A 55,672-nucleotide genomic window follows, 5' to 3' on the forward strand; every position below is an offset into this window, starting at 1 on the left:
CGCCCACCAGGTGTCGGACTCGGCGCGCGCGCTGTCCGGCATGGCGCAGCAGGTGGCCAACGGCGCCCAGACCCAGGCCGAGGCCACCACCTCGGCCGCCGCGTCGATCGAACAGCTGACCGTCAGCATCAACCAGGTGGCCGACAACTCCAGCGAGGCGTCCGAACAGGCCCAAACCGCCGGCCAGCTGGCCAACCGCGGCGGCAGCGAGGTGCTGGAGTCGGTCGGCAAGATACGTTTCGTCACCACCTCGGTGGACGACACCGCCAAGCAGATGAACAGCCTGACCAAGGAAGTGCAGCAGATAGGCAATATCGTCACCGTGATCCGCGATGTGGCCGACCAGACCAATCTGCTGGCGCTGAACGCCGCGATCGAAGCGGCCCGCGCCGGCGAGACCGGGCGCGGCTTCGCCGTGGTGGCGGACGAGGTCAGGAAGCTGGCCGAGCGCACCACCACCTCGGCGCAGGAAATCACCACCATGATCGCGTCCATCCAGCAGGGCGTCGGCAAGGTGGTCAGCAGCATGGGCCAGAGCCTGGACTGCGTCGAGGGCGTGTCCGGCACCGCCGAGCAGGCGTCCAACTCGATGCGCGAGATCGAAAGCAGCGCCGGCACCATCATGCGCACGATACAGAGCATCACCGGCGCGCTGAGCGAGCAGCGCAGCACCAGCCAGAGCCTGGCACAGGACATGGAAAAGGTGTCGAAGATGGCCGAGGAGAACAACGCCACCGTGCAGGAGCTGGCCACCACCTCCACCCAACTGAGCTCGCTGTCCACCCAGCTGCAGAACGTCACCACCCGCTTCCGGCTCTGAGAGCCTGTTCAAAGTCTTTTGCGACAGCGCCCTAAGACTTTGAACAGGCTCTGCCCCAACGCGCGCGCCACAAACTGCCAATCCATCCGGCATTTCACCGTATAATCGCCGCCATCATCCCGATACGAGGCGTGCGATGGATCCCGTTCTGCTGTTTCACTCGCTGTTGATGGGCCTGGTCGAAGGCATCACCGAATTCCTGCCGATCTCGTCCACCGGCCACCTGATACTGGCCGGCGACCTGCTGGGCTTTCTGGACAAGGAAAAGCGCGACGTCTACGAAATCTTCATCCAGCTGGGCGCGATGCTGGCGGTGGTGTGGGAGTACCGCGGCAAGATAGGCCGCACCGTCGCCGGCGCAGTCCGTCCCGGCGGCGAACGCAATCTGTTGCTGGCCATCGTCATCGCCTTCATTCCGGCCGCCGTCGCCGGCCTGCTGTTCTCCAAGCAGATCAAGGCTGCGCTGTTCAATCCGGTCTGCGTCGCCGTCGCCTTCATCGTCGGCGGCCTGGTCATCCTGTGGGCGGAGAAGCGCGAGCACAAAGTCGCTGTGGCAACGGTCGATGAGCTGAGCCTGAAGGACGCGCTGAAAGTGGGCCTGTGCCAGTGCCTGGCGCTGATTCCCGGCACCAGCCGCTCCGGCGCCACCATCATAGGCGGCCTCTTCCTCGGCCTGTCGCGCCAGGCGGCGACCGAGTTCTCCTTCTTCCTCGGCATCCCGACGCTGGGCGCTGCTTCGCTGTACAGCCTGTACAAGCACCGCGCCGCGCTGAGCGCCGACGACGTCGGCGTGTTCGCCGTCGGCTTCCTCGCCTCCTTCGTCTTCGCCTTCCTGGCGATACGCGCGCTGCTGCGCTTCATCGCCACGCACAGCTTCGAGGCCTTCGCCTGGTACCGGATCGCCTTCGGCCTGATCGTGCTCGGCACCTGGTGGAGCGGCCTGGTCGACTGGAGCGCCTGAGCGGCGCTCAGAAACGGCCGCTGACCGCCGCGCCAGCGTAGCCCAGGCAATCCTCGACGCGTCGGCGCTGCACTGCGCCCAATTCGTCGAGGGCGAAATAGCGCCAGGCGGAATGCTCGGCGCTCAGCCCGGGCTCCGCGTCCGGCGGCGGCTCGCAGCGGAACACGAAGGCCTGCGAGTTGTAGGCGCTGTGGTAATAGACGCCGCTCAGATACAGCGGCGCCACCTCCCATCCCAATTCCTCCCGGCATTCGCGCACCACGCACTCGTGTATGGTCTCGCCCGGCTCCAGCGCGCCGCCCGGCAGGCCCCAGGCAAGATCGCCATACGTCGCCTTCAACAGCAGCACCCGCCCGGCCGCGTCGACGATCACCGCGTGGGCGCTGAGACGGAAAGTATCGTCGAAAGCCACCGCCTATTGCCTGGCCTCGCGGCTGACGCGCTCGAAGAATTCGTAGATGCCGGTCTCGCTCATGCGGCGGGCGTCGGCCAGTTCGCCGGCCCGCGTCGCGTAGATCACCTTGTTGTCCGGCGACAGCACCACCGCCGCCGGAATACCTTTGGCGATCGGATGGCCGTAAGCGGCGTCGATGTCGAGATTGTGGTCGAAATTGCCGACATCCACCTTCACCACCTTGAACTCGCGCGCCAACAGCTCGGCGCTCTTGCCGCCGCTCAGCGCCGCGTCCAGCGCGCGGCAGTCCGGGCACCAGTTGGCGCCCAGGATCAGCAACACCGGCTGGCGGCTCTGCTTCGCGCTCTCCAGCGTCCGGCTCAGCTCGGCCCGGGCGTCGGCCTTCTCGTCGTACGGCAGGCCGCCGGCCAGCGCGGCGGCGCTCGCCAGCAGCAACGTCAACAGAATCAGCAGTTTTTTCATGGCAATCTCCGGGATCAGGCCAGCCGCGGCAGGCACAGTATTTCGGTTTTCACCGAATGGGCGATGAAACATTCGGCGTGGGCGGCATGGTGCAGACGCTCCAGCTCCTGCTGCGTCGGCAGCTTGTCGCCGGAAAAGGACGTGGCGGGCTGCAGCGTCACCCGCGCCACCCAGGCCTTGCCGGCCTCGTTCCTGGCCATCTCGCCGACGGCGACATCGTGATATTCGTCGACGCGGAAACCGGCGCGCGCGGCGATATCCAGAAACCACAGCATGTGGCAACTGGACAAGGACGCGATGAAGGCCTCCTCCGGGTCCACCGCCGCCGGATCGGAATACGGCGGCGGCACCGTCTGCGGCGCGGAAGAAGCCGGCACCTCGGCTCCGCCGTCGAATTTCAGCACATGCCTGCGGCTGTAGCGGCGATCGAGAAAATCCTGATCGCCGCGCCGCCATATCACTTCCGCCTGATGCTGCGCCATCGCGCCCGCTCCTTGTCCACTTGGTCAACGCCGATGATAGCATGACGATGACAAGGACATGTCCGCGCTCAGCGGCAGCAGGATGGCCGCAGCGCGGCGAGGCCCCACACCTCGTCCTGTTCGGCGCGCCAGCGCCGCAGCGCGGCCAGATCCAGCTCCGCCGGCAGCAAGCTGGCTTGCGCGTCGGCGGCGGCCAGCAGACGACCGCGGGCGTCGATCAAACAGCTGGCGCCGTCGTATTGCGGCGCCGGGTAATTGCACAAGGCGACGGCGAAGCGGTTTTCCAGCGCCCGTCCGCGCAGCTGCTGCAGGCGGACATCGCCCAATTCGGCGTCGTCGCGCATCGGACAGGCATTCGGGACCAGCACCAGCTCGGCGCCCTGCCGCATCAGCGCGCGGCCCGCCTCGGGAAACTCGCGGTCGAAGCAGATCATCGCGCCGACGCGCACCGTCTCGCCGCCGAGCGCGACGTCGGCGCAGACGAAGCCGTCGCCGCCTTGCAGCGCGGTCTCGGTGCCGTCGGTGAAATCGCAGATGTGGACCTTGTCGTACTGCAGCGCGATCGCGCCATCTGCGCCGTACAGCCGCAGCCGGTTGCGCAGCGCGCCGTCGACGCGGGCGAGATAGGTGAAGCCTATGGCCAGGCCCAGCCCGGCGGCCAGCCGGGGGATCTCGGCCAGAACCAGCTCGTCGTCGTCCCAGGCGTGGTCGGTGTTCATCCGTTGCGGCGCGTAGCCGGTGGACCACATTTCGGGCAGCAACAGCAGATGGGCGCCATCGGCAGCCGCGTCCTCGCACCACCGCCGCAACAGCGGCAGGCGGCGCGACGGATCGTCAGGCGCGGCCTGCTGCGCCAGCGCCAGTCGTATCGTGCTCACACCAGCGCGATCCGCACGTAGATGGGCTGGTACGGCGCGTCCTGGCTGACCCTGACCATGCCCTCCTTCACCAGCTCCAGCACGGCGATGAAATTGACCACCAGATGGGCGACGCCCTTGTCGACGTCGAACAGCTCCTCGAACGGCACGTACTCCTTGCCGTCCAGATAGCGCAGAATCCAGCTCATCTGCTCGCGTACCGACAGCTCGTCCTTTTCCACCTTGTGGTGGCGGCGATGCTTGGCGCGCGACAGGATGGCCAGCCAGGCCTGGCGCAGATCGGCGGCGCCGACGTCCGGCAACCGCTGTTCGGCCGACTGCTCGATCAACACCGCCAGCCAGGCGAAATCGCGGTCGGCCTGAGGAATCTTGTCCAGCTCCAGCGCCGCCAGCTTCATCTGCTCGTATTCCAGCAGCCGGCGCACCAGCTCGGCGCGCGGATCGTCCGGCTCGCCGTCCTCGTCCAGCTGCGGCCGCGGCAGCAACAACCGCGACTTGATCTCGATCAGCAGCGCCGCCATCAACAGATACTCGGCCGCCAGCTCCAGCCGCCCGTCCTTCATCGCGTCGATATAGGACATGTACTGGGCGGTGATCTCGGCCATCGGGATGTTCAGCACATCCAGGTTCTGCCGGCGGATCAGGTAGAGCAGCAGGTCGAGCGGGCCCTCGAAGCTCTCCAGGATCACTTGCAGCGCGTCGGGCGGGATGAACAGATCCTGCGGCACCTCCAGCACCGGCTGGCCGAACACATGGGCGATCGGCACGCTGGGCGGCAGTTCGGGCGCGGTCAGCTGGAAATCGGCGGCATCGCCGCTGGCGGGAGTCTCGGGCACGGCATTCATGGCGGCAAGGATACCACGCGGGCGCTTGAACTTTTACCCGCAAAAGCGCACCAACAGGCTTTGATTCCGGACGATACCGCATTGCCCCCTCTCCGCCTGCTGCTGACTCTCTGCCTGCTTTCCGTCACCGCCCTGCCGGCCGCCTGCCAGGCCGCCGACGTCCCCGCCACCGGCAAGGCGCCGCGCCTGACCGATGCCCGCTCGCCGCATTTCTGGCGCAAGCGCGAGATCGAGGAAATCAGCCGCCGCATCATCGAGCGGGAGCTGGGCTACGCCGACGCGCCGCGCTATATCGTCGCGGCCGACGGCGGCGACGCCGGCAGCACCTATCGCTTCCGTCTGGCCCCGCCGCCGCGCCACGGTCTGGCCCTGCCGACGCCGGCGGTGTCCTTTGTGGTCAGCGGCGATCTGGCCAGCGGCCGGGTCGTCAGCATCTGCCACCAGCGCGACGGCCGCTGGCAGGGCTGCCGCTCGCCGCGCGCCCAAATCCGCTCCTGAGCCGCGGGCCGCCGGCTACTCGACCCGCTCGTCCAAACTGACTTCCATCAGCTGGCAGGCGCCGGTCTGCTGCAACAGCCGCTGCGCCCGCACCAGCCATTCGCCGTCCGCCGCGCGCAGCCGGAACGGCCGCAACGGCTGGTAGGCCCGTCCGGGCAGCAACAACACCCCCCGCCGCAAAAAGCGCCGTTCTGCCTGCAACAGCAAGCCCGGCGCCATCGTCCCGTCGTCCAGGCTGGTCACCGCCGCGGCCTCGACCGCCAGCGGCCGCTTGCCGACGAACTCCACGCCGCACTCCCCCGGCAGCGGATCGTCCGGCAGGCTGATCCAGCGCACCAGGCCCAGCTGCCAGCCGAAGCCGCGCCGCTTCAGCATCACCGGCTCGCCCGCCTGCAAGGCCAGGCCGGCCAGCTCTCCGCCCAGCCGGATGCCGGCGGCGCTCAGATTGAGCACCAACAGCTCGGCCGGCGGCGTTTGCGGCGACGGCGCGCCGTCATGCGCCATCTGCCAGCAGCGCTCGAAACCGGCCAGCAGCTGCACGCGCTGGCCATTGCGCTGATTCAAGCGCAAATGCCGCCGCTGCGGCGGCTGGCTCCACTCCCCCTCCAACCGCGCCAGCAACTGCCACTCGGCGGCGGTCGCCGTCTGCGCGCCGCCTTCCATCGCGGCCCGCAGCGCGCGCAGCACCGGCTCGGCGTCCAGTAGCCAGCCCGCGCCGGCGGCCGTCTCCGGCTCGGCGAACCGCGCCGGCAGATCGGCATTCAACTCGACCCGCCAGCACGCCTCCCGTCGGCCGCTCGGCAAGGCCTGCAGCGCCAGCCTGCCGCCATGCCCCTCCAGCCAGGCCAGCAGCAATTGCAGCCGCGCGGTCTGCAAACGATTGCCGCCGCTGATGCCCAGCAGCAACAGCTTGCGGTAGCTGACGCCGGCGCTGGCCAGCCCTTCGGCCGGCAAGCGCGTGTACCATCGCTGCGCGCGCGCGTCGGCGAACACGCGGTGACAGCCTTGCCAGAAACCGGCCGGCAGCGGCGCGTAGCGCAGCGCGCACAAGCCGGCCAGGCGCCAGCCGCTGGCCAACGCCAGCGCCGATGCCAGCCATCGGCCGTCGCGCCTGGCCGGCAGGCCGCCGTCGGCCGCGGCCAGCCGCGCGCACTCCTCGTGTAGCCACAACCACCAGCGACGCGCCTCCTCGCCGGCCGCCGCGCGCGACGGCAGCGCCGCCGCGGCGTCGAACAATATGCGCAGCGCCGACAAATACGGGAGCGGGTCCGGCTCCAGCTGCCGCAGGCGGAGCGCATGCCGCCGCAGCGCTTGCCAGGCCTCGGCGGCCGGCAAGGCGGCCAGACTCCGCAGTTCCGCCTCCGATATCGGCGGCCCGTCGGCCTGGCCGCGGGCGACAGTCAGTTTCAACATGATGGCCATGACAAATCGATTGGGTGGCGCATCTTAGCGCTTCGCCCCGGCCGCCGCGATCACGCCGGTTCGGCAATATTGCCAAGCGCCGCCAGGACTTCCGCGCTGCCCGTCACCCGACAGTATTCTCCGTCCAGATTGGCCAGGCTCATCGCGTGCACCTCGTCGGCGCGGCGCTGGCGGCCATGCCAGTCGGTCTTGTCGAAAGCGAAGCAGCCGTCTTCCGCCAGCCAGGTCGAAAAGCCCAGATTGCCGGCCATCCGCACCGTGGCTTCAACCGAGTTGCTGGTGCTGACGCCGGCCACCACCAGTTCCAGCCAGCCCCTCTCGCGCAGCAAGGCCTCCAGTCCGGTGCCGATGAAGGCGCTGTTGGTCTGCTTGGCGATCACCGTCTCGCCGGCAAGCGGCAAGGTCTCGGGCTTGAACGCATTGCCCGGACGATCCGGCCGGAACGTGGAATCCGCCTCGGTGGAATCGTGGCGGATATGGATCAGCGGCAGGCCGCGCGCGCGCCAGGCCTGCAGCAGGCTGGCGCACACCCGCTCGGCCTGAGGATTGTTGCGCGGCCCCCAGCTGGGATCGTCGACCGCCTGCTGCATGTCGATCAGCAGCAGCAACGGCATCCGGGAAGAAAATCGCGGCGGCGCGGACATCGTTCAGCCTTTCAGATGAAAATGGCATGATGCCACGGCGCCGGCGCCACCGCATCGCCGGCTCAGGACTCCCAGTACTCTCCCGGCATATAATCGCTGAAATACCATTGCTGGCCTTCCGGATCGCGCGCCAGATAGCCGCTGGCGCCGTAGTCCTCGCGCTTCAGCGGCTGCACGATATCGGCGCCCCCGGCCCTGGCCCGCTCGTAGTGCGCCGCCGGGTCCTCCACGTGGACGCACAAGGCCTGCGCCAGGCCCGGCAGGCCGCGCGCGCCGATCCACCGCTGTTCCGGCTTGGGGCTGGACACCATGATCACCGTATTGCCCAGGCTCAACTCCGCGTGATGGACCCGGCCATCCTCGATCACCGCGAAGCGGCGCTGAAAGCCGAACACCCGCTCCAGCCATGTCATCGCCGCCACCGCGTCGTCGTAGCACAGGCACGGGTACACGCCTGGCAGGGCTCTGGTTTCGCTCATCCCACTCTCCCGGATCGGCCATATGGCTGATTCACTGTAGGACAATGGCAATAAAAAACCGCCCTGCGAAAGGGCGGTTCGTTCACGGCTTCGACGCAGACGGAATCAGGCCGACAACTCCAGCATCAGCTTGTTGATGCGCTTGACGAAGGAGGCCGGGTCTTCCAGCTTGCCGCCCTCTGCCAGCAGCGCTTGGTCGTACAGCACCTGGGCCAGGTCGGCGGCGCGGATCTCATCGGTTTCGTCGGCCAGTTTTTTCACCAGCACATGCTCCGGATTGATTTCCAGCGTCGGCTTGGCGCCCTCGACACTCTGGCCGGCGGCCTTCAGCATCCGCTCCAGGTGGGCGCTCATATCATGCTCGCCGGCCACCAGGCAGGCCGGGCTCTCGGTCAGGCGCGCGGTGGCGCGCACTTCCTTCACCTGCTCGCCCAGCGCTTTCTGCACTTTCTCGACCACCGGCTTGGACGCCTCCTCAACCTGCTTCTGCGCCTCCTTGTCGGCCTCGTCCTCCAGCGCGCCCAGATCCAGCGCGCCCTTGGCGACCGATTGCAGCGCCTTGCCGTCGAACTCCAGCAGCGAGCCGGTGACCCACTCGTCTACGCGGTCGGTCAACAGCAGCACTTCCACGCCCTTCTTCTTGAACACTTCCAGGTGCGGACTGTTCTTGGCGGCGGCCAGCGTGTCGGCGGTGATGTAGTAGATCTTGTCCTGACCTTCTTTCATCCGGCCCACGTAGTCGGCCAGCGTCACCGCCGGCTCGGCGCCTTCCGACGCGGTGGAGGTGAAGCGCAGCAGCTTGGCGATGCGCTCCTTGTTGGCGAAGTCCTCGCCCACGCCTTCCTTCAGCACCTGGCCGAAGGCGGACCAGAACTCGGTGTACTTCTCCGGCTGATTGGACGATAGGTCTTCCAGCAGGCCCAGCACCTTCTTGACGCAACCGGCGCGGATGGCGTCGATGTCCTTGCTCTCCTGCAGGATTTCGCGCGACACGTTCAACGGCAGGTCGTTGCTGTCGATCACGCCGCGGACGAAGCGCAAGTAGTGCGGCATCAGCTTCTCGGTGTCTTCCATGATGAAGACGCGGCGAACGTACAGCTTGACGCCCTGCTTGCGTTCGCGGTCGTACAGATCGAACGGCGCGCGCGACGGGATGTACAGCAGCTCGGTGTATTCCTGGCGGCCCTCGACACGGGCATGGCTCCAGGCCAGCGGGTCGGTGAAATCGTGGGCGACGTGCTTGTAGAACTCCTGATACTGCTCGTCGCTGATGTCGTTCTTGGAACGGGTCCACAGCGCGGACGCGGAGTTGACGCTTTCCATCTCGTCGCTGACGATCACTTCGCCGTTCTCGCCGTAGCTGTTTCCCTTCTTCATCTCGATCGGAATCGAGATGTGGTCGGAATACTTGCGGACGATGCCCTTCAGTTTCCAGTCGTTCAACAGCTCGTCTTCGCCGTCCTTCAAGTGCAGCACGATCTCGGTGCCGCGGCCGGCCTGCTCCACCGCCTCCAGCGTGTACTCGCCCTCGCCGCGGGATTCCCAGCGGGTGGCTTCGGCCTCGCCTGCGCGGCGAGTCGTCAGCGTGACCTTGTCGGCGACGATGAAGGCCGAGTAGAAACCGACGCCGAACTGACCGATCAGGTGGGCGTCCTTCCTCTCGTCGCCGGACAGCTGCTCGAAGAAGGCCTTGGTGCCGGACTTGGCGATGGTGCCGATGTGGGACACCACTTCGTCGCGGCTCATGCCGATGCCGTTGTCGGCGATGGTGATGGTGCGGGCATCGCTGTCGAAACCGATGCGAATCCTCAACTCCGCGTCGTCCTCGAACAGCTCCGGCTTGGCCAGGCCTTCGAAACGCAGCTTGTCGGCGGCGTCGGACGCGTTGGAGATCAATTCGCGCAGGAAGATTTCCTTGTTGGAATACAAGGAATGGATCATCAGCTTGAGCAGCTGTTTCACTTCGGTCTGAAAACCCAGGGTTTCTTTCTGTGCACTCATGGTCGGCAATGAAAAGAGGTTGGCAATAGCGCCAAGATGGAGTCCCTTATCGGCTTTTCAAGTGCCGGAAATGCAAAAAGCCCTGCCAGTTGGCAGGGCTTTTCGACGGCGGGACCGTTCAGGACTCGGCCTGACCCGCTTCCGGCGCAGCAACGGCCTCGACCGGAGCCTCGACGGCGGCCGGCTCTTCAACCGAGGCGTTTTTCGGTTGCATCTGCAGCTCGGCGGCGCGCTTCTCTTCGGCGCTGACCTCGCCTTGCGGCTTGCCGTTCAGGTCGAAGCGCTTGCCGCCGCGCGCCAGCGACTTCAGATAGCGCGGCTTGCGGCAATGATTGGCCACGACGCGGGAGATCAGCGCCGGGTCGAACTGGGACAGCGTGGAGATCAGACTCTCGTGAATGCCAAGGGCCAACGGCCGGAACTGACGAAACACGTCGAACTTGCTGTAAATATGATCCGCGATCATCTCGGTCTGCTTTTTCTTGGACAGGCTTTGAACAGCAGACTTGAGAGCAGCACCGAGTGCCGTTTCAGTATTTGGCTTCATGAACTTCTATCTAATCCGTCAAGGCAAAGACAGCGAATGCTGCCCAATCAAGAGGCGTGGTGCAACCGGCCACTCGTCCAGTCAGACAACTCAATGTTGCTTGAATGTCATTTTAATACAGCAGGTTTGGCGACGCCATCCGCATGAGAGTCAACAGAACCATCACGCGCCAATGCTTGGAAATGGTGCCCCGGGCCGGAATCGAACCGGCACAGCCGAAGCCGAGGGATTTTAAGTCCCTTGTGTCTACCAATTTCACCACCGGGGCCACGCAGAGCGGGCGATTGTAGCCCATGGGAGCCGCCGCTGACAATTCATTTCAAATATCCAGCACGGCGCACCGTCGGCCTGTTCCGGTCATCCTGCCCTGAGTGGGCCGCGCCAGCAAGGCGCTGCCGGAGGTCAGCAGACAAATGTTTGATTTTAAAGCATTGCCTGGGACCGGAAAGTGCTGCACTTTAACCACAAAGGAAATCACTGTCAATCCGGACCAGCCTATGGCGACTACGCGATACCGCTCAGTCGGCGCATCATCACATTATTACGAGGAAATAATATAACCATATCGGATAAATAAATAGGCTGATCGGATTTCTCGTCGGACAATCATGTCTTATCGATAAAAAAACGATAGCTTGATCAGAAAATGATTTGATAGCTTCATCCAAACCGGGACCCGGATAAATCGTCATCCCGAAGCAGTTAAAAACCACTCGCATTTTGTCATGGGTCAATACCGGTTTGCCGATATCGATGCTTCCCCGCTTTAGCCTGCCCCCAGTCCTTCCCGAAAACCATTCCCCTTCATCGGCTTGCCGGCCGACATCGGCCATTTGACGCGATCGGCCATTGGACGCGTCGGCCGCGCTCATCGACGGTGCCGTCCCGTGGGCCAGGCGCTCAGCCATCGGCCCTCTCTTCTCCGGGCATGCCGCCAGCCAGCCATGCGCATGTGGCGACCAATGGAATATTGTCAAACAATAATACAAAAACAAGCCGGATCACCTGTCCACCTGGCCTTCCGCACTTGTCGAATCGGATAGAAACTGGCCGACCGACAAGGTCGGCCGTCTCCGCAAGCGGCTACATCCAAAATACCAGCGCAAACAGCAACACACCGCCACGGAGCCGCATGATGAGCCTCTACGCCGACCTGGTCCGCAAAGCCGCCGACCAATACCGCGCCCAACTGGACGCCATCTACTCACGACAGCAAATCATCCACCACGCCGATCACGCCGTCGGACTATTGCTCAAGGCCGGCCTGCAAGCCAGGGCGCAGGCCGGCGAAGACTACGTGCCGTACATCGTGTTGCGACTGGCCGAGGACTTGCGGCCATTGCAAAGCACCGTGCTGGTCTATGTCTGCAATGTGCTGGGTTGTCAGGTAGAACCGGACACCGATTACGGCGGCCCGGGTCGTTATCAGATCCGGCCCCATGAAGACGAACCGGGACCGGACAGCCTGCGGCTGCTGGTGGAAGATGCCTGAGGCGGCGGCGCGCCGCTCACTCGCGTCGCGGCGGGCCCGCTTTCGGCTCGCGCTCCAGCGCCGACAGGATGCGGTATGCCGCCTCCACTCGCGCGGCGTTCGGATAATTGCGGTTGGCCAGCAATACCAAACCTATCCCGCGCGACGGCACCATCAACACATAAGCGCCGAAACCGTTGGTGGAGCCGGTCTTGTTCAACAGCGCCTCCGCATCGTTCTGCAGAGGCGGCGTCAGCCACTGCGCCGCCTGCGGTCGGAACGCCATCGCGTCGGAATTGCCGGCCAGCAGCCTGGACAGGCTGATCGGATAGCGATAGCCCTCCCAGCCCAGCCCTTGCCGCATGTCGCCGACGCGGTAATAAGCGGCATGACTGGCCGCGATCGCCCGCCGCAAGGCCGGATCCGAGCCGCCGGACATATTGATCGCCAGGTATTTCAGCATGTCCGCCGCGCTGGACTTGATGCCGTAAGCCTCGGCATCCAGCGCGCCCGGCCCCACCCGTACCGGCTTGCCGGCCTTGGAATACCCCCAGGCATAGCGCGACTGCGCCGCGGCCGGCACATGGACATAGGTGTTGTTCAAGCCCAGCCGGGGCAGCAGGGTCCGTTCCATCGCCTCGTCGAACGGCTGACCCAGGCTGCGCGCCGCCAGGTGTCCGAACAGGCCGATGCTGGGATTGGAATACAGGCGGCGACTGCCCGGCGCAAAGACCGGCTGCCAGTCCCGGTAGTAGGCCAGCATCTTATCCTTGTCGTCCGACGCGGCCGGAAACTGCAGCGGCAGCCCGCCGGCGCTGTAGGTGGCCAGTTGCAGCAGCGACACTCGATCGAACGCGCTGCCGTTCAATTCCGACCAGTATCGGCTGGCCGGATCGGACAAGGACAACTTGCCCCGAGCCAGCGCATAGCCTCCCAAAATGCCGGTGAAGGTCTTGCTGATCGAGCCCAGCTCGAACAGCGTGTCCTCGCTCACCGGCTGCCCGCTCTCCCGCGAGGCGACGCCGTAATTGAAGTAACGCGCACGGCCATCGGCCAACACAGCCACCGCCATGCCGGGAATGTCGTTGGCCTTCATCAACGGCGGTATCGTCGCCTCCATCACCTTGTCGATCCCCTCCCGCCCCCCGGCATCGACGGCCGCGGCCGGAACAAGGGAAAGACAAGCGAGCAGGCCGAAGCACATCGATCGTTTTCTGGTTTTCGTCATCGCGGAACTCCTGTGCGGGGACATCCCGGCAGACTCGGCCTGTTGGCGCGACGCGGGGTCCCGATTGGGGAAAGTCCCGCCAAATTACAAACCCTTCCCATTCCGGTAAACCGGGCAAGACGTAACATCCGTAACGGTTAATGGATTGTAAAAGCGACCTCGCCAAGCGATGCAGGCGCCGCCTCAGGCCGGATCCACCTCCTCGCCCCCTCTCGCCGCGCTGGCGTACTTGCGCAACAGCGCGTCGACGATGGCCGACGATTCCGCGTCAGGCTCGCCATCATAGCGGGCAGGTCGAAAATGCATCTGGAAGGCCACAATCGCATCCCGCGTCTTGACATCCCATTCCCCACTTTGCGGCACGTCGTAGCCATAAGCGGCCAAACGGCGCTGCCAGCTGGTCGCATTCGCCGCCTTTGGCTGCAAGGGAAGGAAACGACGCACGTCCTCGTCGTCCGGCCAAGCGCCAACGCCAAACTCCCGGTACAGCCGCTCCCAGGGAAACTTCGGGCCCGGATCCATTTTCCGGCCCGGCGCGATATCGGCATGCCCGACGACATCGCAAGGCCTGATCTGGTGGCGGGCGACGATGTCGGCCGCCAAGTTGCCGACCAGCGCAATCTGCGCGTCGTCGAACGCTTCCCAATCCCGCCGCATCGGCGGCCAATCGTCCTGCAGCGGCGACGGATAGCCGCGATTGACGATCTCCACGCCAATCGAGCCGCCATTCAAATAGCGCTGTCCTCGCCAGCAGCTGTCGCCGGCATGCCAGGCCCGCCTCTCCTCCGCCACCAGCCGCAGCACGGCGGGCCGCCCGGACAGCGTCGCGGCGTCAGGCACCAGATAATGCGCGCTGGTCCGGTATTGCGCCTCCGTCAGCAGCTTCAGCGAACTGGCGAAATCTACCGCCGTATAATGGAACACCAGAGTGCGCACCCGGGAATCCTGGTTGGCCGATATGTGGGATTCGTCTATCCAGAGCCTGCTCGTTTCGTTCCGCGCCCTGGCAAGCGGAACCGCCAGCAACGCGCCGCCCGCGGCGATCATTCCGCTCCGGCACAGAAATTGTCTCCGGTTCGCCATTTCCCTTCCCTTTCCGCCATCCGGCGCGTGATGCGATATGCCCAATCCCGTCAGACCACCCGCTCTGCGTGGAAATTCCGGCCAGGCATGGCGACTCTGCAAGACTGGGAGCAGAACCGCCGCAACCAGGACTTCACAAAGAACCGCAGAGCCATATCCGGATGTGCCGCATGATCTGAATTCTGACAGGGCCAGCTACTCCATTGGAATAAAACTCCCTTCTATCGGAGGGCATTATCTTTTCAATCCCGAGATAGGCTTGTCTTTCAGCAAATGGCATTGGCCAGATTTAAACTTTAGCCATTTTATGCCGTAGAGCCTGCTAGGCTGAAAGCACTTGTGGGAATCAGGGAGTAAGGTTTGTGCGTTGGCGATATGGAGCACTATTGAGTCTGGTGCTTTGCTTTACGGCTCCAGCGGAAACTCTTCACTTTGTCACGAAGATTTCTCCTCCACTCAATTGGGAGGAGAAAGGACAATCCATTGGCCCCATGATTGATATCCTGCAGGCCACATGCAAATCACTTGGCATTACATGCACAATACAGACCATGCCATGGCGTCGCGCCTTGCTGATGGTCGAGGATGGGCAGGCTGAAGGTTTATTCGCCTTGGCAATCAGCCCTGATCGAATCGCGCAGTTTTATTTATCAGAACCACTCATTGTCAGCGCTTACTCATTCTTTGGCCTGAACAACAACAATTTTCATTATCACAAGCCAGAAGACTTAATAGGACACACTATTGTGGTCTACGGCCCATCCAATACCCAAACCGTGCTTGAACATGCGCTGAAAGATATAAAAGGCGTTTCGATCATTATCGAAAAAGACGATCTCACTCTGTTGCGAAAACTGGCAGAGGGCCGTTATGGACAAGAAGCGCTTGCATTCATGAATCGAGACATTGGTGAAAATTTATGTCAATCCCAGCACATTTTAGAAATTAAACCAATAGCCGATTACAGCTCAGTTTACTACAGTATCGGCCTATCCAGAAAAGCCGTATCGGAATCGAATGCAAATCGGTTTTTCAATACCGTGCATATCTTGAACAAATCGGGAAAGATTGCCGAAATTCTTAAAAAATGGAAGTTAACCCCCGCAATCAAGCCCCAATAGTTTTCTTGAGAAAATCCCAAAAAGCATGCCTTTTCAAAAGCATGATAAAAGCACAAGGCCAAGCAAATGGATGATATCCTCTCCGGATTTTCCATAGCATAAGCTCCGACAAGCGCTGACAAAGTTTACCGCCATACTCAAGGCAAGACGCGCCGAGAGTACAGACAGCACGGCAAGCCGGCGCAACGCGGCATCAACGTTTTTGTTGGTCGAGCCAGACGATGGGCTTCCCCGCGCCATCGCCGCGGCCATCAATCAGGGAACGAAGGCCATATACCGGCGGCCCCGGATCGCTGTCGATCCATTCCGAGAGGGCGATGCCACGGCGGCCCCTCCCGCCCCGCCTCCGCGGCGTCTTTATGCGGCGATATGCCAGGCTCGCGCGGACGGAAAATCACAAGATCGACGGACAGCCACACCGCTTACGCGAGTGGTCGAGAACGGAAATGCGCGGGAAGATCGCCCGCGGGACCGGGTCCGCGGAGGTGGACGCGCAAAAGAAAAACACCGTAAATCCAAAGATTTACGGTGTTTTATCTGGAGGCAGGGGCCGGAATCGAACCGGCGTAGACGGATTTGCAATCCGCTGCATAACCACTTTGCTACCCCGCCGTTACCGGCGAACCAATCAGCGCTGCGTCTGACCGGTTGAATATGGAGCGGGAAACGAGGCTCGAACTCGCGACCTCAACCTTGGCAAGGTTGCGCTCTACCAACTGAGCTATTCCCGCATGGGTAAAACCTGGATTGTAGATGGAGCGGGAAACGAGGCTCGAACTCGCGACCTCAACCTTGGCAAGGTTGCGCTCTACCAACTGAGCTATTCCCGCGTCGCAAAACAATCAATCGTAAAGGAAGTCTGGAGCGGGAAACGAGGCTCGAACTCGCGACCTCAACCTTGGCAAGGTTGCGCTCTACCAACTGAGCTATTCCCGCATCAAAAGCGTCGCAGACTGGGTGTGGAGCGGGAAACGAGGCTCGAACTCGCGACCTCAACCTTGGCAAGGTTGCGCTCTACCAACTGAGCTATTCCCGCACTGCCAGACTGCTGAACTTCCTTCACATCTCGCTGCTGCTTCGTCAGTAGCGGCGAGAGACTGCGAATTATAGAGATTTATTCTGCCCTGTCAACACTTCAAACATCTATTTTCTTACCCGCAAACTCCTTGGCGGCCATCTGCAGATAGTAAACCATTGACCATAAAGTCAAAACAACGGCGACGTACATCGAAAAATTTCCGATATGGCGCGCATCCCAGCCCGGAAGCAGCTCGCCATCGTACAGAAGCAGCGTGATCGCCAGCATCTGGGCGGCGGTTTTCAGCTTGCCGATATAGGCCACCGCCACGCTGCTGCGGCTGCCCATGCCGGCCATCCATTCGCGCAACGCCGAAATGGTGATCTCGCGACCGATGATGATCATCGCCATCCAGCCCTCGGTGCGTCCCAGTTGCACCAAGAGGATCAGCGCGGCGGCGACGATCAGCTTGTCGGCCACCGGATCGAGAAAGGCGCCGAATGCCGAGGTCTGCCCCAGCCGACGCGCCAGATAGCCGTCCAGCCAGTCGGTGGCGGCGGCCAATGCGAAAATGCCGGCCCCCACGACATTGCGGCTGTGCAGCAACAGAATGGAGTCCGGCAGGAAGAACACCGCCACGCAGATCGGAATCAGGGCGACCCTGAGCCAGGTCAGGAATATCGGCAAATTGAAGGGCATTGGTATTGGTTCTTGTCGCTTCAGGCTAGTCAACAACGCCGGCCGGCGCCCCGAGCCTGGATCAGGGACGCCCGCCGTTTTCAATCGTCAATGCAGCGCATTGTAAATCTTTTCCGCCAGCGTAAGGCTGATGCCGTCCACCTGCGCCAGATCGTCGACGCTGGCCGCCGCCACGCCGCGCAGGCCGCCGAAACGGGTCAGCAACTGCTGGCGGCGTTTGGCGCCGATGCCGGGTATTTCCTCCAGCGTCGAGGCGGTCCGCGCCTTCGCGCGGCGTGCCCGGTGGCCGGTGATGGCGAAACGGTGGGCCTCGTCGCGCACGGTCTGGATCAGATGCAGCGCCGGATGATCCTGGCGCAATTGTAGCGTCTTTTCCAAGTAAGGCAGGATCAGCGTTTCAAGGCCCGGCTTGCGCTCCTCGCCCTTGGCGATGCCGACGATGGGCAGATTCAGGCCCAGCTCGCCCAGCACCTCCAACGCCACGCCGACCTGCCCCTTGCCGCCGTCGATGAAGACCGCGTCGGGCAGCCTCCCCTCGCCCTCGGCCAGTTTGCCGTAGCGGCGTGACAGAACTTCGCGCATCGCCGCGTAATCATCGCCCGGCGTCGCGGTGGTGATATTGAAACGGCGGTATTCGCTAGGCTGCATCCCGCCCTTGTCGTACACCACACAGGACGCCACCGTGGCCTCGCCCATTGTATGGCTGATATCAAAGCATTCGAAACGACCGGCGTCCTCCAGTTCCAGCACCTCGTTCAGCTGCGCCAGCCGCTGCGTCTGCGTGGCCTTGCTGCCCAGCTTCTGCAGGATGGCGAGCTCGGCGTTCTTCTCCGCCATCTCCAGCCATACCCGGCGCTCTCCGATCGGATTGCCGACGATATAGACCTTGCGGCCGGCGCGCGTCTGCAGGAATTCCTGCAGCGCCTCGTCCAGCGCGCCGTTGACGACCAGCGCCGCCGGCACCGCGGCGTGCTGGTAGTGCTGGGCGACGAAGGCCTGCAGGATTTCGTCGGCGGTGTCGGCCTCGCCGCCGACCGGGAAGTGACTCTTGTCTCCCAGGTGGCGGCCGCCGCGTATCATCACCAGATTGACGCAGGGCATGCCTTCGCGGATCAACGCGGCCACCACGTCGCAGTCCTGCTGGCTCTGGTTGCTGGCGACGAACTGCTTCTCCTGCACCCGCACCAGCGACTGGATCTGGTCGCGCAGCTCGGCGGCCTGCTCGAACGCCATCGCCTCGGCCGCCGCCGTCATGCGCCGGGTCAGCTCGTCGATCAACTCGCTCTGGCGGCCGTTCAGAAAGGAGACGGCACTGGCGACGTCGGCGGCGTACTCGTCGCGGGAGATATGCTCGACGCAGGGACCGGAACAGCGCTTGATCTGGTACAGCAGGCAGGGACGGGAACGATTGGCGAACACCGCGTCCTCGCAGGTGCGCAGCCGGAACACCTTCTGCAGGATCTGTATGCTCTCGCGCACCGCGTAACCGTTCGGATAGGGGCCGAAATACTGGTTGGGCTTCTTCGGCTCCCCGCGGTAATACGCCAGTTGCGGAAAGGCGTGGCCGCTGAACATCAGATAAGGATAGGACTTGTCGTCGCGGAACAGGATGTTGTAGCGCGGCGCCAGCGCCTTGATCAGATTGTTCTCCAGGATCAGCGCCTCGGCCTCGGTGCGGGTGACCGTGGTTTCTATGCTGGCGATCTGCCGCACCATCAGCCGGATGCGCGGGCTCAGATCGTTCTTCTGGAAATAGGAGCTGACGCGCCGCTTCAGGTCTATCGCCTTGCCGACGTACAGCACCTTGCCGCCGTCGCCCAGCATCCGGTAGACGCCGGGCAGCGCCGGCAGGTTCTGCAGCACGCTCTGGTAATCGAATGCGCCCACTATTTGCCGCACCAGGTCTGCACGTCTTTCTGGGCCTGGCGGATCAACTCATTGCGCTGGGCGTCCGAAGCCAGCGCGGTAGAACCGGGCAGGCGGATGCGGCCGTTCTGCTGCAGCGTCGACAGATTGGCCTGCGCCGCCTTGCAGTTCTGCGCCTTCACCTTGGCGTTGGCTGCGGCGACGGCGGCGTTGTCGGACGCGACCTGCTTGTTGTCCGGCTTTCGCTCCGCCTTCTTGTCGGCCTGCGGCGCCGAGGCCTGCGGCGTCGGCTGCGCGCGCACGTTCAGCCGGTGCGCGCCGACATTCGGCGGCGGCTGATCCGAATACACCTTCTTGCCGCTGGCGTCGGTCCAGGTGTACACCTCGGCCGCCGCCATTCCCGCCGGCAGCAAGGCCAGCAAAAAGGTCCATACTATAGATGATTTCATTATCCTGTCCCCGACCACTAGCACGGTACTCCGATTGTAAAGCCTGCCCCCTCCCCGCGCAAAAACACGGGCGTTTTCGGTACTTTTGCAGAGGACTGCGCGAACCGGTATAATGCGGCTTTGCCGCCTAAGGAAACGCGATGCGTATCATCGAGAAAGCCTATACCTTCGACGACGTCCTCCTCGTCCCGGCCCATTCTGAAGTTCTGCCGCGCGATGTAGTTCTCACCACCCAGCTCACCCGCAACATCACGCTGAAACTGCCGCTGGTTTCCGCCGCCATGGACACCGTGACCGAATTCCGCCTCGCCATCGCCATGGCGCAGGAAGGCGGCCTCGGCATCGTGCACAAAAACATGGGCGCCGAAAAACAGGCTGCCGAAGTTTCCAAGGTGAAGCGCCACGAGAGCGGCGTCGTGAAGGATCCGATCACCATCGCGCCGGACATGCTGATCCGCGACCTGGTGCTGCTGACCCGCCAGCACAAGATTTCCGGCCTGCCGGTGATCGAGGGCGGCAAGGTGGTCGGCATCGTCACCAACCGCGACCTGCGCTTCGAGACCCGCCTGGACCAGACCGTCGGCTCCATCATGACCCCGCGCGAGCGCCTGATCACCGTCAAGGAAGGCGCCAGCATCGACGAGGCCCGCGAACTGATGCACAAGCACCGCCTGGAACGCGTGCTGGTGATCAACGACGCCTGGGAGCTGAAGGGCCTGATCACGGTCAAGGACATCGTCAAGACCAGCGAACACCCGAACGCCAACAAGGACAGCCAGGGCCGCCTGCGCGTCGGCGCGGCCGTCGGCACCGGCGCCGACACCGAAGAGCGCGTCAAGGCGCTGGTCGCCGCCGGCGTCGACGTCATCGTCGTCGACACCGCCCACGGCCACAGCCAGGGCGTGCTGGACCGCGTGCGCTGGGTCAAGCAGAACTTCCCGCACGTCGACGTGATCGGCGGCAACATCGCCACCGCCCAGGCGGCGCTGGATCTGGTCAAGGCCGGCGCCGACGGCGTCAAGGTCGGCATCGGCCCCGGCTCCATCTGCACCACCCGCATCGTCGCCGGCGTCGGCGTGCCGCAGCTGACCGCGATCCACAATGTGTCCGAGGCGCTGAAAGGCACCGGCGTGCCGATGATCGCCGACGGCGGCATCCGCTTCTCCGGCGACATCGCCAAGGCGCTGGCCGCCGGCGGCAACGCGGTGATGCTGGGCGGCATGTTCGCCGGCACCGAGGAAGCGCCGGGCGAAGTGGAACTGTTCCAGGGCCGCTCGTACAAGTCCTACCGCGGCATGGGTTCGCTGGGCGCGATGAGCCAGGGTTCGGCCGACCGCTACTTCCAGGACAGCTCCAACGCCGCCGACAAGTTCGTGCCGGAAGGCATCGAGGGCCGCGTGCCGTACAAGGGCCCGATCGCCCAGGTGATCCACCAGCTGGTGGGCGGCCTGCGTTCGTCTATGGGCTACCTCGGCTGCCCGACCATCGCCGAGCTGCACCAGAAGGCGCAGTTCGTCGAAATCACCTCGGCCGGCATCCGCGAATCCCACGTCCACGACGTGCAGATCACCAAGGAAGCGCCGAACTACCACGTGGACCGCTAAGCCTTCCGCGCTGGAAAGATAAAAGCCCGCGTCACACGACGCGGGCTTTTTTTGCGCCGGCCGCTCAGGCCAGCGACAACATCAGCCGGGTGCGCAAGGCGGTGGGCGGATTGTCGTAAGGCGAATTCAAATACTCCTCCACGCACGGCACGCCGCCGGGCCCGCGCCCGCTGCCGGGCAGCCAGTGCCGGTACAGCCAGGACCAGGCCGTGGGCAGCTCCGCGTACGGTCCCAGATGCGTCACGCAGGCGTACTCTCCGGCGGGAATCTCCCCCCACTCGAACCCATCCGGCAGCGGCCGTCCCTGCCAGGAGTCCGGCACAGTCACGCAAGCGATGGAGCGCAGCTTGGCCTCCTCCGTCTGTTCCGGATCATCCAAAAACATCCCGAATACGCGACCTGGCGCGTCGCCGACTGCGCCAGCCGGGCTGATGGCCTGCAAAACGCTGAAAGCCTGGCCGATCTCCATATAACTGCCGACATGGCGGCGCATCAGCACCGTCAGCCCCTTATCTTGCTTGAGCAATGTCACTTCATGCATAACGGTCTCCCAGTCTTGCCTAGAAATGAACGCTCTGCGCTGGCGATAGCGGCCCGGACTCTCGCCGTAAGCCCTGGCGAAGGCCCGGACGAAGGCCGCGGTGCCGCCGTAGCCGGCGCGCGCCGCCACCCTAGCCAAAGGGAGCGAGCCGCCGTCCAACTGCCCGGCCGCGCGATGCAGCAACAGCCGCTGCCGGGTCTCACCCACCGTTTCGGCCATCAGGCCGCGATAGACGCGGTGAAAGTGAAAGGGCGACAAGCAGGCCTCCTCCGCCAACCTTTCCAGCGGCGCCGGCTCATCCAGATGGCGCCACAGATAGTCCAGCGCCCGCAGCATCCGCCACAAATACGGCGAATCCGGGCCGCCGTTGCGATAGAGCGTTCTCATGAAGTGAGCTTATCCCGCATCGATTGATTCGTTTTGCTGAGTTGGCTGTTGCAACAGCAACCATTGCATGCGCTGGCACAGCTCCACCACGTAGTCCCATACCACGCGGTAGCGCAGCGTACGGCGGATATTGCTGCGGGCGCTGATCCAGTAGGAACGGATGATGCGCACCTCCGGCAGGATCTGCGCCAGGCGCGCGTCGTCGCAAGTCATGTAATACGGCAGCACGACGATGCCGCCGTCGGCCAGCGCCGCCTCGCGCTGCGCCACCACGCTGGTGCTGCGCAGCGGCATGCTGGGATTGCGGCACAGGCCGTGATGGAACATCAGCTCGCGCGAGAACAGCAGGTCGTCGACATAGGCCAGGATCGCGTGGCCGTTCAGGTCCTCGCGCTCGCGTATCGCCGGATGCGCGGCCAGATAGGCCGGCGTCGCGTACAGACCCAGGCAGTAGTCGGTCAGCTTGCGCGTCACCACCAAATTGGCCTGGGGCCGTTCCAGCGCGATCGCGATGTCGACCTCGCGGCTGGTGATGCTGACGAAGCGCGGCACCGACACCAGGTCGATCTCCAGGCCCGGGTAACGCGCCATCAGCGCCGGCAGATGGCGGGCCAGGAACAGCGAGCCCAGGCCCTCCGGCGCGCCCAGCCGCACCAGGCCGCTGACCTCGGCATGGCCGTGCCGGCCGCTGTCCAGCATCTGCGAGGCGGTGTTCTCCAGCGACTCCGCCAGCGGCAGCAACTGGCGTCCGGCGGCGGTCAGCGTGTAGCCGTCGGCCTGCTGGACGAACAGCGGTTGGCCCAGCACCGCCTCCAGCGCGGCGATATGGCGCGCCACCGTCGCATGGGTGGTGCCCAGCTGGCGCGCCGCCCCCAGCAACTTGCCGCAGCGCTGCAAGGCCAGAAAATAGCGGACATCGTTCCAGTCGAACATCGTCGTCCCCCGCTGGTCATTGTGCGTTTGCACACGATGACGGCTGCCATTTCGCCGCCGGCTGTTCAAAAATTAACATACGTTGTTTCCCGCTGGCTATTCCCAGCCGCTTCCGCTTCGGTTTAGATGCAAACTACGACAACGACATGACCAGGGCATTTCTCCATGCTCAGCGGCGAATTCGACTACATCATCGTCGGCGCGGGCAGCGCCGGCTGCCTGCTGGCCAATCGGCTGTCCGCCGATCCCGACAAGCGCGTGCTGCTGCTGGAAGCCGGCGGCCGCGACGACTATCCGTGGATACGCATCCCGGTCGGCTATTTGTTCTGCATCGGCAATCCGCGCACCGACTGGTGCTACCGCACCGCGCCGGAAGACCGGCTGGGCGGCCGCTCGCTCGGCTATCCCCGCGGCAAGGTGCTGGGCGGCTCCTCGGCCATCAACGGCATGATCTATATGCGCGGCCAGGCCGCCGACTACGACCGCTGGGAGGCGCTGGGCAATCCCGGCTGGGGCTGGCGCGACGCGCTGGCCCACTTCGTCGCGATGGAAGACCACCACGACCCGGCGCGGCCGCTGCACGGCCACGGCGGAGAATGGCGGGTGGACAGGCAGCGGCTGTCCTGGGAAATACTGGACGCCTTCCGCGCCGCCGCCGCCGAGCAGGGCATCGCCCCGGTCGACGACTTCAATGCCGGCGACAACGCCGGCTGCGGCTATTTCGAGGTCAACCAGAAAGGCGGCTGGCGCTGGAGCAGCGCGCACGCCTTCCTGCACCCGGTGAGCCGGCGGCCGAATCTGACGGTGCTGACCAGCGCCGAGGCGGAAAAGCTGATCGTGGAGAACGGCCGCGCCGCCGCTATCTCTTTTCTGCAACAGGGCGCGCGACGACAGGCGCGCTGCCGCGGCGAGATCGTGCTCGCCGCCGGCGCCGTCGGCTCGCCGCTTTTGCTGCAGCGCAGCGGCATCGGCCCGGCCGCGCTGCTGGCCGAACACGGCATCGCCCCCGTCCACATCCTGCCCGGCGTCGGCGCCAATCTGCAGGACCACCTGCAGCTGCGTCTGGTATTCAAGGTGAGGAACGCCGCCACGCTGAACCGCCGCGCGGCCAGCTGGGGCGGCAAGCTGGCGATGGCCTGGGAATACCTGTGGAAACGCAGCGGGCCGCTGGCCATGGCGCCCAGCCAGCTCGGCGCCTTCGCCCGCAGCGGGCCCGACGCGGCGACGCCCGACCTGGAATTTCATGTGCAGCCGCTGTCGCTGGAACGCTTCGGCGAGCCGCTGCACCGCTTCCCCGCCTTCACCGCCTCGGTGTGCCAGCTGCGGCCGGCCAGCCGCGGCCAGGTGGCGATAGGCGGCGCCGACCCGGCCGCCGCGCCGCGGATCCAGCCTAACTACCTCAGCCATCCGGACGACAGGCGCGTCGCCGCCGCCGCCATCCGGCTGACGCGCCGCATCGCCGCGTCGCCGGCGCTGTCGCGCTATCTGCCGGAAGAATACCGCCCCGGCCTGCAGTACCAGAGCGAGGACGAGCTGATCGACGCTGCCGGCCTGATCGGCACCACCATCTTCCACCCGGTCGGCACCTGCAAGATGGGCCGGGACCCGCTGGCGGTGGTCGACGAGCGGCTCAGGGTGCACGGCATCCGCGGCCTGCGCGTCGCCGACGCCTCCATCATGCCGACCATCACCTCCGGCAACACCAACAGCCCCACCCTGATGATCGCCTCCAGGGCGGCCCAGATGATCGCGCAGGACAACACGCAGCCGGCACCGGCACGGATGCCGGCCACACCCGCAAAGGAGACTTGGACATGAGCAACAGCATCGCAACGCCGACGGGCGCGTCCGCCGGCATCAGCCGGGCCGAGCGCAAGGTGATTCTGGCCTCGTCGCTCGGCACGGTGTTCGAGTGGTACGACTTCTTCCTGTACGGCGCGCTGGCCGCCATCATCGGCAAGCAGTTCTTCGCCGGCGTCAACGAGACCACCGCCTTCATCTTCGCGCTGATGACCTTCGCCGCCGGCTTCCTGGTGCGGCCGTTCGGCGCGCTGGTGTTCGGCCGCCTCGGCGACATGGTCGGCCGCAAATACACCTTCCTCGCCACCATCGTCATCATGGGCCTGTCCACCTTCCTGGTCGGCATGCTGCCCGGCTACGCGACGCTGGGCATCGCCGCGCCGCTGATCCTGGTATCGCTGCGCATGCTGCAGGGTCTGGCGATAGGCGGCGAATACGGCGGCGCCGCCATCTACGTGGCCGAACACGCGCCGGACAATCGGCGCGGCGGCTACACCAGCTGGATACAGACCACGGCCGGCGCCGGCCTGCTGCTGTCGCTGCTGGTGATCCTGGCCTGCCGCAAGCTGACCGGCGACGCCTTCGGCGACTGGGGCTGGCGGCTGCCCTTCCTCTTGTCCATCTTCCTGCTGGCCATCTCCACCTGGATACGGCTGTCGATGCAGGAATCGCCGGCCTTCCTGAAAATGAAGGCCGAGGGCAAGCACTCGAAGGCGCCGATCAGCGAATCGTTCGGCAACCGGGCCAATCTGAAGCTGGTGCTGATTTCCCTGTTCGGTTTCAACGGCGGCCAGGCGGTCACCTTCTACTGCGCGCAGTTCTACTCGCTGTTCTTCCTGACCCAGATCCTGAAGGTGGACCCGCAGACCGCCAACCTGATGCTGATCGCGTCGCTGATCATCACCACGCCGCTGTTTCTGTATTTCGGCCACCTGTCCGACCGCATCGGCCGCAAGCCGGTGCTGATCGCCGGCCTGGTGCTGGGGCTGGCGCTGACCTTCCCCGCCTTCCGCTGGCTGACCGACTACGCCAATCCCGACGTCTCCGCCGCTCAGGCGCGCGCGCCGGTGACCGTGGTGGCCGATCCGGCCAGCTGCCACTTCCAGTTCGACCCGATAGGCAAGGCCAAACTCGACACGCCGTGCGACCAGGCCAAGGCGCTGCTGGCCAAGAACGGCGTGCCCTACCAGCAAAAGGCCGCGCCGACCGGCGCCACCGAGATCCACATCGGCGGCACCGTGCTGCACGGCTTCGACAAACCGGCGCTGCAACAGGCACTGAAGACCGCCGGCTACCCGGAAAAGGCCGATCCGGCCAAGATCAACCACGCGATGGTGATCCTGGTGCTGGTGCTGTTGTCGGTAATCTCGGCGCTGACCTACGGCCCGCTGGCGGCGATGATGGTGGAGCTGTTTCCCACCCGCATCCGCTACACCTCGATGTCGCTGCCCTACCATCTGGGCAACGGCTGGATAGGCGGACTGATGCCGACAGTGGCGTTCTCGCTGGTGGTGTACACCGGCGACATCCTGTACGGCCTGTGGTATCCGATCGTCGTCTATGTCGTCAGCCTGACGGTGAGCCTGCTGTTCCTGAAAGAAACGTTCCGCAACGACATTCACCAGCGCTGAGTCCATCCCCGGCCCCCGCCGTCGCGGGGGCCATCCTCCCGACACGCCCCTCGCTCTCCCCGGCACCATCCCCCGCTCCTTCAGCATGCCCTTTCGTTAAAAAACCATTTAAACACACACAAAAACAATAAATTACCTACGGCATTTCGCAGAAAAATCACATGAGATATTCGGCTCCCATCCCCAAAAGCAGACCTGGCAAGCCTAGCGTCACTTCTCGCCTTATCTTTCAATAAAAATTACAAATAACACAATCAATTACAGTATTGATATTTACAATCCCCACATCTATACTTTGCTTAATAGCGTTTGTTGAATATAACAAAATTAATTTAAATTAATGCTTACAGATTCCGCCCACGGCTGTCCTCGCACGGAATCGCCAACGGAGAGACAAAAATGAAGAAAGTCATTCTTACTCTGGCAGCGCTGGCCGTTCTTCAGTCCGGTCTGGCCCTGGCATCCAACGGCGGCACCGTCAGCTTCAATGGCTCCATCGTCAAGGAACCATGCGCCGAGAGCGGCAGCAATCTGCTGAGCTACGCGCTCAATCCCCGTCAATACCAGGCCGCGCGCAAGATCGCGTCCGGTCAAAGCTGCTCCGGCATGGACAACACCCAGTCGCTGAGCATCGCTTCGGTCAATATGGCCAACACCACTACCCATAGCGATGGGCAGCTGGTTACCATCGTCTACAACTAGACACGACACGATGAAAAAAGCCTTCGGCCAAAACGGCCGAAGGCTTTTTTCATGCGGCGGCGGAACGCTCGCCTACTGGTACAGCATGTCTATCGTGATCGCCGTCTGCAGGCTTCCCGGCACCACCGTGGCCGTGCGCATGTACTCGACGAACAGTCCCAGCTGGGCCGACTGCGACTGCACGTTCACCACCCGGGTATTGTTGGTGTTGTTGGCGCCGATATTGGTCCAGTCGGCCGAACTGCCCAGATTGATGGCGATGCCCTGCGCCGAACCGCCGGTATTGGCGAACAGCACCGGATTATTCGCGTCGGCGGTGCCGGAGAAGCGGAAAGTCGCCGTATTCACGCCGGTCGAGCAATTGGTGGCGCTGATGGTGAAAGCGCTGCGCGCCAGCGTGCTGCCCACCGACGGAAACTGGTTGCTGCCGACGGTCGGCAGATTAATCGTGTACTGGCCGTTCGCGCTCAGATTGCAGGTGCCGCCCGGCGTGAAAGTCAGCGAGCCGTTGACCAGCTGATTGAAGTTGATGTTCGGCTTGGCGTTGATGCCGCCGATGCCGTCGAGCTGGAACACCGAGTACTGGTTGATCGTCGCGGTGCCGCTGGACGGCGCGCCGGTCGTTTTCAGCAAGACGATGGAATACGGCAGCGTCGTCGTGACCGAGCCGCCCTGCGGCACATAAATGCCGGTATTGATGGCTCCGCTGCTCTGCGTATAGGTCTGGCCATTGAAGATAATGCCGATCTGCAAGCCCGGCGCCAACGTCGCTCTCTTTGGATTCACCCAGAAATACACATTCTCGCCTATGCTCTGCGAGCAATACAGGCTCAGATTCTGCAACGGCGACTGCCAAATGATGGTTCCGACCGGCGCATTGGCGGCGACATACAGATTGCTCGGCAATGTGAACGTCGACGTGACGCTGCCGGCGCTGTTGCTCCCATTCCAGCAGCCCAGCGCGTGGCTGGTCAGCGGCATCGCCATCAGCAGCGCCAGCAGCCATCCGTACAATCCGCGGCAAATCAGTTTATTCATCGTGCTATCGCTTTCCCAGGTATTTCCGCAGCCCGCTCCAGGCCTCACAGCGGCGCGCAAACCGCATCCGTCCGCATATAGACCGCATCGTTCGTCTGCTGCGGCAATCGATAGCGGAAGCGGCATTGTTGATCCCGCTCGCTGCCCCAGCTGACCGTCAACGGCTTGTCTTCCATGCCGCGCAGGAAGGCGCGTCCGCCCTGTCCCACCATCGTAAGAAAGTCGTCGCCATCGCCGTCGCCTATCGTCGCGCCGACCGGCAGATGGCTGCCGTCCGGCCGCGTCAGCGTCACGATCACCGGCTTGCCCTGCTGGGTATTGAATTTCAGCATGACGATGGCGCCGGCGCGCGGCGCGTCCTGCACGCTGGTTTCCTGCAATTCCACATCCTGGCTCATGCCCTTGGGATCCAGCGTGATTTCATTCTGGCGGTAAGGCATTAGCGACGACACCACGGCATAACCGCTGTCGTTGACGCGCACCCCATTGGTATTGCTCACCGAAGCGCCCGCCGCGCCAGGCGCCTCGACGACGGCGAAGGACTCGCCCAGCGACTGCGCCGGGGTCACGCCGCCCGGATGGAACACCAGCGCGCCGCTGATGCCAGCGTTGGCCTGCGAGGTGCTGCCGCTGGTGCTCGCGCCAGCGGTGAACGTGGCCACCGAGGTCGCGTACTGCACGCTGCCGCCGCCGTTGCTGTTGCTGCCCCCCGTGCCGTCGCGGTTGGCGCCGGCGTAGACGTTGTAGCTGAAATTGCGCAGATCGCCCGTTGTGCCGCTCAGACTGAGCTGCGCGCTGCCGCTGCGATCGCTGCTGCTGCTGACGCTGCTGCTCAGCAACGGAGAATACGGCTCGCGGCCCAGCGGCATCGACAGGCTCAACATGTACTGGTTGACGGCGCGCCCGCTCGAATCCTTGGTACGGCCGGCCGACAGGCTCAAGCTGACCGACTTGAAGCTGTTGCTGTAACCAAGCTGATAGGTCATGTCTCGGCCCTGCTGGTTCCAGTAATCCTGGGAGGTGCCGGTGAAGAACAGCCGTCCGCGGCCATCGCCCAGCGGCTGATCGGCATTGAGCTGGAACCGGTTCTTCGCCGAGGAAAGCGTGCCGACCTGGTTGATCAGGCTGGCATAATCGCGCAGCTCGAGAAAGCCCGCCGTGGAAAAGCGATAGGCGGCGACGGTGAAGTTGGTGCGCGTCGACTCCATCAACTTGCTATAGGTGACGCGGTAGCTCTGGCCCTGCATGCCGCCGGCGCTGGCGTTGTACGGCAGCTGATCGGCCCAGGATTGGGTCACGTCCAGCGCCAACGCGCCCCAGCGCGTGTTGATGCCGGAACCGAACAGCGCCGACTGGTAGTGATCGGCGACGATCAGGCCGCCGTACAAGGTCAGACTATTGCTGATGCCGCGCTGGTAGGTCGCCTGCACGAACTCGGGGAGCTTGCTCAGCGTGTCGTCGCGCCATTGACCGGCGGTGACGGCGTAGCGGGATTGACCGTCGCGCAACAGCTGGGGCACGGCGGCGTAGGGCACGATGAATTTGCGCACGCGGCCGTCCGCCTCGGTGACCGTCACTTCCAGATCGCCGGCGAACCCGGTGTTGTAGAGATCGTCGATGCTGAATTCGCCCGGCGGCACCACGTTTTCGTAAATCAGGTTGCCATTCTGACGAATGGACACCTTGGCATTGGTCTCGGCCACGCCGCGCACCACCGGCGCGTAGCCTTGCAGCGATTCCGGCAGCATCCGGTCGTCAGAACTCAGCTGGACGCCGCGGAACGGCGCGCTGCTGAACAAATCGGAAGGCGTGAAATAATCGCCCAGGGTCAGCACCGCGTGCCAGTCCGTCATATCGCGCTGCGTATAAGCCGAAGTGCTTTGATATTGGCGCTGACGCTGACCGTTGCCATTGTCCTGCTGGGTCAGCGAGCCGTTATAGCGGAACCGCCACAGGCCTATGTTCAGGCCGGCGTTGGCGCCAAAATAGTACTGGCTTGACGTGCCGGAACCGCCATTGTCATAGCGGTAGCCGTTGGCGTTGTAGTTCAGGAAGCCGGCAAACGGCGCGCCCGCATCCCAGTACTCCGGCGCGACATAGCCTCGCGCCTTGGCTCGCAGATATTTCTGCGGAATGCTGACGTCGAGCCGCAGATCCGCGCTGTTGAAGCTGGAAAACGCGCCGGGCACGACGGCGGCGATGTCGACGCAACGGCCGGACTCGTCGCGCCGCGGCACGCCGGAGGACTCCGCCACACGGGAGAAGTCCACACCCAGATCGTCCAACATCGCCCGGTTGAAACAGGCCAGCACCCTGCCGTCCCCCAGATCCTTCATCTGCACGTCGCGACGGCCGATCCAGGTTGTGTTCGCATAGACGTCGGCCCGGTAATTGCCGGGAAAGGCGCCGCCCCTCTGGTTGAAGCGGGAGAGATCTACCTGTTGCCCATTGGAATTCTGGTTGATGAATACCGGATTGAACTGCACGTCGCCCTGTTCGGCAGCCTCAGCCCCAGTCGAACCGGCCCAAGCAGCCTGGCTGCCGAACCAGCCGCAAATCAGCAAGCCGAGCGGGCTGATATCCCGTCGTTGCTTGGGCTGTCGAGTCATCAAGCGCTTCATGGCTGGATTGAATCCTGGGAATGCATGCGGAACTGGCTGGCGCGGGTGCATGTTCAGTGAGCCAAAGACACGCTATGCGCGACCGGAGCACCATAGTCGTTGATGCTCTCGTAATTGAGCTTCACGCTACCCTCAGGCCTGGACTTCAGATCCTTCAGCGCAAAGTCGTGGGTGCCGCCCGGCGGAACCATGCCGCCGTCGGTTTCATACTCGTGCTTGCCTACCAGCAGAGTCGCCCGGTTCAAGGAGACGTGATAGGCGGCCTGATTGGTGGCGCGCAGCATATAGCCCCTGCCGCCGGCCTGCGGCAGCAAAGACCAGGAAAGCTTGTCGGCGGCGTCGTCCGATGTGCCCGGCAGGCCGGCGGGACGGTAGAACAACTTGATGCGGGAACGGAAGGCCACTTGCATGAAATTGCGCTGCTCATTGCCGGCCTTGGGCAGCGGCGGCACGTCCAGCACGTTCAGCCAGAATACCGACTCGCGCTCCTTCGGCAGGTCGGCTCCGGTGAAGGTCAGTCGCAGGGTCTGCCCTTTCGTCGGATCGACACGGAAAATCGGCGGCATGATCAGGAAAGGCGCGTCCGCCGTATTCGGAACGGATTTCTCGTTGCCGCTATCGGCCCATACCTGCACCAGCGACGGATCCTTGCCGGGGTTGTTGATCTTGACGGTCACTTCACGATCTTCTGCCTTGTACACCACCCGGGTCCCGGAAATCACCACGCCCGCGGAAGCGCCGCCAGCCCATAGCGAACTCGCCACGGCCAGCGCGACAGCCCCACTCCACATCGCTTGTCTCATTTGCCCACTGCCCTTATTCCAAAAATACCGGCTGGCGGCGCATTTCGCGCCGCCAGCCGCATCGTGCCGCTTATTGGTAGGTCATCGAGTACTGGACGCTGGTATTCACCGCGCCCGCGCCGGCAGCGCCGGTCGCGATGTACTGGGCGTAGTAGCTCATCGTGGCGGAGCCGCCGCTGATCGGCACAACTTGGGAGTTGGAGTTGTTGTTCAGATTGATGGCGCTATAGCTGTTGTTCAGCAGCTGAACTTCAACATTGGTGGCCGAACCGGTGCCGGTGCTGTTCAGCAGGTTGCCGGAAGCGGAGTCGACGGTCGGGCCCACTTCGAAACGGGTCTGCGCGTTCTTCAGACCGGACGGGCAGTTGCTCAGATTGATCGCAAACGGCGTGGAGCCTGCGGTCTGGCCAGCGGTGGCCAACGAGGAGGTGCCGACGGTCGGCAGGGTCACCGTGACGTTCTGGCCGGAAGTGCCAGCGATGGTGCAGGTCTGAGCCACGACGTTTCCAGTGACGGTGATCTTGCCATCGGAGGCCATTGCGCCGGAAGAATATACGCCCAGGCCGATCAATGCTGCGGTTACGACTTGTTTCATTAAAAAATCTCCATTGAAATTGCAGGCAGTACATTTGTTTGCCCGCTTGCCTACCCTGGCTGGGCAGCAGTTCGAAGAGGCGTCCGACACGTCAAGGCATCTTCGGCGACCCTGTGACTCCTGCCCGTGTTCGAGATGCTCCGGTACCGAATCCGGTCCAGCATCCAAGCCTCGCCAGCCCGAAAGCTTGTTTTAATTTAAAAAGATTCAACAAATAACATCAAATATGGTCATGTCTATCTGAAGTCATTCATCACTCAGATTAAAAAAACAGGCGGGCGGCAAACCTGGGGACTGACGATGGGGCCGCTGCTGCGGCGTCCTTTCACCATGCCATGGCTGGACAGTGCTCAGCTTCCATCACGTCCTGACGAAGCGATGAGCCGTTACAGGAAGCCTCTTGCAGCGCGGTTGGATGCGATGGCAATGCTATTAATCCGGCAGTCAAATACCGTACAGAAAGCTCATGCCGCGTAGCGGATTTTTTCATGCCGGAAGTACGACCGGATTCTGGCCGGCTGCTTCTGCAATGAGCGTAAATGGGACAGCACTTTCCCTTGAAGTTGACCGTCTGATCGAACCGGCTCACCTGCGCTCATTCTGGCCTTCAGGTCGCCGTTCAAGTATTCATCCGGGTTCAGTTCCGGTGAGTAGCTGGGCAGGAAGAACAACTCAATCGCCTTCTTGTTCTCTTCCTCCTCCAACCATGCTTGCACCAGCTTGCTGTGATGCACGCGCAAGTTGTCGAGGATCAAGAACACCTTCTTGCCGCCAGCATCACGGATCAGCCGCATCAGAAACTTGATCAGCACCCGGGCCGTCAAGGTCTCCCGGTACAGCATGAAGCGCATCTTGCCTTGGTTGGTAATGGCCGAAATCAAGTTGATGCGCGCTCTTTTCGATTGGGATAACACCAGAACTGGGGTTTGGCCTTTTGGGGCGTAGCCACGCGGAAAGTGCTCAACACTCGACACCGCCGATTCGTCGCCCCAGCTGATTTCAGCCATTTCCGCTTTGGCACGCGCGACGATAGCCGGGTATTCCTCCTTGAGCCATTTCTCGACTGCTGCCGGTCGCTGCTCATAAGCGCGTTTGAGCGGGCGCTGCGGCGTAAAGCCCCAGCGGGCCAAGTACAGACGGACAGTACGGATCGGCAGATCGATCAGAAACATCTGCTTGATTACAGCCTTGACCGCCTGAGCACTCCACAGGGCAAACCTCAGCTTCATCTGGTCTGGCGTGCGATCCACGATGTCCTGCTTGATCCGGGCTTCCTGCGCCTCGGTCAGCCGACGGCCGGTGCCTTCGGCGCGACCGCGCTTCTGTTCTTTGAATCCCTGCGCACCTAGTGCTGCCTCACGCACCACCCAGGCGGAAATGGTGGGGCGGCGCAGCCCGAGTTCTTCGGCAATACTGGCTTGAGACCGGCCTCGCTTGTACATCCGGATAGCGGTACGCCTCAGCTGCTCACGGGCGGCCAGTTCAAGCTTGCGCACATCGATTTTTTCCATGCCGGAAGTATACAATCTGTACGGATTATTACTGCCGGATTAATAGGTTAAATCAAACAAAACATAACTTTCAACACATCCCCCCGCAGAAAATCGGCATTAAATCCACATTAAATCACTGACAACAAAGGGTTTTAATGAAAAAATCTCGTGTACTCACAACTGTGTTCATCTGTCTCATTAATGCATCAATCTGATAACATATTAAATTAAAAGTTAAATATCGCTACCAAATTCCAAATGAAACCCCAGAATACATGACGTAGTCATTTTGAATGACAAATAAGCAGCATCCTCCACCGCTGCTCTACCCACTCTCCCGCCATGCGTTTAAACTGATCAGCTTCACGCATCCCGGGCTTTGAACGCCATGACGCCTCCCTCCTGCCAGTACCTGGCGGTCAACCAACGCCGTTACCACGTGCGCCGCTGGGGCGCGGACCACGCCCCTTTGCTGGTCCTGCTGCATGGCTGGATGGACAGCTCGGCCACCTTTCAATTCATGGTCGACGCGCTGGCCGGCGAGTGGCAGGTGGTGGCGCCCGATTGGCGGGGATTCGGCGACAGCCAGTGGAACGAAGGCAGCTATTTCTTTCCCGACTATCTGGCCGACCTGGACGATTTATTGCAGCAGCTGTCGCCGCAACGGCCGGTCAAGCTGCTGGGACACAGCATGGGCGCGATGATCGCCGGGCTCTACGCCGGCATCCGGCCGCAGCGCATCGACAAGCTGGCGCTGGTCGAAGGATTCGGCCTGAATCCCACCCGGCCGGCCGAGGCGCCTGGCCGCTATGCCCGCTGGTTGCGGGAAACCGCCCAGACCATGGCTTTCGAGCCGCTGGACGGCTTGCCGCAAGTGGCGGAAAAACTGCAGGCCCGCAACCCGTTGCTGACGCCGGAGCGCGCGCGCTGGCTGGCCGGCGAGCTGACAAGCCCCTGCGACGGCGGCGTCCGCTATCGCGCCGATCCGCGCCATAAAATGGTCAATCCGGTGCTGTACCGGCTGGAGGAGGCGATGGAGTGCTGGCGCCGCATCACCGCGCCGGTGCTGTGGGTGATAGGCGGACAGTCGTCGGGCCATCCGGCCATCAGCGGCGTGATGGACACTCTGGATCAGCGCCGCGCCTGCTTCGCCAAGCTGGATGAAGCCACCATCGCCGACGCCGGCCACATGATCCAGTGGGACAGGCCGGAGGCGCTTGCCGCGGTGGTCGAACGCTTTCTGTCGTCCGACCTCGCCGGCGCGCAGGCATGAAAAAGCCGGCCCGCGGGCCGGCTCGACTGGACTAGGCAGCCATCCCGCGCCTATTCCAGATAGCGCGCCTCCAGATGCGCGCGGTAGTGGGCGGGATTCAGCGCCTCCCCGGTGGCGCGCCGCACCAGCTCATCGGTATCCCAGCGGCTGCCCTGGCTCCAGATATTGGCGTTCAGCCAGTCGAACACCGGCGCCAGGTCGCCGGCGGCGACCCTGGCGTCCAGCGCCGGCTCCTGCCGGCGCAGCGTGGCGAAATACTGGGCGGCATACATCGCGCCCAGCGTGTAGCTGGGGAAATAACCGAAAGTGTCGGTCCAATGGATGTCCTGCAGGCAGCCGTCGCGATAATTGCCGCGCGTGTCCAGCCCCAGGTAGGCCAACATCTTCTCGTCCCACAACGCCGGCACGTCCTCGGCCTCGATTTCGCCGTCTATCAGCGCGCGCTCGATCTCGAAGCGCAGGATCACATGCGCCGGGTAGCACAGCTCGTCGGCGTCGACGCGGATATAGCCAGGCTCGACCCGGGTGTACAGCCTGGCGAGATTGCCGGCGTCGAAAGCCGGCTGATCGCCGAAATGGGCGCGGATGCTCGGCGCGATCAGCTGCAGAAAACCGCGGCTGCGCCCCAGCTGCATCTCGAACGACAGGCTCTGGCTTTCGTGTATGCCCATCGAACGGGCCCGGCCCACAGGCTGGGACAGCCAGTCCCGCGGCAGATTCTGCTCGTAGCGGGCATGGCCGGTTTCATGGACGATGCCCATCAGGCTCTGCACGAAGTCGTCTTCGCGGTAGCGGGTGGTGATCCGCACGTCCTCGGGCACGCCGCCGCAGAACGGATGGTTGCTGACGTCGAGCCGGCCGGCCTCGAAATCGAAGCCCAGCAGCCGCATCACGTCCAGGCCCAGCGCGCGCTGTTTCTCGACCGGGAACGGCCCCTGCGGCCGAATCACCGTCTCTGCGGCCTGCTTGGCGCGCACGCGTTCGATCAGGCCGGGCAACCAGGATTTGACGTCGTCGAAAATGCGCGCGATATCGGCGCTTTTCATGCCCGGTTCGTATTTGTCGAGCAGGGCGTCGTAGCGGCTGCCGCCATTGGCCTCGGCCAGCAGCGCCGCCTCTTCGCGGGCCAGCCGCAGCACTTCGCGGAAATTGGGCAGGAAACCCTGCCAGTCGTTGTTCCGGCGCTGTTCGCGCCAGGCGTGCTCGCAACGCGCCGCCGCCAGCGCCTTGGCTTCCACCAGCGCTTCCGGCAACAGATTGGCCTGACGCCAGTCGCGGCGGATTTCGCGCAGATTGGCGCGTTGCGTCTCGTCCAGCGCCTCCTGCTCGGCGTCCCGCAACTGCCGCTCCAGCTCGGGCGCGGTGATCAACTGATGCATCAGCACCTGCAGCTCGGCCTGGGCCGCGGCGCGCGCCTCATTGCCCTTGCTCGGCATCATCGCCGCCTGGTCCCAACCGGCGATCGCGGCCAGATGGCCGAAATGATGCAAACGCTGAAAAGTGCGGGTCAGGCTCTGATAGGCCTTCTGATTTCCCATGGCTTCCTCCCTTGTTCCAGAAGAAGCATACTCACATGACATTTGATGATGGTCAACGTCGAAACCAAAAAGGAAACACGGCTGAAAGCCAGACGGATCGTCAACCGGCCATCTCTCGCGCGAATAGATGGCATGTTTTTTCCTCATTAGCCGACTTTAGGCGCCATCGTCCGCCGGCGGCTCGCCATCGCCGGCGCGGCCCGCCAGCCGGTGGTGGGCGAACGGAAAGGCCTGCCAATACGGGAAATACTCCCGCACCAGCAGACGCAGCTGCTGCTTGTCGTCATGGCCGGGCAGATGCAGCAATAGCGCGTCCACCGCCATCCGATAGCTGGTATTGCTGACCGGATGGGGATTGAGCAGGAACAGCAGGGCCTTCAGCAGCGACTCGCGGCGACGGATCTCCTCCTCAGCCGTCCCGTCCTCGAACAGCTTGCCCAGGTACAGGCCCAGCGAAGGCGGGAAGCGCGCGAAGCGCTGGCTGCGCATCAAGGCCAGCAAGGCGTCCAGCGTTTCCAGCACCTGCATCGCCGGATTGTGGATGGAGAATCCCGCGCGCGCGGTGGCTTCCACCACCTTCTGCATATCGTCCAGCCAGAAACAATAGAATTCGCGGGCGCAGGTGATGGCCAGTACCCGCTCGTCTGCGGCGCAATCGTTCAGAAAACCATCGACCGCCGCATGATAGGCGTCGGCATCGCGCCGCTCCCGCCTCAAGCGGGCCAGCAGCCTCTGCAGCAAGGCCCGCCGCTCGTCCACCACCCCCGGCACGGCGCCCAGCCGGGCAATCAGGTGCAGATACGCGCTCAGCGCGGCCGCCAGATCCGCCATAGCCACTCCTTGCCCGATACATCCGTTGCAGGGCGCGGCGCCTGGAACGCTCAGGCGCCGCCGGCCGCGGGCCGCAGCAGCAGGCGCAGATCGGCGCCCACCTTGGCCACGTCGGCGATTTCCAGCTTGGTCTTGTCCTCGAGCGTCGTCAAGGCCGGCCAGGCGAACAGGCCGCGCGCGGCGTCGCCGGCCAGCGACGGCGCCAGATACAGCACGATCTCGTCGACCAGGCCGGCGCGCAGCATCGCGCCATTCAGTCCGGCCCCCGCCTCGACCATCAACTCGTTGACGCCGCGTCCCGCCAGCCGCGTCAGCAGCTCGGCGAGATCGGCCCTGCCGTCGCGGCGCCCCAGCGCCAGCACATCGACCCCGCGCTGGCGGAATGCCGACAGCCGGCCCTCGTCCGTCTCGCAGCTGGCCAGCACGGCGCCGCCGCCATCGTAGACGCGCGCAGCCGGAGCCGTGCGCAGCTCGCCGTCCAGCACCACCCGCGCCGGCTGCGCAGCCACCGGCAGCTCGCGCACCGTCAACTGCGGATCGTCGGCCAGCACGGTGCCGCTGCCGGTCAGGATGGCGCAGTGCGCGGCGCGCAGCCTTTGCACGTCCATCCTCGCCTCCGGCCCGGTGATCCATTTGCTGCTGCCGTTCAGCAAGGCGGTCTTGCCGTCCAGCGTGGCCGCCGCCTTCAGCGTCACCCACGGACGGCCGCGCTCGACGCGGGACAGGAAGCCGCGGTGCACCCGGCGCGCCTCGGCCTCCATCAGCCCGGCCGACGCCTCGACGCCGGCCGCGCGCAACATGGCTATGCCGCGTCCCGCCACTTCATGATAGGGGTCCACCATGGCCGCCACCACCCGCGCGACGCCCTCGGCGATCAGGCGCGCCGCGCACGGCGGCGTGCGCCCATGATGGCTGCACGGCTCCAGCGTCACGTAGGCGGTGGCGCCGCGCGGGCTTTCGCCGCGCGCCAGGCAATCCTTGATCGCCTGGATTTCGGCGTGGTCCGATCCCACCGCCAGCGTCGCGCCCTCGCCGACGACCCGTCCATCGTTCACCAATACGCAGCCGACGCCGGGATTCGGCGCCGCCCGGCGCGTCGCGCCTTCGGCCAGGCGCAGCGCGCGCTGCATGTACAGATAGTCGTCGGCGCCGTAGTCCGTCATCTCAGCTTCTTCCACTCATCGGCCAACAGGCCGTAACAACGCATATTCCAGAAACGGCCGCCCAGAAACTGCGCGTCGCGCAGCTCTCCCTCCAGTTTAAAACCCAATCGCTCGGCGACGCGGCAGCTGCGCAGGTTCTCCGGCGCGCAGCCCAGCTCCAGCCGGTGCAGGCCCAGGTCCTCGAAAGCGTAGCTCAGCAGCTGCCCCAGCGCACGCGACATCACGCCCCGGCCGACGTGGCTGTCGGCCAGCCAGTAGCCGAGGCGCGCGTAACGGTGGGCGGCGCTGATGCCGTGCAGCGAACAGATGCCGGCGATCTCGCCGTCCGCCAGAATCACCCGGTGCGCGCAGCGTCCCGCGTCGTTGCCTTCCATCTGCTGGCGAAGCAAGGCCTCGGCGTCCGCCGCCGATTGCGGCCGGACGATGCTTGTCATCCATTGCGACAAGGTGGCCCGGTGGCATTCGATCAGCGCGTAGATGGCTGCCGCGTCGCGCGCCGGCTCCGGCGGGCGGATCTCCACCACGCTCATCGCCGCCCCCGCCAGTCGCCGGCCAACATGCTGTACTGGCAGGCATCGTGATAACGGCCGCGCAGATACAGCCCGTCGCGCTGCACGCCCTCGCGGACGAATCCCAGCCGTTCGGCCACCGCGCGGCTGCGGCCATTGTCGATTCCGGCCACGATGACGATCCGGTTCAATTCCAGCGCGCCGAAGCCTGTGTCCAAAGCCTGCGCCGCGGCCTCGCTCATCAGCCCCCCGCCGACGAAGCGGTCGGCCAACCAATAGCCGAGAAAACCGGAGCGGTGCGGCTTGCTGATGCCGTGGATGTCGATGCAGCCGGCCAGTTCGCCGTCCCGCGCGATCAGCCAGGTCGCGGCGTCGGCGGCGCCGGCAAGGAACTGCCGGCTGTCGTCGACGCCTCGGGTGGCATCCACCCAGGGCAGCCAGGCCCGCAAGGTTTCGCGGCTCTCGTCTATCAATGCGAACAGCCGCTCGGCGTCGGCGACGTCGGGCGGCAGCAGGGCAACGCGTTTCTGGTCAACGGCGGTCATGGCGTCTCGAAAATGACAATTGGATCAACCAGGCTAATTCAAGCCGGCATCGGACTGTCAATGCGAGGACTTCTGAATTTCCTTGATCGCGTCGGTGAATTCGGAAATATCCTGGAAACTGCGGTAAACCGACGCGAATCTCACATAGGCGACCTTGTCCAGCCGCGCCAACTCGTTCATCACCATTTCGCCGATCTGGCGGCTGCTGACCTCGCGCTCGCCGAGCTGCAGCAGCTTGTGGCAGATGCGGTCTATCGCCTCGTCGACCAGCGTGGTGGACACCGGCCGCTTGTGCAGCGCGCGCAGAAAACTGGTGCGGACCTTCTCGATGTCGAATTCGGAGCGGTGGCCGGCCGTCTTCACCACCTGCGGCATCCGCACGTCGGCCGTCTCGAAAGTCGTGAAACGCTTGTCGCAAACCGGGCAGCGGCGCCGACGCCGGATGCTGGCGCCGTCCTCGCTGACACGGGAGTCGATCACCTGGGTATCGGCGTTGCCACAAAACGCGCATTTCATGACAATAATCCTGAAGGTTGCAATAGTTGGATGTTATCAGCAATACCGTCGCGCCGCACCGCCGTCCCCGCAGCGGCCGGCCGGCCAATAAAAAAGCCGCCCCGTGGCGGGGCGGCCGTTTCTGGCGCGGGCCGGCTTACTTGGCGTAGACCGGGAAGCGATGGCACAGCGCGGTGGCTTCCACCGCCACGCGGGCGATCAGCGCGTCGTCGTTCGGATTGTCCAGCACGTCGGCCACCAGATTCGCCACCTGGATGGCCTCGGCTTCCTTGAAGCCGCGGGTGGTGATGGCCGGCGAGCCGATGCGAACGCCGGAAGTGACGAACGGGGTTTCCGGATCGTTCGGGATCGCGTTCTTGTTGACGGTGATGTGGGCGCGGCCCAGCAGCGCGTCGGCCTGCTTGCCGGTCAGGCCCTTGGCGCGCAGGTCGACCAGGAACACATGGCTCTCGGTGCGGCCGGACACGATGCGCAGGCCGCGCTCGGCCAGCGTTTTGGCCATGATGGCGGCGTTCTTCAGCACCTGCTGCTGGTATGCCTTGAATTCCGGCTGCAGCGCCTCCTTGAACGCGATGGCCTTGGCGGCGATCACATGCTCCAGCGGGCCGCCCTGCAAGGTCGGGAACACATTGCTGTTGATGCTCTTCTCGAACTCGGCCTTCGCCAGGATGATGCCGCCGCGCGGACCGCGCAGCGTCTTGTGCGTGGTCGAGGTGACGAAGTCGGCGTGCGGCACCGGGTTCGGGTACAGGCCGGCGGCGACCAGGCCGGCATAGTGCGCCATGTCCACCATGAAGTAGGCGCCGACTTTTTTGGCGATCTGGCCCATGCGCTCGAAGTCGAAGCGCAGCGCGTAGGCGGACGCGCCGCCTATGATCAGCTTGGGCTTGGTTTCCATCGCCACGCGCTCCATGTCGTCGTAGTCGATTTCTTCCTTGTCGTTCAGGCCGTAGGCGACGATGTTGAACATCTTGCCGGACAGGTTGGCCGGCGAGCCGTGGGTCAGGTGGCCGCCGTGGCCCAGATTCATGCCCATCACGGTGTCGCCCGGCTTCAGGATCGAGAAGTACACCGCCTGGTTGGCCTGGGAGCCGGAGTGCGGCTGGACGTTGGCGTATTCGGCGCCGAACAGCTGCTTGACGCGGTCGATGGCCAGTTGCTCGACGACGTCCACGTGCTCGCAACCGCCGTAGAAGCGCTTGCCCGGATAACCCTCGGCGTACTTGTTGGTCAGCTGGGAACCTTGGGCTTCCATCACCGCCGGGCTGGTGTAGTTCTCCGAGGCGATCAGCTCGATGTGATCTTCCTGGCGTTGGCACTCGGCTGCAATCGCGGCAGCGAGTTCTGGATCAAATGTGGCAATCGTCTGGTCGGCAGCGAACATCAGGGGCTCTTCCGTCAAGGGTTAACGATCGGGCCATTCTACACGAAATGGCCGACGGAACATTTTGACGTCGAGCGGGTTTTCACGCCGCGCCGCGGCCGATGAAAACCCGCCGCCCCCGATGTTTACAGATCGTCGGCGGTGAAGAACAGCGGCACGCCGTCCCGGCTTTCCGGCTGCAACTCCGGCAAGACATGCACGTCGCGCACATGGCACTCGTTCATCAGCTCGCGGAAGTTCTCTTCTATCAGCTTAACGTTGTCGAGCGAGGCCAGCGGCCAGACGAAGCCTTCCCAGTTGCGCTCGTCGCCGCCGGCCGACACGGTGAAATGCAGCTCGCCGTTGTCGTGGGCGGACACGATGGCCACCGGTTCCTTGTCCAGTTCGCGCAGACGACGGATCTGGCTGCTGGCGAACACCTGCAGCGCCACCTCGAAGCGGGCGAAGTTGCCGGCCACCAGCGCCTGCATCGCCGGCAGCGGCGGGCGGGCGATCGGGAACAGCGTCACGCCGTCCGTCTTCAATTGCTCGCCCAGGAACTTCATCAGCGGCATGCCCCAGGCGCCGACCGAACCGCCCAGCCGCAGCGGCGGCTCCTCGCCGTCGCGCTGGATCGCCACGCCGATCAGATAGCGCAGGAACACGCCGTCCTCCTTCACCGTGATCGGCGCCGGCTGGGCCGGCAGCTCGGCGCGGGCGTCGGCGCCCTGGCGCGACATCCGGTACAGCTTGGCCGCGTCCAGGCCGATCAGGCTGTCCGGATGCAGCAAGACGCCAGACAAGGCCGCGTCGCCGTCGGCGGAGAAGACGCCGTGGCTGCGCAGCAATGCGTTCAGGCCGTCGACATCGGCGACGGCGCCAGGCAGCGTCGTCTGCTCGCGGCTGCCGGCCACCAGGACCAGCGGCATCGCGAACACCAGCGCGCGCGCGCCGCCGGTTTCCTCGACCGCCTGGCGCAGCGCGTCCCACACCTGCTGGTAGCAGGCCTGGGTCGGCACCATCGCCAGCGCCACCGAGATCGACAACAACTCGCCGCGCTGCAACATCTCGCCGATGGCGCCGACCAGGGCCTGGCGCCACATATCGCGCTCACCGGCATCCGGGGCGTCCAACGCCGATTGGGCGTGATGGATCAGGCGGTTGGTCAGGGAGGCTTGCGGGTGGTACTGGCGCGGGTCGGGAAGAATATGGCGGACGGCGTCCATGTGCTGACATCCTGCTGCAATCGGGAAAAAACGTATTGTGGCACAGCTGTCACCGGCTTGCTCGCCCGCCGGCACCAGCATGCCAAAGGCGTAAACAACCGCCAAAACTGCCGCTTCGCCAGGGCGATGTGCACAGTTGCGACAAAAAATTACATTTATCTACTTTTTCGGAAACGCAAATGTTGACACTCGCTACCGCAATCCGGATAATCCGTCCTCGTTGAGATGCAGCAATTGCTTCTTGATAGTTTCTCCTCTATTTCTCCTTTGTAGACTTGGCGCGGGCCGTAAGGCACCGCGCATTTTTTTTGCCTTTCCCATGCCGAAATCCCGGCAAAATCATTAAAAATCATTGCAATACACACAATCTCTTCACGAGAAGTCCGACAACGACCAAGGCAAGCAGTCGCTATCGTAAATACGCCGCCGCATCGCTAGCCCTATGCGGATGCTTTACAGAATCAATGCGATTAGAAACATTTACATTGATTTGAAATGCCAATGTAATTTCACAAATAATTCACTTCCGAAACAAAACGAATAAAAGCAGGGGATGATTGTTCGATTTTTCTGCAAATGAACAAATGGACGCGGGCGCTTCGCGCCGCGGAGAAGGAAGCGGATAGACTGCCCGAAGGACAGCCGGGTTCCCGACTGTAGGACAGGAATGCGCCGCCATGATAGCACTGCCGCATTCGGGCATTATGACAAACATCAAGACCTAATCAACTGACAGGCCCGCCGCCGGAACCGGCGCGCGCCTTGCCGGTCGAACCGGCTTTCCCGATGGACGCGCCCCTAATGCCGATACACCAGCTCAGCCTCGTCGGCTTTCGCTCGATACGCAAACTGACGCTGGAGCTCGATGCGCTCAACATCGTCGTCGGCGCCAACGGTTGCGGCAAATCCAATCTTTACAAAGCCATCCAGCTATTGCATGCGGCCGCCGAAGGCCGCTTGTCGGCGGCGCTGGCGGCCGAGGGCGGCGCGCAAAAGGCGATGTGGGCCGGCGGCGCCCGGCGCGGCGACAAGGCGCGCGCGCCGAAGCGGATGACCCTGGCGGCGCGCCTGGACGACTGCGACTACGAACTGCAGCTGGGCTATCCGGAACCCAGTCTCAGCCTGTTCTCGCTGGACCCACTGGTGAAGGAGGAAAGCCTGTGGCTGGCCGGACACGGCCGGCGGCCCTCCACCCTGCTGCTGGAACGGCGCAATCAGGCCGCCTTTCTCTGCGGCGTCGACGGCGAGCGCACCGCCTACCCGGCCAGCCTGCGCGCCGAGGAGTCCTTGTTCGGCCAACTGGCCGAGCCGCACCGTTATCCGGAATTGTCCCAGGTGCGGGAAACCTTGCGCAACTGGCGCTTCTACCATGAGTTCGCCGTCTGGCCCGGCTCGCCGCTGCGCGCGCCGCAGGTCGGCATACGCTCGCCGGTGCTGGCGCACGACGGCGCCAACCTGGCCGCGGCCTTTCAGACCATCATAGAGATCGGCGACCACGCGCTGCTGCAGAGCGTGCTGGCCGACGCCTTTCCCGACAGCCGCTTCCAGGTGGACGCGCAACACGGCCGCTTCCAGTTGCTGATGCAACGCGACGGACTGTTGCGTCCGCTGGAAGCCGCCGAACTGTCCGACGGCACGCTGCGCTTCCTGTGCCTGGCGGTGGCGCTGCTCAGCCCTCGTCCGCCCGCCTTCATGGCGTTGAACGAGCCGGAGAACAGCCTGCATCCGGCGCTGCTGCCGGCCTTGGCGCGGCTGATCGCCGAGGCCAGCCGCCACAGCCAGCTGTGGGTGACCAGCCACTCGCCGGCGCTGGCCGAGATGATACGCCGCCACCAGCCGCTAAAGCTGTTCGCGCTGGCCATGCGAGACGGCGAGACCGTGTCGCTGAACGATTGATCCAGGCGTCGACAGCCACGCGCCGCTTGGCCGCGAAGTCGCGTCCGCAGCGATGAAAACCGGCGCGCGTCTTCGCGCCGCCCAGAAGCGGCAGAACTTCAAGTCCATCCATTTTCATGGTATTCCAATAGTATTGCGACGAAATGCGGGGAACTCCGCCTGACAAGGCCGGGTCAGACTGCCTGTCATGTTTATTTTATTGGACACTATGTATAAAAAATTATACTCCCCGTTATTCATCGCCTGGTCGCTGCTGATGGCGGCCATCGTCTGCGAAATCGCCGGCACCTCCTTCATGGCCGTCGCCGCCCGCAACGGCGGTTACCTCGGCTATGTCTGGATGGCCGCCGCGCTGGCGCTGTCCTACTATCTGCTGTCTCTCGCGCTGCGCGCGATCTCGGTCGGCATCGCCTACGCGGTATGGGAAGGCCTGGGCCTGATCGGCCTGACCGCCGTCAGCGTCTGGCTGTTCGGCGAAACGCTGGTGCCGCAGGAAATCGTCGGTCTGGGCCTCGCGCTGCTGGGCTTGGTCTGCGTGACGATGGGTGAAAGCGACGAACAGGAGGCCGCGGCATGAAAACCGTCTACCTGTTGTTCGTATTGGCCTCGGCGCTGATCGAAGTGGGCGCCAACCTGATGCTGGAAAAATCGGACGGCTTCCGCCGCAAGGCCTGGGGCCTGGGCGCCATCCTGCTGGTGTGGCTGGCCTTCGCGCTGCTGGGACAGGCGGTCAAGGGCATGGATCTGGCGATCGCTTACGCCTTGTGGGGCTCGATAGGCATACTCGGCACCGCCGTCGGCGGCCGGGTGCTGTACAAGCAGAAGTTGAAGCCGATAGGCTGGGCCGGCATCGCCATCGTCGCGGCGGCGGTCGCCACGCTGTCCACCGTCTGAAATACAGCCTGGCCCGAAAATTCCACCGTCCCGATCGATGGGACCGCGGCGAAATTTTCAGGCCCGCCTGAAATAAAAAGGGGGAGGCGCTTGGCCTCCCCTTTTTCTATCCCCATGCCAATCGGAGCCTTCAAAGACGGTACGTCGACGGTGCGTCGCCCCTACGGGGTGACGGCACCCTACATTGGATTCAATTGGTGGTTGGTGCGTCGCCCCTGCGGGGTGACGCACCCTACGGTTTATTTGCGTTCGACTTGAGACACATCGCGCACCGCGCCGGTGTCGGCGCTGGTCGTCATCGCTGCGTAGGCACGCAAGGCCGGGCTGACCGCGCGCTCGCGGCCGAGCGGCTTCCAGGCGTCGCGTCCCCTGGCATCCATCGCCGCGCGACGGCGGGCCAGTTCTTCGTCGGATACGGCCAGATGAATGCGGCGGTTCGGGATGTCGATTTCCACGGTGTCCCCCTCCTCCGCCAGGCCGATCGCGCCGCCCTCGGCCGCTTCCGGCGAAGCGTGGCCGATGGACAGGCCGGAGGTCCCGCCGGAGAAACGGCCGTCGGTCAGCAGCGCGCAGGCCTTGCCCAGACCCTTGGACTTCAGATACGAAGTGGGATACAGCATCTCCTGCATGCCCGGCCCGCCCTTCGGCCCCTCGTAGCGGATGATGACGATGTCGCCGGCGACGATCTGGTCGGCCAGGATGCCTTCCACCGCCGCGTCCTGGCTTTCGAAGATGCGGGCGCGGCCGGTGAATTTCAGTATCGACTCGTCGACGCCGGCGGTCTTGACGATGCAGCCGCGCTCGGCGATGTTGCCGTACAACACCGCCAGGCCGCCGTCCTGCGAATAGGCGTGGGCCTGGTCGCGAATGCAGCCATCGGCGCGGTCGTCGTCCAGCGTCGGATAGCGCATGCTCTGGCTGAAGGCGATGGTGGTGGCCACGCCGCCCGGCGCCGCGCGGAACAGGCGGTGCGGCTCGCTGCCCTCGCCGTGCCGCATCACGTCCCAGGCCTCCAGCCCTTCGCCCAGCGTTTTGCTGTGCACGGTGGGCACGTCGCGGTGGATCAGGCCGGCGCGGTCCAGCTCGGCCAGGATGCCGATCACGCCGCCAGCGCGGTGGACGTCCTCCATATGGTATTTCTGCGTCGCCGGCGCCACCTTGGACAAACAGGGCACGCCGCGGCTGATGCGGTCGATGTCGGCCATCTTGAAATCGACGCCGGCCTCGCTGGCCGCGGCCAGCAGGTGCAGCACGGTATTGGTCGAGCCGCCCATCGCGACGTCCAGGCTCATCGCGTTCTCGAAGGCCTCTTTGCTGGCGATGCCGCGCGGCAGGATCGAATAGTCCTCGCCCTCGTAATGGCGCTTCGCCAGCTCGACGATCAGCCTCCCTGCCTTCAGGAACAATTCCTTGCGGTCGGCGTGCGTCGCCACCAGGCTGCCGTTGCCGGGCAGGGACAGGCCCAACGCCTCGGTCAGACAGTTCATCGAGTTCGCCGTGAACATGCCGGAGCAGGAGCCGCAGGTCGGACAGGCGGAACGCTCGACGCGCTCGACGTCCTCGTCGGACACCGCGCTGTTGGCGGCCTCCACCATCGCGTCGACCAGGTCCAGCTTGCGCACCTCGTTGCCCCACTGCACCTTGCCGGCCTCCATCGGCCCGCCTGAGACGAAGACCACCGGGATGTTCAGCCGCATCGCCGCCATCAGCATGCCGGGAGTGATCTTGTCGCAGTTGGAGATGCACACCAGCGCGTCGGCGCAGTGGGCGTTGACCATGTATTCGACGCTGTCGGCGATCAGGTCGCGGCTGGGCAGGCTGTACAGCATGCCGCCGTGGCCCATCGCGATGCCGTCGTCGATGGCGATAGTGTTGAATTCCTTGGCGACGCCGCCGGCTTTTTCTATCTCGCGCGCCACCAGCTGGCCCATGTTCTGCAGGTGCACATGGCCCGGCACGAACTGGGTGAAGGAGTTGGCGATGGCGATGATGGGCTTGCCGAAGTCGGCGTCGGTCATCCCGGTGGCGCGCCACAGCGCGCGGGCACCCGCCATGTTGCGGCCGGCGGTGGAAGTGCGGGAACGATATTGGGGCATGATGCGTCCTTAAATCTGTAAACAAAACCGGTCGTCGTTCCTCGCGCCAGCAGGGTAAGCTGGCGGCGACTGGTCCGCGGGTGCCGGGTGGACCAAGCAGGATGCCGTATCGCCGCGGGTGAGCGGCGCGACGGCGGGGAACGCTTTCCGTATAATCTCGTCAACAATTCTTTTACCGCAAACGCACATCACTGACAAATGCTGATTCATCCTCAGTTCGACCCGGTGGCCATCCACCTGGGCCCGCTGGCCGTCCACTGGTACGGCCTGATGTACCTGCTGGGCTTCGCCCTGTTCCTCACCATGGGCAAGTACCGCCTGAAAAACGGCAACGACGTGCTCGCCGTGCCGCAACTGGACGACATGCTGATGTACGGCGCCGTCGGCGTGGTGGTCGGCGGCCGCCTGGGCGAGGTCTTGTTCTACCAGCCCGGCTACTACTTCAGCCACCCGCTGGAAATCTTCATGGTCTGGAAGGGCGGCATGTCCTTCCACGGCGGCTTCCTCGGCGTGCTGATCGCGGTGGCGATCTATGGCCGCAAGGTGGGCCGCGGCTTCTGGCAGCTGACCGACTTCATCGCGCCGCTAGTGCCGCTGGGCCTGGCGGCCGGCCGCGTCGGCAACTTCATCAACGGCGAGCTGTGGGGCCGCGTCGCCAGTCCGGACCTGCCGTGGGCGATGCTGTTCCCGCAGGCGCGGATGGAGGACATCGCCGAGGCGCAGCAGTCGTCCGACCTGATGAACATGCTGGTGCAGTACGGCGGCCTGCTGCGCCATCCGTCGCAGCTGTACGAGTTCGCGCTCGAGGGCATCGTGCTGTTCGGCGCGCTGTGGCTCTACAGCGCCAAGCCGCGCGCCACCGGCAAGGTCTCGGCGGTCTTCCTGATAGGCTACGGCCTGGCCCGCTTCGTCAGCGAATACTTCCGCAATCCTGACGCCGGCATCTTCGGCAAGTCCGACGTGATCAGCATGGGCCAGTGGCTGAGCCTGCCGATGATCGTGATCGGCGTCGCGCTGCTGGTCTTCTTCGGTCGGCGCAAGCAGGGCTGAGCGTTTCAGGCGCAGAAGGCCGGGGCATCCCGGCCTTTTTTGCGCCCTGGAAACGGAAGACGCCCGCTTGAAAGAATTATTGGAATATGTAACTAATTTTTTATAATTTCTGGATATTAATGAAAGCCGGTACGATGGCGGCAATCGATTCCACTCGGCACACTACAAGGCTCGCCATGAACAAGACCCTCGCCGTCGCACTCGCCGTTGCCCTGACTTCCACCGCCGCCCTGGCCGACCGCCTGGACGACATCAAGAAAGCCGGCGTGCTGCGCGTCGCCGCCTTCGACAGCAACCCGCCGTTCGGCTTTCTCGACGCCAAGACCCGCCAGATTTCCGGCCTGGACGTCGACGTGGCCCAGCACATCGCCAAGAAGCTGGGCGTGAAGCTGCAACTGGTCCCGACCAATCCGGCCAACCGCGTGCCGCTGTTGGTGTCCGGCAAGGCCGACATCGTCGCCGCCAACTTCACCGTCACCGACGAGCGCAAGAAACAGGTGGACTTCAGCCTGCCCTACTTCGCCTCCGGCCAGCAGTTCATCGTCCGCAAGGGCGCGCTGCAGAAGCCGGAACAGCTGGCCGGCCTGCGCGTAGGCGTGGACAAGGGCACGACCCAGGAAGTGTATCTGCGCGAGAAATACCCGAAGACCACCGTCGTCGCCTATGACGACACCCCGCTGGCCTTCACCGCGCTGCGCAACGGCAATGTGCAGGCCATCACCCAGGACGGCTCCAAGCTGGCCGCGCTGTTGGCCAACGCGCCGGACAAGGCCAAGTACGAGCTGGCGCCGTTCACGCTGACCCGCGAATACCAGGCCGTCGGCCTGCCGAAGGGCGAGGCGCGGCTGACCAAGGTGGTCAACGAGACGCTGCGCGAGCTGGAAAAGAGCGGCGACGCGGCCAAGATCTACGACCATTGGTTCGGCCCGAAGACCAAGGCGCCGCTGCCGCGCGACTTCAAGATCGGCGACGCGGCCTGATCGCCGGCCCGTCCCGCTTCGCAACCGCCGGTTCCCGCCGGCGGTTTTGCCGTTTCGACGTTCGGTAGAAAGACACAAGCATGACCCCACCCGCCTGGCTCGGCCACAACTGGCTGGAGCCGCACTATCTCGTCTGGCTGGGCAAGGGCGCGCTGCTGACCGGCTGGCTGTCGCTGCTGGTCATCGCCGCCGCCAGCCTGCTCGGCGTCGCGTTGACCGCGCTGCTGGACGACGGTCCGCGGCCGCTGCGGCTGGCAACGCGGCTCTTCGTCGGCCTGCACCGCAACACGCCGCTGATGGTGCAGCTCTTGTTGTGGTACTTCGGCGTGTCCGGCCTGCTGCCGGACGAGGCGAAGATCTGGCTGAACACGCCGCGCGCGCTGGCGCTGCCGTTCGGCCTCGCGCTGCCCTGGCCGTCGTTCGAATTCCTGGCCGCCTTCACCGCGCTGACGCTGTACAGCGCCGCCTTCATCAGCGGCGAACTGCAGGCCGGCCTGAACGCGGTGCCCAAGGGCCAGCGGCTGGCGGCGCGCGCGCTGGGCATGAGCGGCTGGCAGGTGCTGGGCCTGGTGGTGCTGCCGCAGGCCTGGCAGCTGGTGAAGCGGCCGCTGGTCGGCCAGTACACCGCCATCGTCAAGAACACCTCGCTGACGATGGCGATAGGCCTGGCCGAGCTGTCTTACGCGTCGCGCCAGGTGGAAACCGAAACCCTGCTGGCCTTCCAGTCCTTCGCCGCCGCCACCGCGCTGTATCTGGCGCTGGTGCTGGTCACCCAGTTGCTGGCCCAGCGGCCGGAACCCGAATGGAGGACGCTGCGATGATCCCCCCGGTGATACTGGACAATCTCGACTACCTGCTGTGGGGCAATCTGTCCGGCGGCGAGCCGGGCGGCCTGCTGCTGACCGCGCTGCTCAGCCTGGCCGCCGCGCTGTTCGCCAGCGGACTTGGCCTGGGACTGGGCATTGCGCTGCTGATGGGCGGCACGGCGCTGCGGCACGCGGTGACGGCCGTCACCGCGGTGCTGCGCGCGATCCCGGTGCTGATGCTGATCTTCTGGTGCTATTTCCTGCTGCCGCTGCTGTTCGGCGTCGACATCCCCGGCCTCGCGACGGTGATCCTGGCGCTGGCGCTGATCCATTCCGCCTATCTGGGCCAGGCGGTGCTGGCCGGCCTGACGGCGGTGGGCCGCGGCCAATGGCACGCCGGGCTGGCGCTGGGCTTCACCCGCTGGCAGACGCTGCGCTGGCTGATCCTGCCGCAGGCGCTGCGCATCATGCTGCCGTCCTTCGTCAACCAGTGGGTGTCGCTGCTGAAGGACAGCTCGCTGGCCTATATCGTCGGCGTCGCCGAGTTCACCTTCGTCGCCACCCAGGTCAACAACCGCGAGCAGGTCTATCCGCTGGAAATCTTCAGCGCCATCGCCGTCGGCTATCTGCTGTTGTGCGGCCTGCTGCAACTGTTCGGCCACTGGGGCGCGCGGCGCTGGCGGCCGGTCCGCGCATGAAAAAAGCCCGCGCGTTCGCGCGGGCCGCTTTCGGTTCGAAATATCGCGCTCAATCGAGATATTTCTTGAAGAAGCTCTCCATCGCGCCGTAGGCGGCGAAGCGGTTTTCCTCGTTGTGGAAGCCGTGGCCCTCGTTGTCCTTGACGATGTATTCGACGTCGACGCCGCGTTTCTTCAAGGCGTCGACGATCTGGTTGGACTCGTCGATATTGACGCGCGGGTCCTTGGCGCCCTGCAGCACCAGCAGCGGCGCCTGGATGCGGTCTACATGGAAGACCGGCGAGCGCTCGCGCAGCAGCGCCTTGTCCTTGTCCGGATTGCCGACCATCTCGTACATCGAATCCAGGAACGGCTTCCAGTACGGCGGGATGGTCTTCATGAAGGTGAACAGATTGGACACGCCGACATAATCGACCGCGCAGCGGTACAGTTCCGGCGTCTTGGTGATGCCGGCCAGCGTCGCGTAGCCGCCGTAGCTGCCGCCGTAGATGCAGACTTTCTTCGGATCGGCCACGCCCTGCTTGACCAGCCAGTCCACGCCGTCGCTGACGTCGTCCTGCATCGTGCCGCCCCATTGTTTGAACGAGGCCTCCCAGAACTTGCGGCCGTAGCCGGTGGAGCCGCGGTAGTTCATCTGCAGCACCGCCCAGCCCCGGCTGGCGAAGAACTGCACCTCGGGGTTGAAGTGCCAGCTGTCGCGCGCCCACGGCCCGCCGTGCGGATTGATGATGACCGGCAGGTCCTTGGCGCTCTCCTTGCCGCGGGGCAAGGTCAGGTAGCCGTTGATGGTCAGGCCGTCGCGGCTCTGGTACTGGACCGGCTTCATCGCGGCCATCTGGTCTTCCGGCAGCCACGGCGTCACGTCGGCCAGCAGCGTCAGCTTGTCGCCGGCCTTGTCGTACAGATAGCGTTTGCCCTGGGTCTTGTCGTTCCACACCGCGACGACGAAACGGTCCTCGGCGCGGTCGCCGGACTGGATGTCCACCTGGTAGCCCGGGAAGCTGGCCTGCAGCTTCGCGTACAGCTCGCTCGACACCGGATCGAAGCACTGGCGTCCCGGCTTGTCGGTCTCGAAGTCCGCGCAGGTGATCACCTTGCGCTTGTGGGAATAGCCTAGACCGTCGACATCGACGTCGCCGCGGGCGTAGATCTCCTTCACTTCCTTGCCGGTCTTCGGGTCGTACTCGACGATGGCGCTCTTGTCGCGCCCCAGATTGCTGGAAGCGTAGAAGCGCTGGTTGTCGAAGGTGAAGAACAGCGGCGTGAAGTTCTCGCGGAATGTGGTGGTCAGCAGCTTGCGGAACTTGCCGCCGGGCTCGTCGCGGTACATCACGGTGTTGTTGACGCCGTCGGTCTCGACGGCGACGCGGATATTGCCGTCGTGGTCGGTCCCCCAGCTGGCCACCTTGCCCGGATTCTCCGCCTCCAGCTTCAACTCGCCGGTCTTCAGATTGACGCGGTAGACGTCGAAAATCTCCGGATTGCGCTTGTTCAAGCCAACCAGCAGCTCGTCGTCCCGGTCTATCAGTCCGTCGACGATTTCGGCGCGCACGCCGGGAAACGGCGTCAGGTCGCGGGTTTCGCCGCTGCTCAGATCGACGCTGTACAAGTGGAAGTTCTCGTCGCCGCCATTGTCCTTGGTGTAGACCAGCCTGTCGTTGCCCTTCCAGAAGTAGCCGGACAGATCGCGGTCCTTGATCGAGGTGACGCGCTGGTCCGGCTTGCCGGGGCGGCGCACGACGATGTTGCGGCGCGATTCCCACGGCGCGAGGAAGGCCACGCTGTCGCCGTTCGGCGAAACGGTGAAATTGCCCTGTTCCGGCGTGCGGAAAAAGTCGCGCAGCGGAATGTCGGCCGCCAGCGCCGGACCGGCCAGCAGCGTGGCCGCCAGCGCGGCGGTGATCGGTTTCTTCATGGTGTTCCCCTGGTTGGATGAGGCGGCCGCCGCTGGCCTTCACCGACGCGGCCCGACCGACGATCATAGTCCGCGCCGGACGCGGCCACAATATGCCGAAGGAATTTCCGGCGCTGGCGGCCAAGGCCGGTTGATACAATGAAGGAGAACCCGTCGCGCCGATGCCACAAGGAGGCCGCCATGCAAGGCTACCAGCTATCGTTCTTCACCCAGCAGGATCACCGCCACCACGGCGTGCCGCTGGCCGAGTGGATATTGCAGGAGGCGCGCCGCCTGGGCATAGGCGGCGCGACGCTGTTCTCCGCCAGCGAAGGTTTCGGCGGCGGCCGCCGCATCCACGCCGCCCGCTTCTTCGAACTGGCCGACCAGCCCGAAGAGGTAACCATGGCGCTGAGCGCCGCCGAGGCCGAGCTGCTGCTCGACCGGCTGCGCGGCGAAGGCGTCAAGGTGTTCTACACGAAGACGCCGGTGGAGTACGGCATGCTGGGCGACGATTGAGTCCCTGTCTCAGCGCGGCTGGATGAAGCTGATGTCGGCCAGCTTGGGCAAGGGGATCACCTGGGTGTCGACGCTGCCGAAATCGATCTCGGCCAGCTTCAAGCCGCAGTACTGCATGCTGTCGTAGGTGCGCAGGCCGATCTCCCCGCTGTTCAAGCCCTTGACCACCGCCCACTGGGTATAGTCCTGTTCGGCGCCGTCTCGGATCACGCCGCGCGGAATGTCCACCGCGTTCAGCAGATGGGTGGCCAGCGTGTAGGCCTGCGGCAGATCCGCCGGCGTATCGGCGTACTGCTTCAGATAGACGGTGCGCACGAAGCGCGCCGGCGGCGTCGCGTTGCCGGGCAGGCCGGCCAGGCCGCCGCCGTGTCCGGGCGCCGCCACCGACAGCGTGCCGATTTCCTGCGGCGCCGGATCGTTCGGCGTCAGGTTCAGATAATTGCCCAGATTGTCCAGATGCCACGGGAACCACGGCGCGTTGGTGCAGACGCCGACCGGGTTGTGGTAGATCTTCTGCTGGCCGTCCTGGAACTCCACCACCAGCGAGCGGCCGTCCTTGTCGACGATGGCCGCGTGCAGCGGCAGTTGCTTGGCCAACCAGTCCGGCAGCCAGAATTGCCGCGTCGGCAACAGCTCGCGCACATCGGCGACGCTGCCGCAGTGCGCCAGCACCCAATCGGCGAACAGCGGCGCCAGCACCGTGGTCTGCAGGCTGGAAAACTCCTGGTAGCGGGTCTGCGGCAGCCACAGCAGGCTGACGCTGAGGCCGGCCTCGTTCAAGCCGTCGGTGACGATGCGCTGCGAGATGCCCGGCAGCGGCAGATTGGTGGAGCTGACGCCGACATAGCCGTAACGCACCGACCAGCCCGCCGCGGTCTCCATCTTCTGGAATTCCGCGCCGGCCCAGACCGGCTGCTGGAACGTCTCGCCGCGACGCTGGATGTAGAAGGCCGGATCCAGCGGCCGGGCGAACTCCATCGAACGGCCGACCACCTGATTGCGATCAGCGGACTGCAGTTGAAAATGCGTGCACATGCGAGACCTCCATGGCAGGCCCGCCTCCAACCGCGCGCGGCGCCGCCGAATGGCGGCGAGACGGGACAGGCGCTAGCAAACCGCGCCGGGCCGCCAAGCGGTACTGGTCTTTGTGACGGCCGCCCGGTAGACCTGCTCAGACACTGACTTCGAAACCGGCGTCGCGGACCGCCGCCGCCAATTCCTCTGGCGACACCACCGCCGGGTCGTACTCTATGCGGGCGCGCTTCTCTTCCAGGCTGACTTCGGCGCCGCCGACGCCGGCCATGCCGGTCAGCAGTCCGGTGACGCTGCCGACGCAGCCGCCGCAGCTCATGCCGTCGATGTTCAGGATCAATTCCGTCATTGCGTTCTCCATTCGTTCAGATTGACTATCGGTCCGGCCGCTCAGCGCCAGCGGCGCAGCAGCAGGGAATTGGACACCACCGACACCGAGCTGGCCGCCATCGCGGCGCCGGCGATCACCGGATTCAGCAGGCCCAGCGCCGCCAGCGGGATGCCCAGCACGTTGTAGACGAAGGCGAAGCCCAGGTTCTGGCGTATCTTGGCCAGGCTGGCGCGGGACAGCCGGATCGCGTCCGCCGCGTGCGCCAGGTCGCCGTGCATCAGCGTGATGTCGGCGGCGGCGATGGCCACGTCGGAACCGGCGCCCATCGCCAGGCTGACATCGGCCGCCGCCAGCGCCGGCGCGTCGTTGACGCCGTCGCCCAGCATCGCCACCTTGCGGCCCTGCTCTTGCCAGTATTTGACCACATCGGCCTTGTCCTGCGGCTTCATGCCGGCGCGCCATTCGTCTATGCCGGCCTCGGCGGCGATGCTGCGCGCGGTGCTTTCGTGGTCTCCGGTCAACATCACCACCTGTATGCCCAGCCCCCGCAGCGCGGCGACCGCGCCCTTGGAACTGTCACGCAGCGGATCGGCCAGCGCCAGCAGGCCCAGCGGCTGGTCGTCCAGGCTGACCGCCACCACCGTGCACCCTTCCTGCGACCAGGCGGCCGCCTCGGGCGGCAGGTCCAGACCGACCCAGGACGGCACGCCCACCTTGACCGTGCCCACGCCCGGCAGCGCGGCTTCGACGCCGTTGCCGACGTCGGCGCGGAAGCGCTCGCAGGCCAGCAAAGGCAGTTCCAATGTTTTCGCCCGCTGCAGCAAGGCATGGGCCAGCGGATGCTCGGAACCGGCCTCGGCGCTGGCCGCCAGCCGGATCAAGCGGCTTTCGTCGCCGTCCAGCGCCAGCGCGTGGCGCAGCGTCGGCCGGCCCTCGGTCAGCGTGCCGGTCTTGTCCACCAGCAGCACGTCGACC

General features: G+C 64.4%; 54 protein-coding genes and 6 tRNA genes (2 of these 60 cut by a window edge). 18 read left to right on the forward strand and 42 right to left on the reverse strand.

Annotated elements, in window-relative coordinates; all coding sequences use genetic code 11:
• Positions 1–820: the 3' portion of a methyl-accepting chemotaxis protein gene (locus CXB49_RS15680; RefSeq protein WP_101709271.1), read on the forward strand. 809 nt of this gene lie to the left of the window's left edge; 820 of the gene's 1,629 nt are visible here — the last part of the coding sequence; the start codon falls outside the window, past its left edge; the stop codon is at positions 818–820.
• A 136-nt stretch (positions 821–956) separates the two neighbouring features.
• Positions 957–1,781: an undecaprenyl-diphosphate phosphatase gene (locus CXB49_RS15685; RefSeq protein ID WP_101709272.1), complete on the forward strand. Its 825-nt coding sequence runs from the start codon at positions 957–959 to the stop codon at positions 1,779–1,781.
• Positions 1,782–1,788: 7 nt separating this feature from the next.
• Here CXB49_RS15685 and CXB49_RS15690 read toward each other — a convergent pair whose 3' ends face one another.
• From CXB49_RS15690 to CXB49_RS15710, 5 genes are all read right to left on the reverse strand, one after another.
• On the reverse strand, positions 1,789–2,193 hold the full coding sequence (locus CXB49_RS15690; protein ID WP_101709273.1) for an NUDIX hydrolase: 405 nt from the start codon (positions 2,191–2,193) through the stop codon (positions 1,789–1,791).
• Between the two features lie 3 nt (positions 2,194–2,196).
• Positions 2,197–2,658, reverse strand: coding sequence for a co-chaperone YbbN (locus CXB49_RS15695; RefSeq protein ID WP_101709274.1), 462 nt, complete (start codon positions 2,656–2,658; stop codon positions 2,197–2,199).
• A 14-nt stretch (positions 2,659–2,672) separates the two neighbouring features.
• Positions 2,673–3,140: an OsmC family protein gene (locus tag CXB49_RS15700; protein WP_101709275.1), complete on the reverse strand. Its 468-nt coding sequence runs from the start codon at positions 3,138–3,140 to the stop codon at positions 2,673–2,675.
• A gap of 68 nt (positions 3,141–3,208) precedes the next feature.
• On the reverse strand, positions 3,209–4,018 hold the full coding sequence (locus tag CXB49_RS15705) for a carbon-nitrogen hydrolase family protein (RefSeq protein ID WP_101709276.1): 810 nt from the start codon (positions 4,016–4,018) through the stop codon (positions 3,209–3,211).
• Positions 4,015–4,863 (reverse strand): ScpA family protein, encoded by an 849-nt coding sequence (locus CXB49_RS15710; protein WP_101709277.1) that lies wholly within the window; start codon positions 4,861–4,863, stop codon positions 4,015–4,017. The genes CXB49_RS15705 and CXB49_RS15710 overlap by 4 nt, the downstream gene beginning before the upstream one ends.
• 81 nt (positions 4,864–4,944) lie before the next feature.
• Here CXB49_RS15710 and CXB49_RS15715 point away from each other — a divergent pair, with 81 nt between their 5' ends.
• The gene (locus CXB49_RS15715; RefSeq protein ID WP_158300899.1) at positions 4,945–5,361 is read left to right on the forward strand and encodes a hypothetical protein; all 417 of its coding nucleotides are present in this window, start codon (positions 4,945–4,947) and stop codon (positions 5,359–5,361) included.
• A 15-nt stretch (positions 5,362–5,376) separates the two neighbouring features.
• On the opposite strand, the gene CXB49_RS15720 is transcribed toward CXB49_RS15715, so the two are convergent.
• The 7 genes from CXB49_RS15720 to CXB49_RS23650 form a co-directional block, all read right to left on the reverse strand.
• Positions 5,377–6,774, reverse strand: coding sequence for a hypothetical protein (locus CXB49_RS15720; RefSeq protein ID WP_158300900.1), 1,398 nt, complete (start codon positions 6,772–6,774; stop codon positions 5,377–5,379).
• A 59-nt stretch (positions 6,775–6,833) separates the two neighbouring features.
• Positions 6,834–7,397, reverse strand: a complete 564-nt coding sequence (locus tag CXB49_RS15725; RefSeq protein WP_233492824.1) for a cysteine hydrolase family protein — start codon at positions 7,395–7,397, stop codon at positions 6,834–6,836.
• A gap of 92 nt (positions 7,398–7,489) precedes the next feature.
• The gene (locus CXB49_RS15730; RefSeq protein ID WP_101709281.1) at positions 7,490–7,906 is read right to left on the reverse strand and encodes a VOC family protein; all 417 of its coding nucleotides are present in this window, start codon (positions 7,904–7,906) and stop codon (positions 7,490–7,492) included.
• 105 nt (positions 7,907–8,011) lie between these two features.
• A complete protein-coding gene (gene htpG / locus CXB49_RS15735; RefSeq protein WP_101709282.1) occupies positions 8,012–9,907 on the reverse strand; it encodes a molecular chaperone HtpG in 1,896 nt (631 codons plus the stop codon).
• A gap of 118 nt (positions 9,908–10,025) precedes the next feature.
• Positions 10,026–10,454, reverse strand: a complete 429-nt coding sequence (locus CXB49_RS15740) for a ProQ/FINO family protein (RefSeq protein WP_101709283.1) — start codon at positions 10,452–10,454, stop codon at positions 10,026–10,028.
• A 183-nt stretch (positions 10,455–10,637) separates the two neighbouring features.
• A tRNA-Leu gene (locus CXB49_RS15745) sits at positions 10,638–10,722 on the reverse strand.
• A gap of 265 nt (positions 10,723–10,987) precedes the next feature.
• Positions 10,988–11,362, reverse strand: a complete 375-nt coding sequence (locus CXB49_RS23650) for a hypothetical protein (RefSeq protein WP_158300901.1) — start codon at positions 11,360–11,362, stop codon at positions 10,988–10,990.
• Positions 11,363–11,589: 227 nt separating this feature from the next.
• Between CXB49_RS23650 and CXB49_RS15750 the strand changes: the two genes are divergently transcribed.
• Positions 11,590–11,946 carry a hypothetical protein gene (locus CXB49_RS15750; RefSeq protein ID WP_158300902.1) on the forward strand — a complete coding sequence of 119 codons (357 nt, stop codon included), beginning with the start codon at positions 11,590–11,592 and terminating at the stop codon, positions 11,944–11,946.
• A gap of 16 nt (positions 11,947–11,962) precedes the next feature.
• On the opposite strand, the gene ampC is transcribed toward CXB49_RS15750, so the two are convergent.
• Positions 11,963–13,153, reverse strand: a complete 1,191-nt coding sequence (gene ampC / locus CXB49_RS15755; protein WP_101709285.1) for a class C beta-lactamase — start codon at positions 13,151–13,153, stop codon at positions 11,963–11,965.
• Between the two features lie 183 nt (positions 13,154–13,336).
• The gene (locus tag CXB49_RS15760) at positions 13,337–14,200 is read right to left on the reverse strand and encodes an N-acetylmuramoyl-L-alanine amidase (RefSeq protein WP_233492825.1); all 864 of its coding nucleotides are present in this window, start codon (positions 14,198–14,200) and stop codon (positions 13,337–13,339) included.
• 431 nt (positions 14,201–14,631) lie between these two features.
• On the opposite strand from CXB49_RS15760, the gene CXB49_RS15765 reads away from it, so the two are divergent.
• Complete coding sequence (locus CXB49_RS15765) at positions 14,632–15,357, forward strand: ABC transporter substrate-binding protein (protein ID WP_233493104.1); 726 nt, start codon at positions 14,632–14,634, stop codon at positions 15,355–15,357.
• Positions 15,358–15,895: 538 nt separating this feature from the next.
• On the opposite strand, the gene CXB49_RS15770 is transcribed toward CXB49_RS15765, so the two are convergent.
• The 8 genes from CXB49_RS15770 to CXB49_RS15805 form a co-directional block, all read right to left on the reverse strand.
• Positions 15,896–15,969, reverse strand: a tRNA-Cys gene (locus tag CXB49_RS15770).
• A 43-nt stretch (positions 15,970–16,012) separates the two neighbouring features.
• Positions 16,013–16,088, reverse strand: a tRNA-Gly gene (locus CXB49_RS15775).
• A 23-nt stretch (positions 16,089–16,111) separates the two neighbouring features.
• Positions 16,112–16,187, reverse strand: a tRNA-Gly gene (locus CXB49_RS15780).
• Positions 16,188–16,217: 30 nt separating this feature from the next.
• Positions 16,218–16,293 (reverse strand) — tRNA-Gly (locus tag CXB49_RS15785).
• Positions 16,294–16,317: 24 nt separating this feature from the next.
• Positions 16,318–16,393, reverse strand: a tRNA-Gly gene (locus CXB49_RS15790).
• A gap of 99 nt (positions 16,394–16,492) precedes the next feature.
• Complete coding sequence (gene pgsA, locus CXB49_RS15795) at positions 16,493–17,074, reverse strand: CDP-diacylglycerol--glycerol-3-phosphate 3-phosphatidyltransferase (RefSeq protein WP_101709288.1); 582 nt, start codon at positions 17,072–17,074, stop codon at positions 16,493–16,495.
• An 87-nt stretch (positions 17,075–17,161) separates the two neighbouring features.
• On the reverse strand, positions 17,162–18,964 hold the full coding sequence (uvrC, locus tag CXB49_RS15800; protein ID WP_101710731.1) for an excinuclease ABC subunit UvrC: 1,803 nt from the start codon (positions 18,962–18,964) through the stop codon (positions 17,162–17,164).
• Complete coding sequence (locus tag CXB49_RS15805; RefSeq protein WP_101709289.1) at positions 18,961–19,389, reverse strand: DUF4124 domain-containing protein; 429 nt, start codon at positions 19,387–19,389, stop codon at positions 18,961–18,963. Before CXB49_RS15805 ends, uvrC begins: the two co-directional genes overlap by 4 nt.
• A 140-nt stretch (positions 19,390–19,529) precedes the next feature.
• Between CXB49_RS15805 and guaB the strand changes: the two genes are divergently transcribed.
• The gene (guaB, locus tag CXB49_RS15810) at positions 19,530–20,993 is read left to right on the forward strand and encodes an IMP dehydrogenase (protein ID WP_101709290.1); all 1,464 of its coding nucleotides are present in this window, start codon (positions 19,530–19,532) and stop codon (positions 20,991–20,993) included.
• A 64-nt stretch (positions 20,994–21,057) separates the two neighbouring features.
• Here the strand turns inward: guaB and CXB49_RS15815 are convergent, their stop codons facing one another.
• Together CXB49_RS15815 and CXB49_RS15820 are read right to left on the reverse strand one after the other, a co-directional pair.
• Positions 21,058–21,921 (reverse strand): GyrI-like domain-containing protein, encoded by an 864-nt coding sequence (locus CXB49_RS15815; protein ID WP_101709291.1) that lies wholly within the window; start codon positions 21,919–21,921, stop codon positions 21,058–21,060.
• Between the two features lie 9 nt (positions 21,922–21,930).
• A complete protein-coding gene (locus CXB49_RS15820) occupies positions 21,931–22,887 on the reverse strand; it encodes a LysR family transcriptional regulator (RefSeq protein WP_233492826.1) in 957 nt (318 codons plus the stop codon).
• Positions 22,888–23,019: 132 nt separating this feature from the next.
• Here CXB49_RS15820 and CXB49_RS15825 point away from each other — a divergent pair, with 132 nt between their 5' ends.
• From CXB49_RS15825 to CXB49_RS15835, 3 genes are all read left to right on the forward strand, one after another.
• A complete protein-coding gene (locus tag CXB49_RS15825) occupies positions 23,020–24,672 on the forward strand; it encodes a GMC family oxidoreductase (RefSeq protein WP_101709293.1) in 1,653 nt (550 codons plus the stop codon).
• Positions 24,669–26,285, forward strand: a complete 1,617-nt coding sequence (locus CXB49_RS15830; RefSeq protein ID WP_101709294.1) for an MFS transporter — start codon at positions 24,669–24,671, stop codon at positions 26,283–26,285. Before CXB49_RS15825 ends, CXB49_RS15830 begins: the two co-directional genes overlap by 4 nt.
• Positions 26,286–26,684: 399 nt before the next feature.
• On the forward strand, positions 26,685–26,987 hold the full coding sequence (locus CXB49_RS15835) for a hypothetical protein (RefSeq protein ID WP_101709295.1): 303 nt from the start codon (positions 26,685–26,687) through the stop codon (positions 26,985–26,987).
• 72 nt (positions 26,988–27,059) lie between these two features.
• Here CXB49_RS15835 and CXB49_RS15840 read toward each other — a convergent pair whose 3' ends face one another.
• From CXB49_RS15840 to CXB49_RS15860, 5 genes are all read right to left on the reverse strand, one after another.
• A complete protein-coding gene (locus CXB49_RS15840) occupies positions 27,060–28,025 on the reverse strand; it encodes a fimbrial protein (protein ID WP_101709296.1) in 966 nt (321 codons plus the stop codon).
• 44 nt (positions 28,026–28,069) lie between these two features.
• Complete coding sequence (locus tag CXB49_RS15845) at positions 28,070–30,646, reverse strand: fimbria/pilus outer membrane usher protein (protein WP_233492827.1); 2,577 nt, start codon at positions 30,644–30,646, stop codon at positions 28,070–28,072.
• 53 nt (positions 30,647–30,699) lie between these two features.
• Entirely contained in the window at positions 30,700–31,449 is a 750-nt protein-coding gene (locus CXB49_RS15850; RefSeq protein ID WP_101709298.1) for a molecular chaperone, read from the reverse strand.
• 70 nt (positions 31,450–31,519) lie between these two features.
• The gene (locus CXB49_RS15855) at positions 31,520–32,044 is read right to left on the reverse strand and encodes a fimbrial protein (protein WP_101709299.1); all 525 of its coding nucleotides are present in this window, start codon (positions 32,042–32,044) and stop codon (positions 31,520–31,522) included.
• Between the two features lie 464 nt (positions 32,045–32,508).
• The gene (locus tag CXB49_RS15860) at positions 32,509–33,555 is read right to left on the reverse strand and encodes an IS630 family transposase (RefSeq protein WP_101706528.1); all 1,047 of its coding nucleotides are present in this window, start codon (positions 33,553–33,555) and stop codon (positions 32,509–32,511) included.
• A 370-nt stretch (positions 33,556–33,925) separates the two neighbouring features.
• Here CXB49_RS15860 and CXB49_RS15865 point away from each other — a divergent pair, with 370 nt between their 5' ends.
• Positions 33,926–34,810: an alpha/beta fold hydrolase gene (locus tag CXB49_RS15865; protein WP_101709300.1), complete on the forward strand. Its 885-nt coding sequence runs from the start codon at positions 33,926–33,928 to the stop codon at positions 34,808–34,810.
• Between the two features lie 50 nt (positions 34,811–34,860).
• Here the strand turns inward: CXB49_RS15865 and CXB49_RS15870 are convergent, their stop codons facing one another.
• The 8 genes from CXB49_RS15870 to CXB49_RS15905 all read right to left on the reverse strand — a co-directional run bounded on the left by CXB49_RS15870 (position 34,861) and on the right by CXB49_RS15905 (position 42,501).
• Positions 34,861–36,348 (reverse strand): carboxypeptidase M32, encoded by a 1,488-nt coding sequence (locus tag CXB49_RS15870; RefSeq protein WP_101709301.1) that lies wholly within the window; start codon positions 36,346–36,348, stop codon positions 34,861–34,863.
• Between the two features lie 156 nt (positions 36,349–36,504).
• Positions 36,505–37,179, reverse strand: a complete 675-nt coding sequence (locus CXB49_RS15875) for a hypothetical protein (protein WP_101709302.1) — start codon at positions 37,177–37,179, stop codon at positions 36,505–36,507.
• 50 nt (positions 37,180–37,229) lie between these two features.
• Positions 37,230–38,342 (reverse strand): bifunctional diaminohydroxyphosphoribosylaminopyrimidine deaminase/5-amino-6-(5-phosphoribosylamino)uracil reductase RibD, encoded by a 1,113-nt coding sequence (gene ribD, locus CXB49_RS15880; RefSeq protein ID WP_101709303.1) that lies wholly within the window; start codon positions 38,340–38,342, stop codon positions 37,230–37,232.
• Positions 38,339–38,872: a GNAT family N-acetyltransferase gene (locus tag CXB49_RS15885; RefSeq protein WP_101709304.1), complete on the reverse strand. Its 534-nt coding sequence runs from the start codon at positions 38,870–38,872 to the stop codon at positions 38,339–38,341. The genes ribD and CXB49_RS15885 overlap by 4 nt, the downstream gene beginning before the upstream one ends.
• Positions 38,869–39,396 (reverse strand): GNAT family N-acetyltransferase, encoded by a 528-nt coding sequence (locus tag CXB49_RS15890; protein WP_101709305.1) that lies wholly within the window; start codon positions 39,394–39,396, stop codon positions 38,869–38,871. The genes CXB49_RS15885 and CXB49_RS15890 overlap by 4 nt, the downstream gene beginning before the upstream one ends.
• Positions 39,397–39,453: 57 nt before the next feature.
• Positions 39,454–39,912, reverse strand: a complete 459-nt coding sequence (nrdR, locus tag CXB49_RS15895) for a transcriptional regulator NrdR (protein WP_071112809.1) — start codon at positions 39,910–39,912, stop codon at positions 39,454–39,456.
• A 136-nt stretch (positions 39,913–40,048) separates the two neighbouring features.
• Positions 40,049–41,296 (reverse strand): serine hydroxymethyltransferase, encoded by a 1,248-nt coding sequence (gene glyA, locus CXB49_RS15900; protein WP_101709306.1) that lies wholly within the window; start codon positions 41,294–41,296, stop codon positions 40,049–40,051.
• 125 nt (positions 41,297–41,421) lie between these two features.
• Complete coding sequence (locus CXB49_RS15905; protein ID WP_101709307.1) at positions 41,422–42,501, reverse strand: hypothetical protein; 1,080 nt, start codon at positions 42,499–42,501, stop codon at positions 41,422–41,424.
• Between the two features lie 786 nt (positions 42,502–43,287).
• Between CXB49_RS15905 and CXB49_RS15910 the strand changes: the two genes are divergently transcribed.
• From CXB49_RS15910 to CXB49_RS15920, 3 genes are all read left to right on the forward strand, one after another.
• Positions 43,288–44,397, forward strand: a complete 1,110-nt coding sequence (locus tag CXB49_RS15910) for an AAA family ATPase (protein WP_233492828.1) — start codon at positions 43,288–43,290, stop codon at positions 44,395–44,397.
• Positions 44,398–44,605: 208 nt separating this feature from the next.
• Complete coding sequence (locus CXB49_RS15915; RefSeq protein WP_233492829.1) at positions 44,606–44,974, forward strand: multidrug efflux SMR transporter; 369 nt, start codon at positions 44,606–44,608, stop codon at positions 44,972–44,974.
• Positions 44,971–45,291, forward strand: coding sequence for an SMR family transporter (locus tag CXB49_RS15920; RefSeq protein WP_101709310.1), 321 nt, complete (start codon positions 44,971–44,973; stop codon positions 45,289–45,291). The genes CXB49_RS15915 and CXB49_RS15920 overlap by 4 nt, the downstream gene beginning before the upstream one ends.
• A 239-nt stretch (positions 45,292–45,530) precedes the next feature.
• On the opposite strand, the gene ilvD is transcribed toward CXB49_RS15920, so the two are convergent.
• A complete protein-coding gene (gene ilvD, locus CXB49_RS15925) occupies positions 45,531–47,387 on the reverse strand; it encodes a dihydroxy-acid dehydratase (RefSeq protein WP_101709311.1) in 1,857 nt (618 codons plus the stop codon).
• Between the two features lie 198 nt (positions 47,388–47,585).
• On the opposite strand from ilvD, the gene lgt reads away from it, so the two are divergent.
• The 4 genes from lgt (at position 47,586) to CXB49_RS15945 (ending at position 50,921) form a co-directional block, all read left to right on the forward strand.
• Positions 47,586–48,437 carry a prolipoprotein diacylglyceryl transferase gene (gene lgt, locus CXB49_RS15930; protein WP_101709312.1) on the forward strand — a complete coding sequence of 284 codons (852 nt, stop codon included), beginning with the start codon at positions 47,586–47,588 and terminating at the stop codon, positions 48,435–48,437.
• Between the two features lie 176 nt (positions 48,438–48,613).
• Positions 48,614–49,417 (forward strand): ABC transporter substrate-binding protein, encoded by an 804-nt coding sequence (locus CXB49_RS15935; protein WP_233492830.1) that lies wholly within the window; start codon positions 48,614–48,616, stop codon positions 49,415–49,417.
• An 80-nt stretch (positions 49,418–49,497) separates the two neighbouring features.
• Complete coding sequence (locus tag CXB49_RS15940; RefSeq protein ID WP_101709314.1) at positions 49,498–50,238, forward strand: amino acid ABC transporter permease; 741 nt, start codon at positions 49,498–49,500, stop codon at positions 50,236–50,238.
• On the forward strand, positions 50,235–50,921 hold the full coding sequence (locus CXB49_RS15945; RefSeq protein ID WP_101710732.1) for an amino acid ABC transporter permease: 687 nt from the start codon (positions 50,235–50,237) through the stop codon (positions 50,919–50,921). The genes CXB49_RS15940 and CXB49_RS15945 overlap by 4 nt, the downstream gene beginning before the upstream one ends.
• A gap of 49 nt (positions 50,922–50,970) precedes the next feature.
• Here the strand turns inward: CXB49_RS15945 and CXB49_RS15950 are convergent, their stop codons facing one another.
• The gene (locus tag CXB49_RS15950; protein WP_101709315.1) at positions 50,971–52,836 is read right to left on the reverse strand and encodes a S9 family peptidase; all 1,866 of its coding nucleotides are present in this window, start codon (positions 52,834–52,836) and stop codon (positions 50,971–50,973) included.
• A gap of 180 nt (positions 52,837–53,016) precedes the next feature.
• Here CXB49_RS15950 and CXB49_RS15955 point away from each other — a divergent pair, with 180 nt between their 5' ends.
• Positions 53,017–53,334, forward strand: coding sequence for a DUF190 domain-containing protein (locus tag CXB49_RS15955; RefSeq protein WP_101710733.1), 318 nt, complete (start codon positions 53,017–53,019; stop codon positions 53,332–53,334).
• Between the two features lie 9 nt (positions 53,335–53,343).
• Here the strand turns inward: CXB49_RS15955 and CXB49_RS15960 are convergent, their stop codons facing one another.
• From CXB49_RS15960 to CXB49_RS15970, 3 genes are all read right to left on the reverse strand, one after another.
• On the reverse strand, positions 53,344–54,369 hold the full coding sequence (locus CXB49_RS15960; protein WP_101709316.1) for a linear amide C-N hydrolase: 1,026 nt from the start codon (positions 54,367–54,369) through the stop codon (positions 53,344–53,346).
• A 136-nt stretch (positions 54,370–54,505) separates the two neighbouring features.
• The gene (locus tag CXB49_RS15965; RefSeq protein WP_101709317.1) at positions 54,506–54,715 is read right to left on the reverse strand and encodes a heavy-metal-associated domain-containing protein; all 210 of its coding nucleotides are present in this window, start codon (positions 54,713–54,715) and stop codon (positions 54,506–54,508) included.
• A 41-nt stretch (positions 54,716–54,756) separates the two neighbouring features.
• Positions 54,757–55,672 carry the end of a heavy metal translocating P-type ATPase gene (locus CXB49_RS15970; protein ID WP_101709318.1) on the reverse strand. The gene runs 1,430 nt beyond the window's last position, so the window shows 916 of its 2,346 coding nt (coding positions 1,431–2,346); the start codon falls outside the window, past its right edge; the stop codon is at positions 54,757–54,759.

Origin of the sequence: Chromobacterium sp. ATCC 53434 (assembly GCF_002848345.1) — a bacterium.
GTDB lineage: Bacteria > Pseudomonadota > Gammaproteobacteria > Burkholderiales > Chromobacteriaceae > Chromobacterium.

Coding starts and splice junctions, on each gene's coding strand:
- CXB49_RS15685 (WP_101709272.1), top strand. CDS start 957: ATGGATCCCGTTCTGCTGTTTCACTCGCTGTTGATGGGCCTGGTCGAA.
- CXB49_RS15695 (WP_101709274.1), bottom strand. CDS start 2,658: ATGAAAAAACTGCTGATTCTGTTGACGTTGCTGCTGGCGAGCGCCGCC.
- CXB49_RS15700 (WP_101709275.1), bottom strand. CDS start 3,140: ATGGCGCAGCATCAGGCGGAAGTGATATGGCGGCGCGGCGATCAGGAT.
- CXB49_RS15710 (WP_101709277.1), bottom strand. CDS start 4,863: ATGAATGCCGTGCCCGAGACTCCCGCCAGCGGCGATGCCGCCGATTTC.
- CXB49_RS15720 (WP_158300900.1), bottom strand. CDS start 6,774: ATGTTGAAACTGACTGTCGCCCGCGGCCAGGCCGACGGGCCGCCGATA.
- CXB49_RS15725 (WP_233492824.1), bottom strand. CDS start 7,397: ATGCCGTTGCTGCTGCTGATCGACATGCAGCAGGCGGTCGACGATCCC.
- CXB49_RS15730 (WP_101709281.1), bottom strand. CDS start 7,906: ATGAGCGAAACCAGAGCCCTGCCAGGCGTGTACCCGTGCCTGTGCTAC.
- htpG (WP_101709282.1), bottom strand. CDS start 9,907: ATGAGTGCACAGAAAGAAACCCTGGGTTTTCAGACCGAAGTGAAACAG.
- CXB49_RS15740 (WP_101709283.1), bottom strand. CDS start 10,454: ATGAAGCCAAATACTGAAACGGCACTCGGTGCTGCTCTCAAGTCTGCT.
- CXB49_RS23650 (WP_158300901.1), bottom strand. CDS start 11,362: ATGGCTGAGCGCCTGGCCCACGGGACGGCACCGTCGATGAGCGCGGCC.
- CXB49_RS15750 (WP_158300902.1), top strand. CDS start 11,590: ATGAGCCTCTACGCCGACCTGGTCCGCAAAGCCGCCGACCAATACCGC.
- ampC (WP_101709285.1), bottom strand. CDS start 13,153: ATGACGAAAACCAGAAAACGATCGATGTGCTTCGGCCTGCTCGCTTGT.
- CXB49_RS15760 (WP_233492825.1), bottom strand. CDS start 14,200: ATGATCGCCGCGGGCGGCGCGTTGCTGGCGGTTCCGCTTGCCAGGGCG.
- pgsA (WP_101709288.1), bottom strand. CDS start 17,074: ATGCCCTTCAATTTGCCGATATTCCTGACCTGGCTCAGGGTCGCCCTG.
- CXB49_RS15805 (WP_101709289.1), bottom strand. CDS start 19,389: ATGAAATCATCTATAGTATGGACCTTTTTGCTGGCCTTGCTGCCGGCG.
- guaB (WP_101709290.1), top strand. CDS start 19,530: ATGCGTATCATCGAGAAAGCCTATACCTTCGACGACGTCCTCCTCGTC.
- CXB49_RS15815 (WP_101709291.1), bottom strand. CDS start 21,921: ATGAGAACGCTCTATCGCAACGGCGGCCCGGATTCGCCGTATTTGTGG.
- CXB49_RS15825 (WP_101709293.1), top strand. CDS start 23,020: ATGCTCAGCGGCGAATTCGACTACATCATCGTCGGCGCGGGCAGCGCC.
- CXB49_RS15830 (WP_101709294.1), top strand. CDS start 24,669: ATGAGCAACAGCATCGCAACGCCGACGGGCGCGTCCGCCGGCATCAGC.
- CXB49_RS15835 (WP_101709295.1), top strand. CDS start 26,685: ATGAAGAAAGTCATTCTTACTCTGGCAGCGCTGGCCGTTCTTCAGTCC.
- CXB49_RS15840 (WP_101709296.1), bottom strand. CDS start 28,025: ATGAATAAACTGATTTGCCGCGGATTGTACGGATGGCTGCTGGCGCTG.
- CXB49_RS15845 (WP_233492827.1), bottom strand. CDS start 30,646: ATGAAGCGCTTGATGACTCGACAGCCCAAGCAACGACGGGATATCAGC.
- CXB49_RS15850 (WP_101709298.1), bottom strand. CDS start 31,449: ATGAGACAAGCGATGTGGAGTGGGGCTGTCGCGCTGGCCGTGGCGAGT.
- CXB49_RS15855 (WP_101709299.1), bottom strand. CDS start 32,044: ATGAAACAAGTCGTAACCGCAGCATTGATCGGCCTGGGCGTATATTCT.
- CXB49_RS15860 (WP_101706528.1), bottom strand. CDS start 33,555: ATGGAAAAAATCGATGTGCGCAAGCTTGAACTGGCCGCCCGTGAGCAG.
- CXB49_RS15865 (WP_101709300.1), top strand. CDS start 33,926: ATGACGCCTCCCTCCTGCCAGTACCTGGCGGTCAACCAACGCCGTTAC.
- CXB49_RS15870 (WP_101709301.1), bottom strand. CDS start 36,348: ATGGGAAATCAGAAGGCCTATCAGAGCCTGACCCGCACTTTTCAGCGT.
- CXB49_RS15875 (WP_101709302.1), bottom strand. CDS start 37,179: ATGGCGGATCTGGCGGCCGCGCTGAGCGCGTATCTGCACCTGATTGCC.
- ribD (WP_101709303.1), bottom strand. CDS start 38,342: ATGACGGACTACGGCGCCGACGACTATCTGTACATGCAGCGCGCGCTG.
- CXB49_RS15885 (WP_101709304.1), bottom strand. CDS start 38,872: ATGAGCGTGGTGGAGATCCGCCCGCCGGAGCCGGCGCGCGACGCGGCA.
- CXB49_RS15890 (WP_101709305.1), bottom strand. CDS start 39,396: ATGACCGCCGTTGACCAGAAACGCGTTGCCCTGCTGCCGCCCGACGTC.
- nrdR (WP_071112809.1), bottom strand. CDS start 39,912: ATGAAATGCGCGTTTTGTGGCAACGCCGATACCCAGGTGATCGACTCC.
- glyA (WP_101709306.1), bottom strand. CDS start 41,296: ATGTTCGCTGCCGACCAGACGATTGCCACATTTGATCCAGAACTCGCT.
- CXB49_RS15905 (WP_101709307.1), bottom strand. CDS start 42,501: ATGGACGCCGTCCGCCATATTCTTCCCGACCCGCGCCAGTACCACCCG.
- CXB49_RS15910 (WP_233492828.1), top strand. CDS start 43,288: ATGGACGCGCCCCTAATGCCGATACACCAGCTCAGCCTCGTCGGCTTT.
- CXB49_RS15915 (WP_233492829.1), top strand. CDS start 44,606: ATGTATAAAAAATTATACTCCCCGTTATTCATCGCCTGGTCGCTGCTG.
- CXB49_RS15920 (WP_101709310.1), top strand. CDS start 44,971: ATGAAAACCGTCTACCTGTTGTTCGTATTGGCCTCGGCGCTGATCGAA.
- ilvD (WP_101709311.1), bottom strand. CDS start 47,387: ATGCCCCAATATCGTTCCCGCACTTCCACCGCCGGCCGCAACATGGCG.
- lgt (WP_101709312.1), top strand. CDS start 47,586: ATGCTGATTCATCCTCAGTTCGACCCGGTGGCCATCCACCTGGGCCCG.
- CXB49_RS15935 (WP_233492830.1), top strand. CDS start 48,614: ATGAACAAGACCCTCGCCGTCGCACTCGCCGTTGCCCTGACTTCCACC.
- CXB49_RS15940 (WP_101709314.1), top strand. CDS start 49,498: ATGACCCCACCCGCCTGGCTCGGCCACAACTGGCTGGAGCCGCACTAT.
- CXB49_RS15945 (WP_101710732.1), top strand. CDS start 50,235: ATGATCCCCCCGGTGATACTGGACAATCTCGACTACCTGCTGTGGGGC.
- CXB49_RS15950 (WP_101709315.1), bottom strand. CDS start 52,836: ATGAAGAAACCGATCACCGCCGCGCTGGCGGCCACGCTGCTGGCCGGT.
- CXB49_RS15955 (WP_101710733.1), top strand. CDS start 53,017: ATGCAAGGCTACCAGCTATCGTTCTTCACCCAGCAGGATCACCGCCAC.
- CXB49_RS15960 (WP_101709316.1), bottom strand. CDS start 54,369: ATGTGCACGCATTTTCAACTGCAGTCCGCTGATCGCAATCAGGTGGTC.
- CXB49_RS15965 (WP_101709317.1), bottom strand. CDS start 54,715: ATGACGGAATTGATCCTGAACATCGACGGCATGAGCTGCGGCGGCTGC.